At 40.4% G+C, this 57,671-nt stretch carries 37 protein-coding genes (1 of these 37 running past the window's edge); 15 read left to right on the top strand and 22 right to left on the bottom strand.

From position 1 onward, the window contains the following. Positions 1 to 2,364, bottom strand: partial view of an alpha-L-rhamnosidase-related protein gene (locus ABD985_RS13620; protein WP_345372603.1) — the 5' portion only. 306 nt of this gene lie to the left of the window's left edge; the window shows 2,364 of its 2,670 coding nt (coding positions 1-2,364); its start codon is at positions 2,362 to 2,364; its stop codon lies off the left edge, out of view. Between the two features lie 479 nt (positions 2,365 to 2,843). Further along, the gene (locus ABD985_RS13615; protein ID WP_345372601.1) at positions 2,844 to 4,820 is read right to left on the bottom strand and encodes a glycoside hydrolase family 97 protein; all 1,977 of its coding nucleotides are present in this window, start codon (positions 4,818 to 4,820) and stop codon (positions 2,844 to 2,846) included. A 414-nt stretch (positions 4,821 to 5,234) separates the two neighbouring features. Here ABD985_RS13615 and ABD985_RS13610 point away from each other — a divergent pair, with 414 nt between their 5' ends. Further along, complete coding sequence (locus ABD985_RS13610) at positions 5,235 to 7,109, top strand: SpoIIE family protein phosphatase (protein ID WP_345372599.1); 1,875 nt, start codon at positions 5,235 to 5,237, stop codon at positions 7,107 to 7,109. 70 nt (positions 7,110 to 7,179) lie between these two features. Continuing rightward, complete coding sequence (locus ABD985_RS13605) at positions 7,180 to 10,089, top strand: DUF2339 domain-containing protein (RefSeq protein ID WP_345372597.1); 2,910 nt, start codon at positions 7,180 to 7,182, stop codon at positions 10,087 to 10,089. A gap of 68 nt (positions 10,090 to 10,157) precedes the next feature. Here the strand turns inward: ABD985_RS13605 and ABD985_RS13600 are convergent, their stop codons facing one another. From ABD985_RS13600 to ABD985_RS13580, 5 genes are all read right to left on the bottom strand, one after another. Then, entirely contained in the window at positions 10,158 to 10,415 is a 258-nt protein-coding gene (locus tag ABD985_RS13600) for a hypothetical protein (protein ID WP_345372595.1), read from the bottom strand. Positions 10,416 to 10,742: 327 nt separating this feature from the next. Beyond that, on the bottom strand, positions 10,743 to 11,699 hold the full coding sequence (locus tag ABD985_RS13595) for a hypothetical protein (protein ID WP_345372593.1): 957 nt from the start codon (positions 11,697 to 11,699) through the stop codon (positions 10,743 to 10,745). A 287-nt stretch (positions 11,700 to 11,986) separates the two neighbouring features. Continuing rightward, a complete protein-coding gene (locus ABD985_RS13590) occupies positions 11,987 to 12,508 on the bottom strand; it encodes a hypothetical protein (RefSeq protein WP_345372592.1) in 522 nt (173 codons plus the stop codon). 520 nt (positions 12,509 to 13,028) lie between these two features. Then, complete coding sequence (locus tag ABD985_RS13585) at positions 13,029 to 14,798, bottom strand: 4Fe-4S binding protein (RefSeq protein ID WP_345372590.1); 1,770 nt, start codon at positions 14,796 to 14,798, stop codon at positions 13,029 to 13,031. A gap of 305 nt (positions 14,799 to 15,103) precedes the next feature. Next, positions 15,104 to 16,597: a PP2C family protein-serine/threonine phosphatase gene (locus ABD985_RS13580; protein WP_345372588.1), complete on the bottom strand. Its 1,494-nt coding sequence runs from the start codon at positions 16,595 to 16,597 to the stop codon at positions 15,104 to 15,106. A 337-nt stretch (positions 16,598 to 16,934) separates the two neighbouring features. Between ABD985_RS13580 and ABD985_RS13575 the strand changes: the two genes are divergently transcribed. Both ABD985_RS13575 and carB read left to right on the top strand, forming a co-directional pair. Beyond that, positions 16,935 to 18,683 (top strand): alanine/glycine:cation symporter family protein, encoded by a 1,749-nt coding sequence (locus tag ABD985_RS13575; RefSeq protein ID WP_345372587.1) that lies wholly within the window; start codon positions 16,935 to 16,937, stop codon positions 18,681 to 18,683. A 249-nt stretch (positions 18,684 to 18,932) separates the two neighbouring features. Further along, positions 18,933 to 21,746: a carbamoyl-phosphate synthase large subunit gene (gene carB / locus ABD985_RS13570; RefSeq protein ID WP_345372586.1), complete on the top strand. Its 2,814-nt coding sequence runs from the start codon at positions 18,933 to 18,935 to the stop codon at positions 21,744 to 21,746. A gap of 253 nt (positions 21,747 to 21,999) precedes the next feature. On the opposite strand, the gene hemG is transcribed toward carB, so the two are convergent. Together hemG and ABD985_RS13560 are read right to left on the bottom strand one after the other, a co-directional pair. Next, on the bottom strand, positions 22,000 to 23,310 hold the full coding sequence (hemG, locus tag ABD985_RS13565; protein ID WP_345372584.1) for a protoporphyrinogen oxidase: 1,311 nt from the start codon (positions 23,308 to 23,310) through the stop codon (positions 22,000 to 22,002). A 216-nt stretch (positions 23,311 to 23,526) separates the two neighbouring features. Further along, positions 23,527 to 24,351 (bottom strand): hypothetical protein, encoded by an 825-nt coding sequence (locus tag ABD985_RS13560; protein WP_345372582.1) that lies wholly within the window; start codon positions 24,349 to 24,351, stop codon positions 23,527 to 23,529. Positions 24,352 to 24,586: 235 nt separating this feature from the next. Between ABD985_RS13560 and ABD985_RS13555 the strand changes: the two genes are divergently transcribed. After that, complete coding sequence (locus ABD985_RS13555) at positions 24,587 to 25,021, top strand: BLUF domain-containing protein (protein WP_345372581.1); 435 nt, start codon at positions 24,587 to 24,589, stop codon at positions 25,019 to 25,021. A 270-nt stretch (positions 25,022 to 25,291) separates the two neighbouring features. Here the strand turns inward: ABD985_RS13555 and nagA are convergent, their stop codons facing one another. The 4 genes from nagA to ABD985_RS13535 form a co-directional block, all read right to left on the bottom strand. Beyond that, positions 25,292 to 26,455 carry an N-acetylglucosamine-6-phosphate deacetylase gene (nagA, locus tag ABD985_RS13550; RefSeq protein WP_345372579.1) on the bottom strand — a complete coding sequence of 388 codons (1,164 nt, stop codon included), beginning with the start codon at positions 26,453 to 26,455 and terminating at the stop codon, positions 25,292 to 25,294. Between the two features lie 371 nt (positions 26,456 to 26,826). After that, positions 26,827 to 28,134 carry an NADH:ubiquinone reductase (Na(+)-transporting) subunit F gene (nqrF, locus tag ABD985_RS13545; RefSeq protein WP_345372577.1) on the bottom strand — a complete coding sequence of 436 codons (1,308 nt, stop codon included), beginning with the start codon at positions 28,132 to 28,134 and terminating at the stop codon, positions 26,827 to 26,829. Between the two features lie 338 nt (positions 28,135 to 28,472). Then, complete coding sequence (locus tag ABD985_RS13540; protein WP_345372575.1) at positions 28,473 to 29,762, bottom strand: ABC transporter permease; 1,290 nt, start codon at positions 29,760 to 29,762, stop codon at positions 28,473 to 28,475. A gap of 109 nt (positions 29,763 to 29,871) precedes the next feature. Next, entirely contained in the window at positions 29,872 to 30,771 is a 900-nt protein-coding gene (locus ABD985_RS13535) for an ABC transporter ATP-binding protein (RefSeq protein ID WP_345372573.1), read from the bottom strand. A 450-nt stretch (positions 30,772 to 31,221) separates the two neighbouring features. Between ABD985_RS13535 and ABD985_RS13530 the strand changes: the two genes are divergently transcribed. After that, on the top strand, positions 31,222 to 31,443 hold the full coding sequence (locus ABD985_RS13530) for a hypothetical protein (RefSeq protein WP_345372571.1): 222 nt from the start codon (positions 31,222 to 31,224) through the stop codon (positions 31,441 to 31,443). A gap of 278 nt (positions 31,444 to 31,721) precedes the next feature. Here the strand turns inward: ABD985_RS13530 and ABD985_RS13525 are convergent, their stop codons facing one another. From ABD985_RS13525 to ABD985_RS13505, 5 genes are all read right to left on the bottom strand, one after another. After that, the gene (locus ABD985_RS13525) at positions 31,722 to 33,023 is read right to left on the bottom strand and encodes a hypothetical protein (RefSeq protein ID WP_345372569.1); all 1,302 of its coding nucleotides are present in this window, start codon (positions 33,021 to 33,023) and stop codon (positions 31,722 to 31,724) included. 113 nt (positions 33,024 to 33,136) lie between these two features. Beyond that, entirely contained in the window at positions 33,137 to 34,012 is an 876-nt protein-coding gene (locus ABD985_RS13520; protein WP_345372568.1) for a hypothetical protein, read from the bottom strand. 144 nt (positions 34,013 to 34,156) lie between these two features. Next, the gene (locus tag ABD985_RS13515) at positions 34,157 to 34,981 is read right to left on the bottom strand and encodes a hypothetical protein (protein WP_345372566.1); all 825 of its coding nucleotides are present in this window, start codon (positions 34,979 to 34,981) and stop codon (positions 34,157 to 34,159) included. 21 nt (positions 34,982 to 35,002) lie between these two features. Further along, a complete protein-coding gene (locus tag ABD985_RS13510) occupies positions 35,003 to 36,256 on the bottom strand; it encodes a flavin monoamine oxidase family protein (RefSeq protein WP_345372564.1) in 1,254 nt (417 codons plus the stop codon). A 484-nt stretch (positions 36,257 to 36,740) separates the two neighbouring features. After that, the gene (locus ABD985_RS13505; protein ID WP_345372563.1) at positions 36,741 to 37,373 is read right to left on the bottom strand and encodes a peroxiredoxin; all 633 of its coding nucleotides are present in this window, start codon (positions 37,371 to 37,373) and stop codon (positions 36,741 to 36,743) included. 470 nt (positions 37,374 to 37,843) lie between these two features. Between ABD985_RS13505 and ABD985_RS13500 the strand changes: the two genes are divergently transcribed. Next, entirely contained in the window at positions 37,844 to 38,254 is a 411-nt protein-coding gene (locus tag ABD985_RS13500) for a DUF1987 domain-containing protein (protein WP_345372561.1), read from the top strand. A 183-nt stretch (positions 38,255 to 38,437) separates the two neighbouring features. Here ABD985_RS13500 and ABD985_RS13495 read toward each other — a convergent pair whose 3' ends face one another. Next, positions 38,438 to 41,119, bottom strand: coding sequence for a T9SS type A sorting domain-containing protein (locus ABD985_RS13495; protein ID WP_345372559.1), 2,682 nt, complete (start codon positions 41,117 to 41,119; stop codon positions 38,438 to 38,440). A 291-nt stretch (positions 41,120 to 41,410) separates the two neighbouring features. On the opposite strand from ABD985_RS13495, the gene ABD985_RS13490 reads away from it, so the two are divergent. Further along, the gene (locus ABD985_RS13490; RefSeq protein ID WP_345372558.1) at positions 41,411 to 42,619 is read left to right on the top strand and encodes an NAD(P)-dependent oxidoreductase; all 1,209 of its coding nucleotides are present in this window, start codon (positions 41,411 to 41,413) and stop codon (positions 42,617 to 42,619) included. Positions 42,620 to 42,782: 163 nt separating this feature from the next. Here the strand turns inward: ABD985_RS13490 and ABD985_RS13485 are convergent, their stop codons facing one another. Both ABD985_RS13485 and ABD985_RS13480 read right to left on the bottom strand, forming a co-directional pair. After that, on the bottom strand, positions 42,783 to 43,547 hold the full coding sequence (locus ABD985_RS13485; protein ID WP_345372556.1) for a hypothetical protein: 765 nt from the start codon (positions 43,545 to 43,547) through the stop codon (positions 42,783 to 42,785). Positions 43,548 to 43,813: 266 nt separating this feature from the next. Continuing rightward, positions 43,814 to 46,519, bottom strand: coding sequence for a S8 family peptidase (locus ABD985_RS13480; RefSeq protein WP_345372554.1), 2,706 nt, complete (start codon positions 46,517 to 46,519; stop codon positions 43,814 to 43,816). 327 nt (positions 46,520 to 46,846) lie between these two features. On the opposite strand from ABD985_RS13480, the gene ABD985_RS13475 reads away from it, so the two are divergent. Next, positions 46,847 to 47,692: a M57 family metalloprotease gene (locus ABD985_RS13475; RefSeq protein ID WP_345372552.1), complete on the top strand. Its 846-nt coding sequence runs from the start codon at positions 46,847 to 46,849 to the stop codon at positions 47,690 to 47,692. 264 nt (positions 47,693 to 47,956) lie between these two features. Here ABD985_RS13475 and ABD985_RS13470 read toward each other — a convergent pair whose 3' ends face one another. Next, positions 47,957 to 50,059: a VWA domain-containing protein gene (locus tag ABD985_RS13470; protein WP_345372550.1), complete on the bottom strand. Its 2,103-nt coding sequence runs from the start codon at positions 50,057 to 50,059 to the stop codon at positions 47,957 to 47,959. Between the two features lie 151 nt (positions 50,060 to 50,210). On the opposite strand from ABD985_RS13470, the gene ABD985_RS13465 reads away from it, so the two are divergent. The 6 genes from ABD985_RS13465 to ABD985_RS13440 all read left to right on the top strand — a co-directional run bounded on the left by ABD985_RS13465 (position 50,211) and on the right by ABD985_RS13440 (position 57,566). Beyond that, positions 50,211 to 52,169, top strand: a complete 1,959-nt coding sequence (locus ABD985_RS13465; RefSeq protein WP_345372548.1) for a DUF885 family protein — start codon at positions 50,211 to 50,213, stop codon at positions 52,167 to 52,169. A gap of 101 nt (positions 52,170 to 52,270) precedes the next feature. Continuing rightward, positions 52,271 to 52,939: a CBS domain-containing protein gene (locus ABD985_RS13460; RefSeq protein WP_345372546.1), complete on the top strand. Its 669-nt coding sequence runs from the start codon at positions 52,271 to 52,273 to the stop codon at positions 52,937 to 52,939. A 70-nt stretch (positions 52,940 to 53,009) separates the two neighbouring features. Next, complete coding sequence (locus tag ABD985_RS13455) at positions 53,010 to 53,894, top strand: NAD kinase (protein WP_345372544.1); 885 nt, start codon at positions 53,010 to 53,012, stop codon at positions 53,892 to 53,894. 142 nt (positions 53,895 to 54,036) lie between these two features. Beyond that, a complete protein-coding gene (locus ABD985_RS13450) occupies positions 54,037 to 55,080 on the top strand; it encodes a DUF6089 family protein (protein ID WP_345372542.1) in 1,044 nt (347 codons plus the stop codon). A gap of 274 nt (positions 55,081 to 55,354) precedes the next feature. Beyond that, positions 55,355 to 56,065 (top strand): DUF6089 family protein, encoded by a 711-nt coding sequence (locus ABD985_RS13445; protein WP_345372541.1) that lies wholly within the window; start codon positions 55,355 to 55,357, stop codon positions 56,063 to 56,065. A 334-nt stretch (positions 56,066 to 56,399) separates the two neighbouring features. Continuing rightward, positions 56,400 to 57,566 (top strand): iron-containing alcohol dehydrogenase, encoded by a 1,167-nt coding sequence (locus tag ABD985_RS13440; protein WP_345372539.1) that lies wholly within the window; start codon positions 56,400 to 56,402, stop codon positions 57,564 to 57,566. Positions 57,567 to 57,671: the final 105 nt, after the last annotated feature.

The raw sequence follows: 57,671 nt of genomic DNA, 5'->3' as shown, positions 1-57,671 counted from the left end.
ATTCCATGACAACTGTTTATGTTGTTGTTTTGAAATTTCTACGGCTCCTTTACCGGTAAAGTTAACTAACGAGCGTCCCGTTGTCTTACCGATAGACTCTGCCTCCAGTATGATTGCCGCTTCAGGTTTATACAATTTTACCGGCTCAGACATCAATGACCAATATCCATTACTGTCTTTGACACGAATCGTATACTCCTCTAATACTGAAGGCAAGCTTACCGCTAACTCCGTCTCAGAGGTTTCCTTCAATAGCTCACCATTTCTATAAATACTGTATTGCTTTACGCCTTCTACAGCATTCCACTTTAGTTTCCCATCTTCCCATTTCAATACTGGAGCGGTGATATCGTGGGCATTTTCTACAAGAGTGATCGATTGGCCTTTAGAGATGTCCTCATTATCCATTACGATTTCAATGGTATGTCGTCCTGATTGGTCTCCTTTAAATAAAGGTGCTGTTTCCTTTCCATCAATTTTAAAAGACTTGATGTTCTTTCCATATCCCTTCACTTCAATATCCAGGATAGCATCACGGTACTTAAACCCTTTCAGTGTTTTATTTCCTTTATAGGCCTTCGGTATTGCTGGAGAGAATGTAACCTGATCAGGTTGGAAATCCATCCCGAAAAAGATCTTATATACCATTCCCAAATGTCCGGCAACACTCCATAGCTGATAGTCAGAGTTAAGTTCCGTTACAAAGTCTCCATTATCCGCTACCATATTTTCCTTGTTGGTCAGGAATAATGCTGAAGCTCTGTAGATACTACCTAGCCCATGCTCCAACGCTTTTCCATTCCCTACCTTAGCAGCCGCCAGGTTGTAAAATGACTGTACAAAAGGCCAAATCCCATTATTGTGATAAGGTTGTATCCCTGTGATTTGAGGATAAAAACATGGAACACCATATACCACCGTCGGTGTACTGCTTACCACTTCTTGCTGTCGCTCTGGGGATGCTACATCATACAAAACAGCCAACGCTTCACCCAATGCCTCAGAACGTTCAGATAGTAATGGATAATGTCCCCCATATTTATACATGGCATAATACCCTCTATCTTCCAACCACAATTCCTCATTAATAGCCTTCTTCAGGCCCTCAGCCAAGCTCAGATACTTTTCAGAAGGTTCACCCAGAATGCTTGCCATTTGTCCCAAAATATTCCAGGTAGCGTAATGTACCACATTGGTCCCTAATCCCTCAGACTGAGAAATCGCCACATTGTCCATCCATCTAGGATATTCCTGCTTTCTCCAGTCCAGGAAAGATGTTTCTCCCAAGACCAATCCATCTGAAGCAACAATACTTTTCAAGTCATCCTCTACTGTATTTTTAATGATCTCATATGCTTCTCTTAGCCATTCCTGATCGCCTGTCACCTTATACAACTCCCAGGCAGCCAACGCCCAAGTAGTACGGTCAGTAGAAACAGGCCATGCCCCTCCTGATCCAGTATCCTGTATGATACGGTTACGCTTCACCTTCTTTCTCAAAGAGGTCATACTGCGTTCCGGCTCTACGGCACCAAGTCCCAATACGATGGAATAACTCACATCACGGGTCCATACCCCTGCCCACTTTTTACCAGTACGGAAAGTGCCGTCTGCTTCTTTCAGCTTAATTACCTCATCCAGGGTAAGCTTATAGAGTGAGTTCAGCAACGGGTAGTCTGTTTGAAATTGAGGAAAATCCGCTATATCATTTTCCAAGGTCCATTGGGAAGCCACAGCCCCATCAGGATTTTCTGTATTCATTACCAATGTCACTTCAAAAACTCCATCCCCATCAGGGTCTTCCAAAGAAGTTCTCAGATTCTCAAAATCCCAGTACAAAGGCGCACTTCCTCCGGCAATATAAACCCCTTGAAAATCTTCCTTACCGATACGCTCCCCATGAAGATCCTCATAGTAGCCTTTCTCTTCAAAGCTTTCCAAAACAGGAGTCATATCAAGACGAAAAGTCACTTTGGTATTTTTTTCCAGATTCTCCTCCGCGCCTTCTTTGGAAGCTACTGTCTGATCTCCAAAGGTGATGACCGGTGTACGATACACCCCATTCTCAGGCTGAATCACCACACTATGGTTCTTTCCGTAAGGCAATTCATTGTCTTTGTGATTCAAGCTAAACTTGAATTCTATCTTTCTACTGTAATGCTCCATCGCAGGGCTTACATAGGTAGAGGACATAGAAGTGTCCGACAATACCTTAGCTTCGTGTTTTCCTTGCTTTACGCCATTTTCATAAATGGTATATGTATCATTCTTGTAAAGTGCTTTCTCATTGGAATCGGAATTACATCCGGTACCTAGAGTACAGATGGCTGTTGCTAGTGTTAGTATTGTTTTTTTGTTCATCATCGTTTTGTTAAAAGCGTGGTATCTGGGCCACAGATCCCTTGTCTGAGGTATAATTCCATCAGCTCAGCCTGATGTTAATCGTAGATAGGGTAGTGCAAACCCGCTGCAGGTCGTAGGCTGGAGCCTACGACCAGTTTCCAGCATAGGGCCCTTGCCTCAGGCAAGGGCCTACAAAATTTTCTACAGGAATAATTACAAGCATTACCCCTATTGAAAATTGTACATTAATCATTGAAAATTAACCGTCCGTGCCGATTAGGCGACCTTCTGATGGGCGACCACAAGGATCGTCCCCAATGCTGTCAATTTAAGCTAAGAACTGGTCGTAGCGTCCTCGCTACGACTAAAATCATAACTTGAGCGTCCTCGCTCAAGGCCTTAAAAACGGGAGCGAGGACGCTCCCACTATGTTTAAATCTTAGCCTGGAGGCTAAGACTAGTGTCTACCTTTTCTTAAATTGACAGCATTAGGGTCGCCCCTACGGTAGTTCTAATCGGATAGCGGCTCCTCCTCCGGCAGCCAGGTGCAGCTTCACGGTATCTCCTTTCTTTACTTCTCTGTTGAAGATTTGATAATCGTATGGTGCGTCTTTCCAGTTAGCTTCTTCTCCATCACCAAAATAAGTCATGCGGTAAGTCTTGCCTTCCTCCAGAAAGTCCAGAGTCACCTCAATATCCCTAGCATCCTCATTGGTGATGCTACCAATATACCAATTATCGGAATGACGGTCCTTTCTGGCTACCGTATAGTACTCTCCAATTTCTGCTCCCAATACTTTTGTTTTCGCCCAGTCTACAGGTACGTGGGTAATGAACTGGAACATTTCAGGAAACTCCTCATAATGTTTTGGCAAGTCACAAGCCATTTGTACCGGAGAATAAATTGTTACGTATAATGCTAACTGTTTGGCCAAGGTCGTACTTACTCTACTAGGGTATCCTTCTTCTCTATACGTTCCGTCAAAAGTCATTCGGAATGCTCCAGGTGTAAAATCAATCGGTCCTGACAGTCCTCTGGTAAAAGGAAGAATCACGGTATGTTCCGGAGGGTTAGAAGGATTAGCCCAGGCATTATACTCTTGTCCTCTCACGCCTTCTCTAGCCAGAAAGTGTGGATATGTTCTTCTCAATCCCGTAGCCTTGATAGGTTCGTGAGCCACAATCGCTACCTTATACTTGGCTCCCAGTTCCATTACGCGATGGTAATGGTTCACCATCCACTGTCCATGATGGTATTCTCCATTATCAATCTTTCCAACATACCCTGTCTTCACCGCAGGAATACCCAGTTTATTATAAAACTTAAAGGCTTCTTCCATCTGAGGTTCATACTGCTTGGAAACTTTCCCTCCAGTTTCATGATGACCGATCAACGTCATTCCTCTTTCCTGAGCATAACGCTGTACCTCCTCAATATCAAAATCATCATAGGCTTTAGTAAAATCCCAGTTGTCCCAACGCTCCCATCCAATATTCCAACCTTCTACCAATAACCCTTCAAATCCATTTTTGGAAGCAAAATCAATATACTCCTTGGCATAAGCCGTTGTCGCACCATGCTTTACGCCCTGTTTCCAGCTTTTAGTGTTCAAGTGCATATCCCACCAGATTCCCATATAGCGCATGGGTTTAATCCAGGAGGTATCCTCTATCTTAGATGGTTCATTCAGGTTCAGTACCATAGTAGACTCCACCAAGTCTCCTGCATTATCTCCTAGGATAATCGTTCTCCAAGGAGAAGTAAATGATGCTTCCTTCTTCACTTTTACACCATCTCTCCAAGGTACGAGGTCACAAGTCACTCCCTTCCCATTGTTCTTAAGGGTCATAGAGGCATAGTCCACCAAGGCTGCCTCATGAATACTCATATGAATACCGGAAGCCAACCTCATCGTCATAGGCGTATGTGCGATGTCTACTTTACTGAGCGGTGTTTTCTGATACAATAGCTCATAGGAATCATAGTCTGCATGAATCCACCAAGTACTAGGATCCTCAGGGATATTAAACTCGGTCACCTCATCCATCAAATCGAGTGCTCTACCATCCTTGTTGATCACCTCATAACGAAACGCCACTCCGTCATTGAAAACCCTAAAGGTAATCAACATAGTTTCTTTTTGGGCTGTTGTCACCTCCCATTGTGTCTCCTTATAATGGTCCAGCACGATTTGTTGCTCTCCCCACACCATTTGCCAACTTTGCTCTACCTCCCTTGAAGCAATCTTCTTGACTGCATTAAAAGCGTTCAAATCAAACTGCTTGAATTTCATACCCAAGGAAGAAGCGGTTATTACTTCCTGCCCTCTCCTTTTTACCTGATAAGAAAGATCGCCATTCTTAAATGTTATGATGGCAACATTACTTTTATCGGGAGAAGTCAAAGTCCAATCTTTGGTATACCCTATTACCACAAAGTTAGTCAGTAATAAGAGTAGTATACTTAGCTTTTTCATTTTCTGTTTATTTGATGTGATGTGTTGTTTATCGGTTATCGGTTATTGCTTATCGTTTAATAAGTAACAGTCATACTATAACCTATAAAGATATGATCATCTCTATAAAGCAAAGGTAATACAGGAAAGCTATCAATCAGTATCGCATCTATACGATCAACTTAAAAATATAGATTATATAAAAAGTTAAATTATTGATTATCAATTAAATAAATAAATGAAGAATCTACTCTAATATAGACTACTATCAAGCTTATCTGGATTTATTTGAGTTAGTATTCTTCATGATTTTCCTATAAATAGATCAGACACCCTTTCTTAGCATTCTGTTTACAATTTGATAATAATGAATACCCCTGTATTGATAAGGGAATACCGTAGGTTTGCGGAAGACTAACAAGACTTCCGAACTAAATGAAATACCTTCGCTCTATAAAAAGCAAACTTTATTTTTCATTCTTTATCTTCCTGCTTATCGCTGTATCCCTTGCTGTATTGAACTTATGGCTCAATGAACAGCGTAACGATATTGAGCAAACCATTCTGAAGTTACATCAACTACAGAATAGCATTCAAACGATACAACAAGTAGAAAAGGACTTTTTGACGGATGAAGTCATCAATGCGGACTTCTATACGGAAGAGAATAGTAATATTGAAAAAAGGCTTGATCATTCTGTAAAGGCTGTATTTCGCGATATTGCAGCCCTTAAAAACGATTACTACACACAATCCAACACCTACGAGAGTAATCTCTCTTTATTAGAGAATAATATCCTGCAATATGAAAGGCGCTTAAGTGTTTTATTCAAAACACATAAGGAAAAGGGCTTTGAAAATTATGGACTCATTGGAGAGATGCGTCGCTATATCCATACTATTGAGGAGGCCCAAACAGAAGGGAGTATGGTGACTATTCTACTTATCCGAAGACATGAAAAGGATTTTTTCCTTCGCAAGGAAGATAAATACATTGACCGTCTCCTTCAAGAAGTGAAAAACCTAGAGTTGTTGCTAAAAGCTTCCAATTTAAGTAAAACACAAGAGACCTCTTTACTTACCTACCTCCATAACTACAAACAAGTATTTAAGAGTGTCGTTGCCCTTAACCGAAAAATTGGGATCAACCGATCTATGGGGATTCGGGCAGAAATCATACAAGTCCGTAAAACCATTGATAAGCAAATGGTACAACTTTCTACCAAGATACAGTTACAAACGGACCAAGAGCGCAGTATTGTTATTTACAGCTTCTTATTATTTACCGCGATCTTACTTAGCATTGGCATCTATTGGATTTATCGTGTCACCATAGCCTTCGGAAAGCCAATTAAAGTCTTGTCCCAAAATATACAGGAAGCCATTCAGCATAACTTTGAAGGGGTCTACTTTCCCGTACAGGAAAGTGATGATGAACTGGGGCAATTGTCCCGTGACTTTCATACCATGCAGTGTCGTATACAAGAAAGCTTAGCGGATGTAAAGAATCATTCCAACAACATTACTCAACAAAACAATCTATTACTGGACAGTCTTCGATACGGCAATGCCATTCAGGCAGCTATGCTCCCCAAACGATCCAGCTTACTACGTCACTTCAAGGATTCTTTTGTCATCTATCGCCCACAGCAACTAGTTTCCGGTGACTTTTATTGGATGATCAAAAGAAAGCAACGACTTTTCGTGGCTGTGGTGGACTGTACGGGACACGGTGTGCCCGGAGCCTTTATGTCCATGATAGGCATGACACTACTGAATAAGATCATTAGCCAAAGAAAGATTTTTAACCCTGCCCAAGTACTGGAAGTACTGGACCATGAAGTAAAGGAGGCACTTCAGCAGCATGAAAAAGATTCGTTTGCGGACGGTATGGACATCGCATTATGTATGCTGGAGCAAAGGGAAGAAAATAGCACCAAATATGAACTCACTTTTGCAGGTGCAAAACGCCCTGTTTTGTTGAGAAAAAATAATCAAGTAGTAGAAATCAAAGGGAGTAATCGAGCAATTGGAGGGCATATCAAGCGTAAAACCCCTAAACCTTTTGTCAATCACCAACTGACCCTATCCAAGAAAGATCGTATATACCTCTTTACGGATGGGTATGCTGATCAAAACAATCACGAAAGAAAGAAAATTGGCAGGGTAGCCCTATATGAATTGATTCATAAAACGTGCTGGATGGATTTCAATACGCAAAAAGAACGATTGGAGCTTTTCCTGGAAAAACATCAGGGGGAAGAAAAGCAACGGGACGATATCACTATTCTAGGGGTTGAGCTAGAGTAAATGTAACCCCCTCCCCTATTTCTTACGTAAGAGAAAGCATTAGACTTTATTTACAAAATGTTGCTTTCTTATGAGATATAAACTCGATGAGATCCGAGAAGAACTGCATGAACTCAGGCAATTCTCGGATCAACAACACCAACATATACAACGTCAAATTGATGTATTAACCCAAAAACTAAGGGATATAGCATTAGACGACATTCAGGAAGAGGAAAGAGAAGAGGTCTTGGAAATGGCCTCACCTCCTGTACCACCTAAACACTCCACCCAGCCCTCCCCAGCCAAACCAACAGTAGCAGCTCCTGTACAGGAAACCAGCAGGACACAAGCAGTACAGCCCCCTACACCTCCTGTGGAAGAAGGTCCTTCTTTTTCTGAGTTCCTATTAAACTTTATCTTTAGCATTGGGCCGCTAGAGAGCTTCAAGGACTGGTTTCTGGATATCTTCCTTCACTATAAGAAGGAAAAGAAACTTCCTGTATTCTTTTTGACAATATTTGGCTTTACTGCCATGATCATCGGCATCGGCTTTTTGCTACAACATGCTGCTACACAATATTTCAATATTGGGATAGAATGGGTCACCTTAGTCTTAGGAGGTTCAACCACCTCTCTCCTCCTATGGTGGAGCAAGCGTTTACATAATAAAGATGTTCGTTATCAGGAATTTGCTTCAGCGATACAAGCTCTTGTGATCTCTATTAATTACTTGATTATTGCTTTTGTCATCAGCTACAGTTCTTCTTTATGGATTGGAGGGTCCTTGATTCTATTCAATACAGCCTTTTCCTTGTTTATTGCTTTCCGATTCGAAACCCGCATTGTCGCAACCCTTACCCTATTGGGAGGTGCTTTTGCTCCTATGATGCTCCCGACAAGTAATCAACCTATTGGATACCTCTATTATTTATTGATACTCATCTCAGCATCCATCTATGTAGGCCAGCGTATACAATGGAAGAATCTCACCTACCTTGCTTTTGCTCTCGGTGTTGTTCTGCTAGAAACCGTCATCAGTACCCTTTCAGATGAAACCTCTACCGTTCCTTACTTAATCTATATCCATATATTTGCCTACCTATTCCTATACATAGGATTATTTGATGGGAAAAAGCTACAGAAGCTCGATAAAGAGAACCTGGGACTTTTAGCCACGAATATAGGGTTATTCTTAACCAATATATATTTGTTAAGTCCTACGGAAGAACTAGCAGGGACCCTCTACGTTATCAATGCATTCCTTCCTATTAGTATATTACTTGTATTCAGAAAGAAACTATCCTCCCAATTCATCCCTGTCCTGACCGCATTATCCACCGGTCTATTAGCATTAGGGATTCAGTTCCTTTTGACTCCATCCCTGAAAGGGGTTGTATGGGGAGCGGAGGCCTTATTACTCGTCTACCTAGGATATGCTTATCAGCTAAAGAGTTTACGTAAACAAGGCGGAATACTCTATGTCATAGCTATAGCCACCCTATTGTATCGTAGTACTGAAATCCTTGCCTTATTCTCCTTGAATTACGAAGGAGTCCTTTTATCAACTTCCTTTATTCACTGGCTAGAAGTAGGTATACTAAGTACTATCCTAACAGGAATTGGTTTATACTTTCTCAAAAGTAGTAACGATAGCAGCACCGTAAAAATCATCCAACTACAAGAACTCTTACTTGCCGTATGGATAGGCATCACTTTTAGTATCGTTGCAATCTATCAGTTTCAGGCTTTTGCTTTTTGTAGCTTCGTACTTCCTATGCTAGGATTTATCTATTGGGGACAGAAAAGAAATAAAATTCTTATTGAGCAAATCGGGTGGCTCTTTGGAGGGATGATCCTTATTGGATTTTTAGTGGGGCTTCAAGAGTCAGGAGTATATGCCTTTCATCTGCAGCCTATTTATGGAAAAGCATCCATTCTTTTAAGTTGGACACTCATATGGTCTATTCGATACTACTATCAATATCTATTAAAGACCAAAGAACACTGGAGTAAGCACTTGCAAACTGTGTCGTACCTATTATTGCCACTCGCTGTTATTGGTTCCTTTAACCGACATCTGCCAGCATTGGTCAATACAGGAATATGGGTAGGTATGCTCGGTGCCTTTATTCTTTATGAAACCTTTAAAAAGGAAGCCTATAGAGTACAAACACTTCTATTGATGGGAGCAGGTTTGCTCACTCTCCTTATGCGTACAGAATCACTTTGGATCAATGCCTCAATGGGTGCGATCTCTTTGCTATCCATTTTCTTCTATGTTAAGGGGTCTCAAATACAAGGAAACAAGAAAGCAGCCCCTTGGTCTCTATTGCTCAACATCGCCTTATACTACCTGCCTATTGTAGTCGGTATAGTCTATTGGGAGTACAGTGACAATCTTTATCGCTCCCTATTGATCACCCTTGTTTCTTCCTTACTCCTAACGATGGGGCACAAACCTCTTACTGTCATAAAGCATACCCTGCCCTATTTCTATTGGCTTACATCCATTGTGTTTGGGGTCGTCGTTTTTGTCAAAGCAACCGCATGGACTTTTGACCTATCTTATCCGATTACACTTACCTCAACCATCGGCACCTTAGTTCTTTGCGGATTACACTTATTGTTTGTCTATCGCAATCCTGCTTGGTTTGAAGAAAAAGGTAAACAGATTGCCTTGTGGTGGTTTAACCTTAGTGTCGTGGGAAGTTATGCCTTGCTACTTAATCATATAGGCATTCAATTTACAGAACCTACCTTTACAGTACTTCTAGTGCTTCATGGTATTATTATCCTATTTCATACGACAAAGCCTGCTTATCATTTCCTCAATAAACTACAACTACTCCTATTGGGAGCAGGGGCACTAAAGCTATTCCTTATGGACTTGGCAGGGTTCAGTTTAGTAGAAAAAACCATTGCGTTTATTATTGTAGGTGCCCTTTGCCTAGGTGCTGCTTACGGATGGATGAAATTAAAAAGTAAACAAGACTTATAAGAATGACAAAGGCCCTTGCAAAATGCAAGGGCCTTATAAGCAAACATGATAGGATTCCCATAACCTATTTATTTTGTCTTTATATTCTCGGAAAAGCATGCATTGATATCGTCCAACATCTGCTTCAATTGGCTAGAAGAATACGTATTTCCCACTTTTTCATTTGTCGCCAAAGAAGACTTTACTTCCTTAATTTTGTTGATGACAGCTTCAGCTCTCTCTTCTTCTTCGCGAACCACGATAAGGCTCCTCAACTCTTCCGTTATTCGATTAAATTCAAAAACAGCACGATCCTTAGTCGTACTTTTATTCTCAATCAATGTCATGGATTTAATTAGATTTTGTTCGTGTACAACAGTCAAAATAAAGTACTACAGTATTTGCAGCTTACTGCTGCCCAAGTCGTAAAATGGTGTAACATACTCTTTGTTAATAGTTACAGTTCTTCAAAAGGGTTTTCATTATAACTATTTGTATTAATGGTATTGCAAATAAAATTAATACAATTAAAAAATAGAACAACATAGAGAGGACAAAGAGTAGACATCAATAAAATTACAATTCAAAAAGCCTCAGAGCGATATTCTATTCGCTTCTGAGGCTTTCTTCACCAAATCATTTCCGTATAGGTTTTTATGTTGTTAGAAGTAGGATTACTTTTTCTCTCTTCTCTCTTTCACACGATGCTCACTGTGTCTGGCTTTAATGCCAATGAATCCATACTCATCGAAGTCCTCTGTCAAGTCAAGCTCAAGTACCTCATCACCTTTTGTTACTTCAACGATATAGTCGCAAGCACCCTCTCCATAATTGATGGTAACTGTCTCATCTCCTCTTGTCAGTACTTCTACACCACTTACAGGAATGAATACTTTTTCTTCACATGCTCTACTATAAACCAACTCCTCTGTAATCTCTACAGAAAATGACTCTCCTAATGTATTTTCGTAAGACTTGCTACCTGTTTGTGTCCACTGCTCCTCTGTTTTCTTTGAAGCAATTGATGCAACGATCGTTTCTGAATATGCCTCAATAGAGTCTGCTACAAATCCTGCAGGGTAAGCAATCGTCATGTTTCTTGAATGGCTTCCCTCATAGGTCATCGGAGGTCTATGTCCCCATGACCACTCCCCATCAAATGAGAATGTCTTGGCTCTGCTTACTGTACCATCTACTACTACACCTGCCGGAGAAGTCACTTGCTCAAACGTTGAGGAATGTGACATGCTTCCAAGCTCTGCAGTAATCACGTCTGTCAACATTCCACTCACTCCTTCACAGCTCTCAGAAGAATCGAAATCATACGTAATTGTTAAAGTGTTAGCGTCCTGATCTATTTCTGTAGAGACCACTGCACAATATCCAATGCGATGATCAAAACGAGGTCTTCTTCCCTCTCTTTCCTGATGGTCCATCACCACCCTGGCATTCGACAAACTTCCTTCTCTTTCATCTGCGTCTTCTGAAGAAGAGTTGATATACTCATTCACTGCCAGGTAATCTACCACCATGGTTTCAATATTGGCGTTCTCCTGAGGGTCCATATCATTTTGACAAGCTGTAAAAGCCAATACTGCTGCTGGGAAAATCAAGTTTCTCAATTTCATCATCGTTCGTATAGTTTTTATAAGTTTAAAATTCCATTCTTGAACACATGCTTTAATGCATGTTCAATTCAGGAAAGGCAGGCTACTGAAATTTGTACTGAAAAAATGATGAAAAATTTAAAAATAAATATCAACCAACTGATTATCAGTTGTTAAAAAATAAGATCGTGCTATCAAGTACCCTCACCCTACAGACCGTGCGTGACGCAAGGGCCTACATTACCCCTAAAAATAAAAATCACTGTTCATTGTTCACTGCTCATTCTTCATTCTTCATTCTTCATTCTTCATTAATAGAGTCCCAGCATATGGTTAATCACTTCATTTCTTAAATGCCCCTCTTCGTCCAGGTATACTTTCTCTTCTATCTCTTTTTTACTCCTTCCTTGTCGCTCCATCTCTTGCTTTTTTCGTTCCAGATTTTCCTCATACCCTAATCCGGCATCCTTCACACGATTACGGTAATAATGAAAATGATCTGACTCAAATATATCCTTAAGCTGCTGATCTCTTTTCTTTCGCCATTTCTCCAGCTCTTTCATAGCTTTTTTATAAGGCAGGTCACTTTTCTTTATTTCTAGCGCCTTCTCCAAGGTAGCATCCCCCAATTGCTTTACGTCAGCCTCTTCCGCTGGCGTCAGGTCGAAATGATTCTTAAACCAGTTCATTTGCATCTGTAACTTAGTCTGCACACTCGCCTTTAATAACTCCAATTCTGAAGCATCATGTTTCACTACCTCTTGTCCCATTGTCATATTGGATAGAAATAGACTCATGTAAAGCACAATAATTCCTGAAAACACCTTTTTCATAGTATCATATATTTTGAGAGTATTAAACAGATAGCAGACATTAGACTTTATCACGGTTAATTTTAGTATGAGCAAAAAACTCTAAGTTTTTAAAATAGGTCAGTGGTATACTATAGCTTTTATAATTTTCAATGATCAATGATTAATTTTCAATAATTAATACACGCTAGAACTAGTTCTGTAGCCTTTTTGGGTAATTCATTTTAATTGAAAATTGATCATTGAAAATTACCCCACTATAGAAGCAGTTCAGCAGGCTTTTTTATTCATAGACCATTAACCGTAAAACTCTATTGAACAAAATCTAAACAACGGGCGACCACAAGGGTCGCCCCCAATGCTGTCAATTTAAGCTAAGAACTGGTCGTAGCGTCCTCGCTACGACTAAAATCATAACTTGAGCGTCCTCGCTCAAGGCCTTAAAAACGGGAGCGAGGACGCTCCCACTATGTTTAAGTCTTAGCCTGGAGGCTAAGACTAGTGTCTACCTTTTCTTAAATTGACAGCATTGGGGTCGCCCCTAGTGGGGAAGCTCAACACTATCATTCCCAATCAGTATAGGTGTATTGAAACGTTCCTCATCGCTGTTTTCCAGTTTCAATACCCCTCTTGGGCAAACGGCAGAACATACCCCACAACCCACGCAAGAGGCTCTTACGATATTCTGTCCCCTTTGTGCATACCAACGCACATCAATACCCATCTCACAATATGTAGAACAATTTCCACAAGAAATACATTGCCCTCCGTTTGTAGTAATGCGAAATCTGGACTTAAATCGCTGTACTATTCCCAGATAAGCCGCTAGCGGGCATCCAAAACGACACCACACCCTATTGCCCATCATAGGATAAAAGCCTGTTCCAACCACACCAGCGAAGATAGAGCCGATTAAGAAGCCATATACCCCCCTTAAGGAATAGGTATTGATTCCGAGAAAAGAAGAAGAGCTTGTGAAGTAAGTGTACAAAACACCAATGGTCATGATAATAGCAAACACCAGTACCCCATGTACTGTAAATCGTTCGATCTTCCATGCCTTAAGAGATTTATCTGATAAATGTCTGTAGGGGTCACCTAAAGTTTCAGCCAAGCCGCCACATCCACAAACCCAAGAGCAATACCATCTTTTTCCAAAAAAATAAACCATCAGTGGCACTCCCACTAAAACCAATATAATACCCCATACCAACATGAATATTCCCAATGTGCCGTTCGACAGCATTTGATCTATTCTGTAATCGAAAAAGAAGGTATAATCCAATGGCCATATGTTCTTGAAGTCAAAATAAGGCTTATTGAGCAGCTGAAGAATCTCAGGAATCAAGAAGGCAAAACTCACCTGAAAGAACATTACTGACAGTGTACGCACTTTATGGTATTTACTATCCCTCCACTTGATCAACATACGAATCCCCATCACGACCACACAAAGGGTATATAACCAACCATATAAGAAAAAAGGGCCTGCTTCACTTCCTTTGAGTGCTATACTTAAAGGATCAACCATACGTACCCAAGGAACCATATGTTCTGGATAGAAGTACAAAACGATATAAAAGAGTATAAGAAAAGCGCCAAAAATAATCCCCAACACTCCTCTATAGGTCATGGACTGTCGGAAAGTATGATGTTGATTGATTCCTTCTGCCGTAAAAAGCAAAGGCAACATGTACAATAATCCTCCCAAAACCGCTCCCCCATAAATCAACAAAAACCATAGTATAGCATGATCAGCAATCACCCCTTTATAAGCTTCTTTGGCCAGCGCATACTTCCAGGCATCTATCTGGTGTTGATCAAAACCCTTTTCCCTGATCATTGCTTCTGCAATATTTTCCTGATTCAGTAGCAGGTCTTCCCGAAGCGCTTCCGGGGTCTCATAGGTTCGTCCATCCATCCATTGGGCATAGGTCATCCACTGGGACCGTTTTTCTTCTTTGTCTAAACGTCCAAATGCCTCTTGAATAGAGAATTGCTTATTTAACTGCTCCCCAATAATGGTCTCCAATGTATTAGACGAAAGCGCATACGTATCTTGTATTGTTTCATTCGCCTTCTCAAACGCATCATCCAAGGCTGCTGTAAAAGAGATACTGTTTGTGTAAGTTTGGTCTATTACTTGGGCAGCATGGGATAGGAATAACGTCTTATGCTCTTGCTGCCCCTCCATTCTTAAGCCTACACCTGTTTCTGTCAATTGATAATCCCCAAAAAATACCGTACTCACAAAGAGTAAGAAGAAAACGGTGAATACTCCCAACCCTATCTTTGAAATCACTTTCTGCATGAATCTGTTTTTATTCTTTATTAGAGTTTATCACGATTAATTGTTTATAAGCAGGGAAAAGTAGTGAACTGGTTCAAGAGTTCAAATTCCGAACGAGGTACGAGTACGGAATTGCTCTTGGACCAAGCGATTTACTACCTCAGTCAAGTCTAATGCGTACTGCGCTAGTCCAAGAGCGTATTAATAGTCGTCCCTCCTATCAATACTGAACTCTTGAACTAGGAGCATATTTTCTACCCATACGAAACTAACCGTGATAAAGTCTATTGATTATTGATATTTCATTATGTCGAATAAACCTGCGACTAAAGCTGCACGCCTATCATCAGCACATCATCTAGCTGTTTTTCTTCTGCTCTCCATTCCTCAAACAATGCTTCCAGATGCTGACTGTATAATTGTATAGGCGTTTCTGACATTAACTCCAAAGAACTTTTGACTCTCTTGGTCATAAACCTTCTACCTTTATTACCCCCTATCTGATCTTGAAACCCATCAGAAGTCAAATGAAAAGAATCTCCTTTTTGAGCTTCCCCTTCAAATAAAAGATACTCCAACGGCTTTTTCTGATACTGCATTCCTCCTACAGGACGTCTGCTTCCTTTTATGGTTTCTATCTTTCCTTCTCTCATCCAGTACAATGGTCTATTGGCTCCTGCATACTGGAATGTACCATCCGTAAGATTCAACTTGAGCATAGCGATGTCCATTCCATCATTGGACATACTGCACTCCCTATCCTGTCCCAACGCATTGATAACACTATGATGCAAAGCCAATAATATGAGATCGGGCTGATGAATCTGATGACTCATCACAATATCATTCAACATAAAATGTCCCATAATAGACAATAACGCTCCAGGCACACCATGTCCTGTGCAATCTACTGCTGCCAATAAAATCTCATTTGTACCTGGAATAGGATAATACCAAGGAAAATCACCACTAACCTTATCTTTGCTTTTATACAATAAATAGGTTTTGGGAAGTTGTTGTTGTAACGTGACCTCATCAGGCATCAAGGAGCGCTGCAAACGCTCCGCATAGGTAATACTATTCAAGATATTGCGATGCTGCTTTTCTGTAAGTTGTACATAAGAGATCAGTTGCTGTTTATTTTCCTCTTCTTTGGAAATTACTTTAGTCAGAAAATAATACAGTAAAGCCCAAGTCAATAAGGCGATAGAAATACTAATCGCTACTTGACGGTATAAGTGCATTCTTGCTTCTGCCAAAAATGACTCGAAACGTTGATCTACCTGTATCACAGCGACCACCTCCCTGTCACTATTCTTGATAGGCGCAAAGGCAGACAACCAAACACCATTTTCTGTTCTATACTCCCCTAACACTCCCCCTTGATCAAACTGGCTTCTCAACTCCATAGGATATTGCACATATCGATGTCGAAAGGCTGGATCTTCTGAAGAGGTAACGATAAACTCAAAATGCTCTTCCTTTTTTACTAAAGTATATACTGCAGATTGCAAATGATGTGTTCGCACCACTTCTTTCAATTGCTGGTGCATATGGTAATAGCTACTATCTTCAATGGATGTTGTGATCCCATCTTTCTCAGGATAACGTTGTACTAGGTTTTCATGCCTGTCTCCATCAATATTGGAAGCCGTGGTGTAGGCAATCGCCGACAAGTTCAATAATACCTCCTTTTCGGTTCGTTCAACTTTCTCCTGATAATTTCTATAGGTAAAAAAGCTTACCAACATCATTAGGCCCGTAAACACCACCATCTGTATACGGACGCCCAGCATTTTCGCTGATAATATTTTGGTCATAATTTGTTTGCAGCAAGAATATGAAACATATCTCCAATTAAAGCTTCCAAGAAGCCTAACTCCTAAAATCCATAAAAGTTAACAACTTTAAATAATAGTTGTGGGAATTGAAGAAAATCCTAGTATATTTTCCCAACATATGGCAAAAATCAAACAAAAACTTACTTTAATCATATTAAATCGGTAATTTGCATTTTTCGATTATATCAAATCACTATACAAAATCGTCATTTTACCAATTAGAGAAGCAGACTACTTTTCAGTAAAATAACACGTTATGCAACTTTTAGAGTATCTAGGTACTAACAATCAACATCTTTTACTTAATGCTTTTAGCATGGAAACACTCAACGAAATATTAGGCACCATTGATGGCTATATTGGAGGCTCAAACTGGTTTGTCTTTGCCTTATTGGGCACAGGTTTATTTTTTACGTTATTCCTTAAATTTCCACAACTACGCTATTTCAAACACGCTTTAAAGATCGTTAGTGGTAAATATGATAAGGCTGATGATGAGGGAGATACTTCTCACTTTCAGGCTTTGGCTACTGCCCTTTCTGGTACGGTAGGGACAGGGAATATCGCCGGAGTGGCCTATGCTATTTACCTAGGCGGACCGGCCGCACTATTTTGGATGATCTTTACAGCTTTTCTTGGTATGACCACCAAGTTTGTAGAGGTTACCCTATCTCACAAGTACAGAGAGAAGACTGATGATGGCACTATGGCCGGTGGGCCAATGTACTATATGAAAAATGCGGAGTTCAAGATCTTTGGTAAAAACAAAGCAATGGGCAAGAAAATCATGGCTGGCATGGCTGCAGTATTTGCATTCGCAACCGTACTTTCCTCATTTGGTACAGGTAGTTTGCCACAAATCAAAAGTATTGCAGATTCTGTACACGCTACTTTTGGTATTGAGCACATGCACACGGGAGCCGTATTGGCGGTATTGCTTGGTTTTGTGATCATCGGAGGTATTCAAAGAATTGCAAAAATTACAGAAAAATTAGTCCCAGGTATGGCCTTGATTTACCTGATTGGTGCACTTTCTGTAATCTTCTATAATATTGACAACGTTATTCCTTCCCTTGTCGACGTCTTTGCTCATGTATTTACAGGTACTGCTGCAGTAGGTGGATTTTTGGGTGCTGGATTTGCATACGCCTTTAACAGAGGGGTAAACAGAGGATTATTCTCCAACGAAGCTGGACAAGGTTCTGCGCCTATCGCCCACGCTTCTGCGAAAGCGCACGAGCCTGTATCAGAAGGTATGGTGGCGATCTTGGAGCCATTTATTGATACCATCGTAATCTGTACGATCACAGGACTTACCATTCTGTCTTCAGGAGTATGGAATGAAAAGTTTGAAAATACTTTTCAGTTCTCAGAGGTAAGTATCATGGCACAACAGTACGAAGATTCTCAAGAGGATCGTTTGAAGCTAGGTGACCACCTTTCTGAAAAGCATGAAGAACCTATGTTCTCTGGCCTTCTAAACGTACAAGACGGAAATATCACCAATACCCTGACGATCCTACATGCTCGTTCGATTGCAGAAGACATTACTGTATATCTGGAGCAGGAAGATGGTTCACAAGTTCCTTACACAGGTAAAGTAATTGTGGAAGACGGTACATTAAAACCGGGAGAACAAGCGATCGTAATGCAAGGTAAGTCGCTTCTTCACAGTTCTCCACTAACAGCGGAAGCGTTCAAGAGAAGTTTCTTTGGGGATTACGGACAGTATATCATTTCTATTGGTCTACTATTGTTTGCTTTCTCAACAGCAATTTCTTGGTCATACTATGGCGACCGTGCCATCACCTATCTATTTGGTGCTAAAGGTATCTTGCCTTTCCGTATTGTATATGTAGTCGCATTCTTCTTTGCTTCTTTTGCAGATACAACAGTTATTTGGACACTTTCCGGAATCACGATTGCACTGATGACCATTCCAAACCTTATCGGTATCCTTCTTCTTCACAAGGAGATGAAAGAAACGGTAGACAACTACTGGAGTGACTTTGAGCAAGAGTGGCCAGAAGAAAAAAAAAGAAAGCTCTCTAAAGAAAAAGCATAAAATATAAGCCTCCCTATTGGGAGGTTTTTTTATACCCTTTACGCAAAATAAAGCGACGTTTATCACCACAACTTTAGAAGTAGATCTTTATATTTAGAAATATTGAATAAGTATACCTATTTCAACAACCTGTTTCTCAAAGGATTGTATAAATTATTAAAATTTTCATAGTTCAAATGATGATCTTTCTATACAAATGCCTTAGTTTTGCATCCCGATAAGAAAGACAGAACAGCTAAAATATAAGAAATGCCTAGAAAATCGCACATCAACTCTGTACTGATTATCGGGAGTGGTCCAATCGTAATCGGCCAAGCCTGTGAATTTGACTATTCAGGTTCTCAAGCAGCCCGATCTCTAAGAGAAGAAGGAATTGAAGTTACACTAATCAATTCCAATCCTGCCACTATTATGACGGACTCCGTCACTGCCGATAATATCTATCTCAAGCCTCTCGAGCCACAATCCATCATTGAAATTCTGGAAAAGCATCAGATCGATGCCGTACTTCCTACTATGGGAGGTCAGACTGCGCTTAACCTCGCTATCGAGTGTCAGGAAGCAGGTATCTGGGAAGATTATGGCGTGGAAATCATCGGTGTAGATATTGATGCCATCCAAGTTACTGAGGACCGTGAGAAGTTCCGTCACAAAATGATTGAGCTGGGAGTAGGCGTTTGTAAAGGACGTACTGCAAAATCTTTCCTTGAAGGAAAAGAGATCGCTCAGGAAATCGGTTTCCCATTGGTAATTCGTCCTTCCTTTACCCTTGGAGGTACTGGTGGAGGTTTCGTAAACTCTGAAGAAGAGTTTGACGCAGCCTTGAACAGAGGTCTTCATATGTCTCCAGTACACGAAGTATTGGTAGAGCAAAGTATCCTAGGATGGAAAGAGTACGAGCTAGAGCTTCTTAGAGATGATGCCGGAAACGTGATCATCATCTGTTCTATTGAGAACTTTGACCCTATGGGCGTTCACACCGGAGATTCTATCACGGTTGCACCAGCCCAAACACTTCCAGACACGGTATACCAACGCATGCGTAGTATGGCTATCATGATGATGAACGGTATCGGTCAGTTTGCAGGTGGATGTAACGTACAGTTCTCTGTAAACCCAGAAAACGACGACATCATTGGTATCGAGATCAACCCTCGTGTATCTCGTTCATCAGCCTTGGCTTCTAAGGCAACAGGATATCCAATTGCAAAAATCGCTGCAAAATTGGCAATCGGTTACAACTTGGATGAGCTTAACAATGCGATCACAGGTACCACTTCTGCATACTTCGAGCCTGCCTTGGACTATGTAATCGTAAAAATCCCTCGTTGGAACTTCGATAAGTTTAAAGGATCTGATACTAAACTAGGCCTACAGATGAAAGCGGTAGGTGAGGTTATGGGTATTGGACGTACTTTCCAGGAAGCCCTACAAAAAGCATGTCAGTCTCTTGAGATTGGAAGAAATGGTCTAGGTGCTGACGGTAAAGAAGTGAAGGACAGAGAGCAATTGCTTTATAGCCTTGCCAATCCAAGCTGGGATCGTCTATTCCACATCTACGATGCCTTGAAACTGGGTATCGCTATGAGAACCGTTCGTGAGATCACTAAGATCGACAAATGGTTCCTAAGAGAAGTACTTGACATTCTTTTGACTGAAAAAGAAATCGAGAAATATAAACTGGATACCCTTCCGAAGGAGCTTATGATAGAAGCGAAACAGAAAGGGTTTGCAGATAGACAAATTGCACACATTGTTGGCGCAAAGGAGAGTGAAGTATTCGACCTTCGCCACAAGATGGGTGTAAAACGTACATGGAAGCTGGTAGATACTTGTGCGGCTGAATTCGAAGCACAGACACCATACTACTACTCTTGTTTTGATGAGGAAAACGAATCAGAAGCTTCTGACAAGAAGAAAATCATCGTACTAGGTGCTGGTCCTAACCGTATCGGACAAGGTATTGAGTTTGACTACTGCTGTGTACACGGTGTATTGGCTTCTAAAGAAGAAGGTTACGAGACAATCATGATCAACTGTAACCCTGAGACGGTTTCTACTGACTTTGATATCTCTGACAAGCTATACTTTGAGCCTGTATTCTGGGAGCACATCTACGATATCATCCTTCATGAGAAACCAGAAGGGGTAATTGTTCAGCTAGGTGGACAAACAGCCTTGAAGCTTGCCGAAAAATTGGAACGTTACGGCATTCCAATCATGGGTACAAGCTACAAAGCACTTGACCTTGCAGAAGACAGAGGTAGCTTCTCTACCCTACTAAAAGAAAATAACATCCCTTACCCTGAATTTGCTACTGTAGAGACAGCAGACCAGGCATTGGAGATCTGCCAAGACCTTGGTTTCCCATTGTTGGTAAGACCTTCTTATGTATTGGGTGGACAGCAGATGAAGATCGTTATCAACGAAAAAGAGTTGGAAGATCACATCGTAGATACACTGAAAGCGATCCCTGGAAACAAGGTTCTTTTGGACCACTACCTGGATGGCGCCATCGAAGCGGAAGCAGATGCAATCTGTGACGGTGAGAACGTACACATCGTTGGTGTAATGCAGCACATCGAGCCTGCTGGTATCCACTCAGGAGACTCTTATGCAGTACTTCCTCCATACAACTTAGGAGACTTGGTATTGGAGCAAATCGAAGATTATACAAAAAAGATCGCCGTTGCTTTGAAAACGAAAGGTCTGATCAACATTCAGTTCGCTATCAAAGACGATAAGGTATATATCATCGAGGCTAACCCTAGAGCTTCCAGAACGGTTCCATTCATCTGTAAAGCATACCAGGAGCCATATGTAAACTATGCGACGAAGGTGATGATCGGTTCGAAGAAAGTTACTGACTTTGACTTCAAACCGGTGAAGAAAGGATATGCCATCAAGATTCCGGTATTCTCTTTCGAGAAATTCCCTAACGTAAACAAAGAGTTGGGTCCAGAAATGAAATCAACTGGTGAGGCAATCTACTTCATCGACGATTTGAAAGATCCATTCTTCCGTAAGGTTTACAAGGATAGAAACTTATACTTGAGCCGTTAATCTGGTACAGGTTATAAATAATAAAAGCAGCATCCCGATTCTTTTGGGATGCTGCTTTTTTGTTGAGGCGGCTTACGCCGCTGGTTGAGAAAAGCTTCGCTTTGTTGAGTTTCACCTTCGGTGAGTTGAGACTTAACCTTGGAAGGTGGAGTTTATGCTACCTTTGGAAAGATTTCTCAACTCACCGAAGGTGAAACTCAACAGCGCACAGCGCTACTCAACTAGCGGCGTAAGCCGCCTCAACATAAACTTGCTAGTCTGTTAATCGAGTGGCTAGCGCTTTGCCACTCTCAATACAATCAATAACTGACACTCCTTCCTTCCAGTTGGCATTGAAGTAAAGATGGTCCTCATTGATATCCTTTAAAGCTTCCTGTACTTCCAACAACCTTTGGTCTCGTTGAGGAATCGCCTGCTCCCAACGCGTCATTCGCTGTAATACAGGTGCGCCACTAATATGATAGATTTCATTCAGCTCCTGAGTTGTACGTTCCATGATCTCATCATCAGACAACTCCGTACTTGGAATATTCTGCATTCCTCCAACAAAAGTGGTCAACAATACCTCATCACCTGGGGCACGATCAGGGAAAATACAACTTGACCAGATACTCCCAGAAGTAAATAATCCTTCTTTTTGGGGATGCAATCCTCCAAACCCATCCAACTCATAGCCTACATCCTTTTTCTTAAAAACAGAATGTACACAACACATGGGAGCGTAATTAATATGTCTCAAAGTGAAGGCCAAATGTGGATAGAGATCTTCCAATAAATTAGCCACCACACTAGCCGGAACACTGAACACTATTTTATCAAATCGCTCTGTTCCTTGAGCGGTAACCACATCATATTGCTCCCCTACCTTCTTAACCGACTTTACAGGGGTATTCAAGGCAACATCATCCAGCAATGATACCAATTGATCCGATAAGGTCTGCATTCCTTCCTTAAAACTATAAGTAGCTTTACGCTGAATACTTCCTTTATTCTTCATCATCCCCTTAATGATCGACCCATGTTCCCGTTCAGCATTAGCCATACTAGGAAAAGTAAGATCTATAAGTAATTGCTCTGGATCACCCGAATAAATCCCACTAATGAATGGATTGACCGCATAGTCTACAATCTCCTGATTAAATCTTCTTCTAAAGAAGTCTGCTACACTTTCCTTCCCTTTCTTGGGGGCTTTACTTTTCCTAAATGCCTCTGTCAATACCGCTAGCTTGGTTCCCCAACTAAAGAAATCACCAAACAACAGTGACGGCGGAGAGGATGGTAGCTTTTGATATCCTCCTTTTTTAAAGACAAAACGATTTTTGTTCACTTCCGCCGCCCTTAATAACTCTTCTTTTAACCCTATTTCTTCCATAAAGGCTAAATGCTCCTCATGAAGCAATAAGGAGTTAGGTCCTTCCTCAAACAGGTAAGCTCCTTCCTTAAGAGTGCTAATTTTCCCTCCTACCTTAGAGGAAGCCTCAAACAGTTTGCATTGAATTCCTTTTTTCTTTAAATGGTAAGCAGCTGATAAGCCTGATATCCCTCCGCCAATAATTGCGATCATAATGTATTGTTATTTATCTTGTGTTTCGGTGCAAGTTCTAGGTATATCTTTTAAAAAAAAGTGACTTTCATTTATAAATAATAATCTGAGAGGTCAGTATTAGGTTGAAGGATAAAGGATAAAGGATAAAATTAAACTCTTTTATATCTTTTACCTATTACCTATTACCTTTTACCTTTTACCTTTTACCTATTACTTTTCATTCTTCAACATCAACTATAAATTCCACTGCATAGACACCCCCACATAAGGTTGAATAGCATTTATATTTCGATCTGGAATCTCCTCATATAACTCCTCTCCATTTTCCCCTAAGGCAATATTTCCTTCCTCATCATATACAGGCCTAATACTCCCCAATGCAAAAGAGTAACGATTATTGGTGGCTAATGACACTCCTAATCGCACCTTAGGAAGGTCATAATATAACGTATATCCCAAGCGAGCCTGATCAATTTTACGATAGGTTGCATACTGATCCTTATGATGGATAAACAGCTCTGCTTTCAGTTCATGCATCATAGGCTTATCTCTCCATAGAAAAGACTTCTGTGCTGCCATACTACCTATAAATCGACCATAGGATTGTGTTGGTCTTTCTTTCCAATACACCCACTCATAATGAGCTTCTTTCAATAATGTTAAGGAAGCAATCTTTCCCTCATGAACAATAAATACTCCATTATGCCAAGTAGTATTCATCACCCGTTGCCTCCAACGACTTTTCCCTCCTATACGCCAACGCTTCGTTAAACTTCTCTGATAAGCCGCCTGTAGGTGAAATAAGCTTGCAGGAAAGGCACTGAAATGGCTATAAGGAGTAAAACTCCTTGTGGATAACTCTACTACTACCTGCTGCGTTGAATCGATCACCTTCTCTCCTCCAACAGTCATCCATAAAGCAGGGCTACTCCATTGACGCTCTGTAGGATAAGACTGCCCCCACCCTTTGGCTCCACTAATGAAAAAAGCACCTACAATTAATCCATACTTGATTATAGTTCTAACAACTCCCATCCTCCAGAATAATATTATCGTCATTCATTTCTTTATAAGAACACCTTATATCTTACAATTCACAAAATAGCGCTTTTTCAACTTATCCCACGTTCAATTTATCTAAAACAGACCGTAAGATTGACTTTCTATCTATTTTCAGCTTCAAATCACACGCTCTCTTACCTTCTTCTAAATATTAACTCTTGTATAGTAAGAATTAGTATCCTTATATTAATCCTTATCAAACCCCTATTCACTACAACCCTATTAAATATCTATGGAAAAACTATTTCGCCTGATCTACACCAGTGCTCGTACCCCTCAATGTGATCAACTGGAAATCGAGAAAATCCTGAATACCTGTCAAAGCAACAATGCCAAGAAAAACATCACTGGACTACTAATCCACACCAATAAACGTTTCTTTCAATGTCTGGAAGGAAACAAAGAAGATGTCATGGAATTGTATGAGCATATTAAAAAAGACAAAAGACACGGAGGGGCTATGATGAGACACTCCGGCCCCATTAAAGAGAGAGCTTTTACTGAATGGAGTATGGCCTATAAGGACTTGGACCACGTAGATTTATTATCGGAATCGGAATACTCGAATCTACATAAGGATATAGAAGACTTAATGCTAGGCAGGGGGCCTCTAAACTCCGATGAAGGAATGAGTATTTTGCGTCGTTTTTTACTAGTCAATATATAAGAAAAAACATGAGTGACTCATGTTGTTGAGGCGGCTTACGCCGCTGGTTGAGTAGCACTGCGTGCTGTTGAGAGGAGCTTCGCTCCGTTGAGATTTAGCTACATTATAAACAAAGGCTCAACTCACCGAAGGTGAAACTCAACAGCACGCAGTGCTACTCAACCAGCGGCGTAAGCCGCCTCAACTGTCGGTTGTTTAATTAAACGATAAGCGATAACCAATAAACTAACATCATACTACAACTTCAATCTTAACTACTATAGTTACTTCTTATTGGTGCTCCTGAATACTTGCAGCATCATAGGTTAGTTCTCCATCGATGTAGGTTTGTACCACTTCAAAGTCATTATCCAGTAAGACCAAATCCGCTTTGTAGCCTGCTTCTATCTTTCCTATTCCCTCCATTCCCAAACTCTTCGCCTGATTATATGAAGTAGTCTTCACTAGCTTCTCTAGAGGGATACCAGTCAACTGATAAATATTTCTTAGACCTACATTAAACTTCAAGGTACTTCCTGCTAAGTTACCACTATCCAATGTTGCCACTCCTTCTTGCACATTTACAGCCAGACCACCAATATCATATCGACCATCTTCCAGTCCGGATGCTTCCATAGAATCGGTAATCAACATAAGGTTATCGATATCTTGCACCTTAAAGATCAACTGTATCATCTCTGGAGACAGATGGATCTTATCACAAATAAGCTCCAGTTTAAGATCACTCTCCATAATACCAGCACCTACCAATCCTATTTCACGGTGGTGCAAAGGTGTCATTTGATTACAGTAATGTGTTAGGTGGCGCAATCCATTACGCTTTGCCGACTTCAACTGATGGTAAGTGGCAGCAGTATGGGCAGCGGAGCACATAATACCCTGCTTAGACATATCATGAACAAACTCCATTGCCCCCTGTTTCTCTACTGCCAGCGAAACAACGCTGATGTTATATAAATTATTCAGAGCTTCAATTTCCTGAGTGTTGGGTAAACGAATAAAGGCCGGATTCTGTGCTCCTGCACAATTTTCATTAATGTACGGTCCTTCGATATGCACTCCTGGTACTTTTGCATATGCCCTATTCTCCGCATAATCTGCCACAGCCCTCATTGCCTTTTGCAAATCTTCAAAAGGGGCAGTCAAGGTAGTAGGCAAAAAAGACGTTACCCCTTCACTTATCTTTCCCTTCGCAATTTTACGAATAGCCTCTTCCTCTCCATGCATCACATCGGCACCCAACGTACCGTGTGTATGGATATCAAAAAAACCAGGCATTGCCATCAAACCCTCTCCATCAATCACCTCAGAAGTAAAAGGAGTTTCTTTTCCCGGTGCAAAAACCTTAATGATTATATCCCCATCTACCAAGATAGATGCTTTTGGCATATATACATCTGGAGAAACAACGGTGACATTTTTGATGAGCTTCATATATATGTGTGGTCTTTTCGATTGTGTTTGTTTATTGAACAAGGACGAGATGATGTAATTCCCATATTTGGTAGCACTAAATAACGAAAAAACCTTCAATAGTAGGTTCACTGAAAATAGTGACATTTCACTTCTCAGAGTGGAAATACCCAAAAAGCAGGAGTCTGCTTTTCAAATCACGTAACGGAAAACAGGGAAGTGGGAGCTTAGTGGTTGAACGCATACAATGGATCAACGAAATTGTTATAATTAAGAATTAATAATGAAGAATGAGGAATTATTAATTACTCTTCATTTTTAATTCTTAATTCTTCATTAAAAAAAGCCTTGGTATTGCTACCAAGGCTTTTCGCATATCTATACTGTACGGATCAACCACCGAAGTCGTCAAACAATACATTTTCTGGTGGAACACCGAAGTCTTCACACATTTTCACTACTGCTGCGTTCATCATTGGAGGACCACAGAAGTAGAATTCTACTTCTTCTGGTTCAGCATGCTGCCCCAAGTAGTTATCGATCAATGCCTGGTGTACGAAACCTAGGAATCCATCACCTTCTGCGTCGTGCATGTCTTTCTTCACCTTCCAGTTATCTTCTGGCAATGGCTCTGAAAGTACCATGTAGAACTTGAAGTTAGGGAATTCTTTCTCGATATTCTGGAAGTCTTCGATATAGAATAGCTCTCTTTTCGAACGACCACCATACCAGAATGTTACGTTTCTACCTGACTTCAACGTGTGGAACAGGTGGAATAGGTGCGATCTCATTGGCGCCATACCAGCACCACCACCTACGTAAATCATTTCCTTGTCCGTATCTTTGATAAAGAATTCTCCGTAAGGACCAGAGATCGTTACTTTATCACCCGGCTTTCTTGAGAATACGTAAGAAGAACAGATACCTGGATTTACATCCATCCAATTGTTCTTAGCTCTATCCCAAGGTGGCGTAGCGATACGAATGTTCAACATGATGATATCACCTTCTGCAGGGTGGTTGGCCATAGAGTAAGCTCTAAAGATAGGCTCATCGTTCTTCATCTTCAGATCCCAAAGACCGAACTTGTCCCACTCTTGTTGATACTCATCAGGCTTCTTACCCATACGAGGGTGAGCTGTAATATCAATATCCTTGAAATCAACCTCGATCGCAGGAACGTCAATTTGGATGTAACCACCTGCTTGGAAGTCTAGTGTTTCTCCTTCTGGAAGTTTCACAACGAACTCTTTAATGAAAGAAGCTACGTTATAGTTAGAAACGACCTCACACTCCCACTTCTTGATACCGAAGATTTCTTCCGGAATCTCGACATGCATGTCTTGTTTCACCTTCACCTGACAAGCAAGTCTTACTTTTTCCTGCTGCTCAGTTCTGCTCAGGTGCCCAACCTCTGTTGGCAATACGTCGCCACCACCATCAGTCACCTTACACTTACACATGGCACAGGTACCACCTCCACCACAAGCAGAAGGCAAAAAGATCTTCTCCGCAGAGAGAGTGGTAAGCAGAGTACCGCCTGCAGAAACCTCTACCTCTCTTTCTCCGTTGATCAGTAGTTTCACCGGTCCGCTTTGCACCAATTTCTTTTGTGCAAATAGAAGGATGAACACCAACAACAGGATAATCGCGGTAAAGGCTACAATCGCTGCACCTACTACTACAAATTGAATATCCATTTTGACCTTAATTGATGTTTATAAAATTATATAAATCCAATATTTTGCTGCAAATATAAAACACTTCCGTCCCGAATGAAAGTATTTTTATCAGTTTGAATTGGGAAATTCCAATATATTCGCTAAAAAAAGCATGGAATATACTCATTTCCAAGAAAGTAAGATTCTTACACAGAACACCTTTTATTCTGCTTTTGTAACACCTATAACTATAGGTATCCAAGAATGTTTTTCGTCTTTTACCTCTTCTCTTTTGATAACATGACCAAAGTCACCAATTCATTGATATTTTACTCCGTGTTGGTTGCCTGAGTATTACTCTTTTTCAAACTTTCAATCTAAGCACGGAGCCATTTCAACAACTCCTGATAACTGATTTTTTTTCCATGTACCAAGATACCTATACGGTAAATTTTGGACGCAATGACCGTAACCCCAAAAAAGAAGATAAGCAATAGTGCCATGGACACTAAAATTTGCCAATCATAACCAAGCATAGGAACTCGAATCATCATTGCCACAGGGGAAGTCAATGGGATCATGGATAGCCATACCGCCAAATCACCTTCCGGAGCCACCATAATACTTCCTGACAGCGCAATAGATAGGACCAACGGCATACTTACAGGTAACAAAAATTGCTGTGTATCCGTATCTGCATCCACAGCAGCTCCTATAGCTGCAAAAAGAGCGGCATAACTCAGGTACCCAATCAAAAAGTAGAAAATAAAGCATCCTCCCAAGAGCATAAAATCAATCTGTGCAATAGATTGTATTAACTGAGACCACTCGGTACCTGCCACTGTCCCTGCCACAACCGCAGAAGAAGTTGTTACCTCTGAAGGATCTATTCCAAGAAACAAGGTAACTCCTAAAGATAATGATGTGATCAAAACAATCCATATCCCTATTTGCGTGAGTCCAACTGCAGCAATCCCCAAAACCTTGCCCATCATCAGTTCCAGAGGACGTACACTACAGATCATTACTTCAATAATTCTGTTTTGCTTCTCTTCCATCACTCCCTTCATTACCTGTACACTATACATAAAGATAAATAGGTAGACTACTAATCCTCCCAAAAAACCAACAACAGAAACCAACTCATCCTCCGAGGCAGCGTTCCCCTCTTTTGTCAGGTCAATCACCATCATCGTATAATCTTCTTCCAGTCCCTCCACTTCCCTTTCCGACAATCCTGCTCGCTTTAGCTTAATCCGGCGTATTGACTTGTTGACTTCTTCTTGAATATGCGCCAATACCTGATTATTCAGTTTGCTACCACAGTATAACCGAACAATAGGTAATCCAGCCTCCTGACGTTTGGATACTACATGCAAGATCGCATCGTAATATAACTCTCCCATGCCTTGCTTCTGCTGCTGAAACTCTTCTTGATTAATTCGGAAGTAATGCCCTTGAGATGTTGTATTTCCAAAAGCCTTGTAGAGTAAACCTTCTTCATCATAAATCGCAATCTGCTGAGGGCCATTAGCTGTAACAGCACTCCAGATAATGATAGCATAAAAGCCCGCCACCAAGAGAGGTCCCAGTATAGACATAATCAGGAACGATCGTTTTCTAACTCTAGTGATGTATTCTCTCTGAATAATTAAAAAAACATTCATGGTTAAAGTAAGAGGTATAATAAGGTAATAGGTATAAAGTAAGAGGTATAAGGTGAAAGGTACGGGCGCCCCCATGTGGTCACCCAACGAAAACCTCATTCTTCATTTCTCATTCTTCATTAAAAAGCGTTGCTTTCATAAAAATCTCCTGCATACTGGGAATACGCTCTTCAAAACGGGTGATTTCTACTTGGGAAGCGACATTTAACAAAAGTTCTGAAGTAGATACCTCTTCCAAAGACAAGGTATACTGCTTTCCGGTCACAATATCGACCTCTTTCAAGACTTTTACGGGTATTCCTTCCCAACGAATAGGGGTCTTGGACTCCAACAGGTATTGATTTTCCTTAAACTGCTCCTTGATATGACTTACCTCCCCTTCTAACACTTTATTAGACTGATGCAACAACACCACATACTGGCATAGTTCTTCGACCGATTCCATACGGTGGGTAGATAGGATAATCGTCGCACCCTCCTGATGCAATCGAAGGATTTCTTTCTTAATCATCTCTGCATTGATGGGGTCGAAGCCAGAGAATGGCTCGTCCAACACAATCAATCGGGGTTGGTGCAAAACCGTTGCGATAAACTGTATTTTCTGCTGCATTCCTTTAGAAAGACTCTCGACATAGGTATTCTCCCATTGCTCTATCTTGAGTCTCTTTAGCCAGAAGGCAATACGCTGCAATGCTTCCTTCTGTTGAAGTCCTTTAAGGCGGCCAAGGTATAATAACTGTTCCTTTACCTTCATCTTACGGTAAAGCCCTCTTTCTTCCGGCAAATACCCCATAAGAAATGCATCTTCCTTTTTCAAGTTCCGACCATCAATATACACTTCCCCTTCATCTGGTAGGTAAATTTGGTTTAGGATACGAATCAAGGAAGTTTTTCCGGCTCCATTAGGTCCTAACAAACCGACGATACTTCCTGAGGGCACTTTAAAAGTAACTTGATTCAAAGCGGTATGCCCTTGAAAACACTTTGTCAATCCTTTTACCTCAATCATAAAAATCCATCAGCATAACAATGTTTACTTTCACATAACCTATTGTATAATCAATAGCCGTAAACACTAGTAAATATTTGTAAAAATAGCAGTCGCAATACGCACTGTAAGTTTTTCTCAATTTATACGCAAAAACGGAAGTCTATTGACATATTTCCAAATATATACCCTCTTTTGAAGCAATCTATTAACAACCTTCCCTTATCAATTAAATCCAAAGAGAAACTTAAAATCCTTATAATCAACCTCTTTAATTAACAATCAATAAGACTCTTTATAAAAAAATAAGTATATTTAAGTACAGACAATCCTGTAAATGAACTATTATTATTTCCGGTTAAACTTGTCATGCAGGTTTAGTAGACATTTTTAACCCTACCAATAGCCAACTAACATTTTCACAACCTTTCTTACATAAGGAAGCTTGTGTATACCCAAAAAATATCCGCTATGAGAAGTTTTAAAAAACGTAAGGAGAAAAAACCAAAGGTTAATTCTGAACTGGAAGGCTTTGACATTCGTATCAATGCTTCCGGAGAAATCGAAAGTACTTACTCCATTGATGAACTGAATCGATTCCTGGATAGAACTGTTGTTGACAAAAAGCTCAAGGATCGTGATGATCTAGATGTATTAAGGGAAGACGAGGAGGACGACACGGATCATCCTTAAACTCAGAAAAAAGAAAAGCCTCATCTAAATGAGGCTTTTTTAATGTTTTTTAGATTGATGTATAAGTCTGATTGATAAGATAGACCGGTATCGGCACACGCGGTTCAACATCTGTTAACTAATTTCAACCAACTCTTACAAAATCCGTCCGATTAGAATCTAAAAAATACAAGAGGTCACTGCGATGTTAATAGATATAAATAGAAGCAACAACTCCCTTACTGTATTTTTTTAAAAAAAGTACAATTTATACTATATATAATATAATTTTTAGTAAATTATACGTCTTTTCTATCGACTGTTTCCACTTCAACAGGTATTTCTGACTGTATTTGTCCTTCTCTCTCCTGCTTATCTTCTTGGTTTTCATCTTCCTCTCCATGAAGGAAAATCATCAGTTGTTCCAGTCCATTTAAATAAAAGGACAAAACCAATATGGTTAAGTGCATATTGAAGAAGAAATAAGAAACCAGGGACATGATACCAAAGAACACCAAATAAAATAAAGTATCTCTGGTCAGCTCTAACAAGAAGTGATCAGTCGAAAGCTTTCTCTCTAAAAAGGTCGTCACTGGATCTTTATAAACAATCGCCTTATAAGAAGCAAAAGCAAATCCGATAAACATAAATAGCAAGAAAGCATAAGTGATGCGGTTATCTCCATTCTCTAGAGCCAGAAAAGCATTGACCAAAATAAGAGGTCCTGGTTGCTTACCATAAATCGTTCTATGGATATCCAGGTTCTCAAAGTCTCCCAAAACAATGACCTTATCTTTAACAATCTTGGCAAAACGCTTATCTGAAATATTAATTACTTCAGACAAGTGCATATAAGGATACCTGAGAGAATCTACCTTATTGAATAGATCATTTTTACGGATAGGGTGTTCAATGATATAAGCATTGAGTATTGGATAGCCTCCCAGGGAATTAAAAAAGAGTCCATGCTCCAATGTATCCTGATGAATCTCCTCATACATACGCAAAGGAGTTGTTTTAAGGCTATCTCCTTGAATAAGGTGATACTTCAACACTAGATCATCCTGATTGCTTCTCAACTGGCTCTCCATATCAGACAACCCTAGAGGAATTCCTTTAAAGATAGGATAGCGGGGCTTATTATCAGCTCCCTTGTGATAAGAGACTAACCCTTTCTTAAGCTTGGGCAACTCCGCTGCCAATACAGAATCGTTGGCCGTAGGCATATAGAACTGTATATCCATCAACAACAATTCATGAGCATTGGTACGATTGATCTTCTGAACAAACTTCCCTAATGAATTACGGTCGGTGATATCAATCTTTCCTATCTCCCAACCGTACTCATCCAATTTAGGAATAAGATCCTTTTCCCAAGCGCAGTTGATAAACAAGAAGCGTTCTTTAGGAGGCTTTTCTTCGACCTTAAAAAGCGTATTCTTCATAATAGAAGTCATCTCAATAAGCGTCACCTCATCTCCCAAAGCAAATGGCAAGCGATTATAAAAAAGAACAGCTACAATTAAGAATACGGCATGGAAAGACGTAATCCCCCATAATAGCCATTTTTTTTCTTGTAGTTTATGAATAAGTTTTTTCATGATAAAGTTTGTTTATCGGTTATCGGTTATTGTTTATCGTTTAATTCAACTGAGCATTAAACCATAAGCAATAACCAATAAACAAAAAATATAATAGCACTTATCGCTCATCCTTAATTGAGCTTACTGTGCTGTCGATACCATTCCGAAAAATGTCCGTAATCCAGGTTTCCATAGACGCGAGTAAAGAAGTCATAGATCTCACGCTGTACAGCCCCTTGACTTACTTTATCACTTTGTTTTGCATGTACACGTTCAATAATTTCCACCTGCTTCAAGGCTCTTTGCTCATCAATAAAACGTAAACACACTGTAGCGTCTACCTGAGGCAAGGCCGTATCTACCAGCCAATACTCAAGAATAAAGTTATTCGCCACTCTCTCGTCATTATCAAAATGCTTTGCCAGATCAAACAAAATGCTGTTATCTGCATTGCTCTCCAGCTTCAGTACCTGCTCAAAACCATCTACATTCTTGATCAGGTTCATATACCCTACTCCACTACTCAATTGATACTGTTCCAGATCAAAATGAAGAGTCAATTTAGTTCCCAACACGGAGAAAGGCTCTTCCGTAAAGTAATCATGTAGATTATGGATAGGAGCAAACTGGGAGCTACGCGTACTCAACTGTGCATTTTTCACATTGAAGGGGTTCAGCACCTCATTTAATACTGCCACAAACTCACTGTCGTGAGAAGCAACATCCGAGTTCAGCTGCAACATTTTCTTGACACCATTATCATCAATCACAACAGCCTTTGCCTGCTTATCCAGAAATGACAACTGTTCATGAGCTGCAATCTCATCCCCTTCTTGAATTAAGACACCCGTTCTCTTGATCTTGATATCGCCTTTAACATGCAAAACATAGACAGTATCATCATCTTGTACAGCCACAGGTTCCAAAGCGTTTGCAGCTGCCATCATACTGCTCCATATCGCCACCACTACCAATAGCCACTGAGCATGAAAAAACATTTTCCGCATAGTTATTCTCATTGTTAATTATAATTAGTTCTCGCTTAGCCGTTTACTATAACTCTTCAAATTAAACCTGTAGACACCGGGCTTATTACTTATCGGTTATCCTTTCACTAACGTTGAGTATTTATTCAACCTTAGTGAACACCATTACCCTTGCAGGTCAAAGCTTTTAGTCAACCAATCTTCCATCACCTTCCAGTCTGTCTGTCCATATGCCTGATAGACAAATAGTAAAAACTCATTTTTGAGTTCTTTTGCCGTCATTTCTTTTCCTTCCTTCTCATAATATCCCCTGAGCATCTCCAACTCTTTTTGTAGTTTCCCTGGGCTTACGAATAGCAGGTTTGCTGATGCATACTTGATGGAATACTTCGTTACACGATTCGTATAATAAACCTCAGCAGGGTACGTCTTTCCTGAAGGAAATAATACCTGACGAACCAAGGTCAACTGATTATTCTGAAGAGGTAAGATTTTCTGTACCGGTTTCCCGTCAATTTCATAACGGAAAACATATACTTTATGTTGTTCCTCTGGATATACATCTGGAGCGAGTTGCATCTGTAGCGTATCCCCTAATACCATGAAAGTTCCTTCTCCAAAAAAATCCGTAAAACTTCTCACTTCTGACACGGCATCTGCCGCTCTGGAGCTCAAGGAGATATTTACTTTATCAGGCATAAGCTCCTTGACAATCTGCACAAACTCACTATCACCTTCTTTTCCTTGCTGAGGTGTCAATACGGCACGTACTCCCTCATCATTCACTATCATTACTTTAGCAGATGGTGTGGCAAATCTTAGCTTTTGTGTTTCCTGAATTTCTTCTCCCAACTCTAAAAGTGTATTGGAGGGCATTTTGAAAACTTCTCCCTGCATATGCAAGACTTCAACCTTACTCCCCTGTGCATTTACCTTACCTGCCCAAACGAGCAATACAAGCAACGTTATTCTAAATATAGCCAATCTCATATTTCCGATTAATTATAGTTTCTACATTACTATTTCTCCTAAAATAATTTCAGCAACCTTCTCTGCGGATTCCATAGCTCCGTGAATACTGGCTGCATGTCCTTCTGTGTTAGTTGCTTCTCCAGCAAAAAACAAGGTATCACCTAAAGGCTCTGCCAAAACCTCCCTCATCCCTTCACTGTATGGGGCCGCAAAAGAATAAGCGCCTTTACTGTAAGGGTCTGCTCCCCAATCCTTGACAACCAACTCCTGCAGATGGTCAATCAAATGTTCTATTCCAAACATTTCCTGCAACTCTGCACACAATGCTTCGGACAGTTTCTCCTGACTCCAGCCCTGTACGTGTGCGGCCTTCTCTCCCATCAAATAAGCAACCAGTACGTTTTCTGTACTTTGCTCCCCTACCCAATAGTCCGTACACAACTCACCCCCAAGGACTTCCTGCATTTCATCATCCCACCAAGCCGTATCAAAACGCATCACCATTTTCATACCAATATCATTTCCAATTCGATCAATCGCCTCTCTCTTGGAGGGGGACAAAGGAGGATTAAAACCAATATCAGCAGCCTTCAGTACCCCAATAGGCACCGTAAGCACTACCTTATCAGCTTCCCATTCCTTGGAATGATGATCTAGCACACGTACCTTTTTTGATGAATAATCAATTCCCTTGACTACTGTTTTCAAATGTATACATCCTTTCAAGCGCTCTTCAAAATAAGTACATACCTGTGAAAAGGGTTGTTGGATATAATAATCGATATCACCGGAATGCCATTGTTGTTCCTCTAAGCTTAACGCTTTCATGCCTAACCGATCAGCAGATGTACCATATTCAGCTGCCAATGCCTGTAAGAGGTTACGTAAATCATTTCCATAGAAAGGCCTGCGATGAAAATACCTATCCATAGATATTTCGGTTTCTACCCCCTCAATCATCGCCTTATCCCATTGCCGATAGAAACTTTGTAGTCGATCTTCTTGCCTGATATCTTTCTTTTGAAGAAGCTTTCGGTTGAACCAATAATATACATCTCCGTGATAAGGGCGCATGGGAATCTGCAGATACTGTAGCATTTCTGCCAAAGACGATTTCCTGCCATGAACCTGCTCTGCTCCCAACTCCAAAAAATGGTCCTCCCGCTGCTCAGTCCGTATCCGTCCACCAATACGGTCCCTTGCTTCCAACACTGTTACTTCTATCCCTTGCTCTTGCAGAATATGTGCAAGGTATAAACCACTAACTCCTGCTCCAACAATAAGTACATGCATAAGGAACTTTGATTATAATGTTGTCAAAAGGTTACAATCGAACGAAATTACTACAAATATGTCTATAAAATCTTTATTCGAGATAATTTATCCAATGAATATTTCTATGATGTAGTAATTAGGTTTGAAGCCGTTATCGTCTTTATCAGTTATCAGTTATCAGTTATCAGTTATCAGTTATCAGTTATCAGTTATCAGTTATCAGTTATCAGTTATCAGTTATCAGTTATCAGTTATCAGTTATCAGTTATCAGTTATCAGTTATCAGTTAAGAAAATTATTTTAACCCTAAACGACATACAATACCCTATCGGTATTTTTTCAACATTTTTTTAAACGATAAGCGATAAGCAATAACCGATAAACACTTTTTCAACAGCGGCATTACTTATTACAACGCTACATACAGAAAGCAAAAAAGGGTTTCCAAATTATCTTGGAAACCCTTTTAACACCGTATTGCTACGGCTTATGCCACTTATGATTAGTGCTTAGAAAGGTACTCTGCAACACCTTCTCTAGTTGCTTTCATTGCTTCTTTACCTTCTTCCCAGTTTGCAGGACAAACCTCACCGTGCTCCTCAGTGTACTGAAGTGCCTCTACGATTCTCAATGTATCATCAATGTTTCTACCCAATGGAAGATCGTTGATGTACATATGTCTGATTAGACCTTTCTTGTCAATTACGAAAGTACCTCTCAAAGCTACAGGAGCTCCTTCGAATGCAAGCTCTCCAGTTTCTTCGTCCATTGTGTACTCACCAGCCAATACGTCGAAGTTTTGAGCGATTGTTTTAGCAGTATCTGCTACGATTGGATAAGTAACTCCCTCGATACCACCGTTTGCTTTTGGTGTAGACAACCAAGCCAGGTGAGACTCTTCTGTATCAGTAGAACATCCTACTACTTTCACACCTCTTTTCTCGAACTCCGCCAATTTCTCCTGGAAAGCAAGAATCTCTGTAGGACAAACGAATGTGAAATCTTTTGGGTAGAAGAAGAATACTACTTCGTTCTTACCGATATACTGCTCCAAAGAGAAGTCTTCTACGATTTCGTCTCCGTTGATAACTGCAGGTGCAGAGAACAATGGTGCTGGCTTATTGATCAATGACATAATATATATTTTTGATTAAATGAATAATGATTTTACTTTTTAGAGTGTGTTTCCTTTTGAACACAGTGCAAAGTAAATAGATTCTATGCTTATTCCCCAATAAGAGTTTCTTATAACCCAATAAGAAAACACTATAACCTTATAAAGGAAATACTCACTATATTATTTTTCAAGCAATTAGAGAGAAAACGGTAATATTCCATATTCTTCATACAATATCTCTTTTCCATCAACGTACTTCTAATACAAACCGACTAAAATGGTCTTTAGCAATTTAGCTTAAGCTGACCAAAACCATGAAAAAAGGCAGTAATTTCTTACTGCCACTTTCTTCTCTCCAATAACATTTATTAAAAGTGTTCTATTCTCACTATATTTAACCCAAAAGCTGATTGAATCACAATATTTAAAGCAATCCGTTTTATGGTAATTGTGTTTCATCAAGCCAGTACACTTCAACACAAAAAAACATGACAAAAGGAAGAACTTTCAGAATCCCTACCGTAAAATTCGACCTTGAAAACGGGTATTTCTCTATCAAGGGCCGCTCTACTCCAGAGAATGCCAAAGAGTTTTATGAGCCTTATATCCAACAAATCAAGGACTACATTGAGAGCCCTTGTGAAGCTACTGTATTTGACGTATTTCTGGAGCATATCAATACCAGTACACAAAAGTGCCTTTTTGAGATATTCCGTCTCCTAGAGCAAATCCCTAATGAGGAACGTAGCATCGTCCTGAACTGGTACTTTGAGGAACAAGACGAGGATATGCAAGAATACGGAGAAGACTTCAAAGAGGTAGTCGACATCCCAGTGGACCTTATCAAAGTACCGGACCCCGGGTTTGAGGAAGAGGACTATGAGCCATTATTGGACTAAGTTCCTGCTCACTATGTTTCATTGCGCTTTGCTCGTTCATCATGTTTAGGTGTTTTAAGGTACAGCAAAAACTTATGAAACACCTGTCTTATTTAATGAAGAATTAAGAATGAAGAATTCTTAATTAAATTCCTCATTCTTAATTTTTCATTCTTAATTCTTCATTTTTCACTCTTCATTCCTCTACTCCCCTTCGATCATCACTTTAAAATATCGCTGTCGACGTCCGTCAGAAAGTTTTAACATCACCGTTCCTGTAGGCCAAGTCAATCGATACTGCATAATCGCTCTTTCAAGCTCTCTTTTACTACCATACCTTGAAAGCAACTGTCTTCCCAATAAATCACTCACTTCCATATAATACTCCTTTCCCTCTGGAATCCTTAAGTATACCTGTTCTTTAACGGGATTGGGGTAGATACTCCAATCTTCCACAGACCATTCACCACCTACAACACGTACGACCGGACTATAACGTAGTGTTCCATTATCCTGAAGGGCTACGGCTCGGTAATAATTAACCCTACGCATCCTTTTACAATTAGAGTAATAATAATCCCTTTTCCCTTCTTTCATTTTCTGAGGATTTCCTACTGTCTCAAAATCATACCCATCAGCACTAATCTGTAATTCTAAGACTCCCTCCTTTGTATCAGCCAACTCAAAATAAAGCTCATCACAACCATCTTTCACTTTCCCTTCCACTGATAACCACTGTAAAGGCAAGGCTACAATTTGTGGTTTCTCCAATACCTGAATACTAAGGTTGGTTTCGTTCAGCAAGGTACTATCTCTCCCACAATACATAATTTTCGCCTGATAAATCCCTTGCTTTGAGATATTCACCCCTATCGTCATTTCCTCCCACCCAGAAGACTCCAATACCTTTTCTCCTTTATGAACAGTAATGATTGAATCAGCCCCTATCACCTTAAGTTGGGTAATTTCCAACGGCACCTGCCCATAATTATGTAGTTGCAGTATAAATTCTGTATTCCGTGGGCTCACAGTATATGTCTGTACAAGGGTATCTTTTTCCGTCAAAGGCATCACTACTTGAGGAGAATAAACCGACAAATGTCCATTCCTAATGACATCATCTACATAGATATCATCTAAATTAAGTCGTACCCCATGAGTCATCCTTACTCTGAAGCGTATAGGTCCTCGTTGATTGACCTCAAAAATGGCGGTTTGAAATTGAGCAGCCATAGACTGAACGGTATCTCCTAACACCTCCCAATGTTGCCCTTGATCAGTAGATACCTCCAGTACCCAAAATGCCGTAGGATCTCGATAATAAGCAGCATGTTGTATGCAGAGCCTACCCACTTCCCCTTCCAAATCAAACTGCATTTCTGCTTTTCCGGAAGCCCTCATACGAATACTTCTCTTCCCATGAAAAGTATCATAACGATTGGCCGTAAATACGCCTGCCTCTTCAAAATACCAGGGGCCACTGCCAAAGGTCTCTCCTCCTTGTGTATAGCTATTCTTAAAATTCCCCTCAAAATTTTCCAGTAACTGCTTCTCTACTTTTTTTCCAAAAAAATACGTATCCACTACCTTCCATTCCCCCCTCTGAAAGACCAATAAGTAAAATAAATAATCCTCTTCCTTGGATAATCCTTCTATCCGGACTCCTTCATCTCTTCGTACGGTGGTCTCCTGCCAATACAATACATGAGCATTTCCAATCATCTCTCCTCTCCCATACATTGTATTAGAGGTATACACTAGGCGTTCCGGATGAAACTCAAGAGGCAATCCCTTAGTTCCTAGCAACATATAATAAGAAGCACAAGATGAATCACTCCAATCAACCTGCAGACTGCTATCTGTCTGTTCTATTATTTGTAATTCCTGTGAAGAAGCTACCCCACAATCCAGTGTGACATACAAAGATGATGAGGATTGGGAAAGTACTTGGTTCTCCTGATAAGTATAGGAGGTTAATAAATAAGTCTCCCCAGCTTGTAGTCCATATATTGTATCTTGTAACAATGCTTCTCCTCCTATAGCCACCACATGTCCATTACCGATAGCACTCCCTTCTTTCCATCTGTCACTAGCCTCTAATGCCTTCCAGCAAGGCACCTCTCCGTCCCACAGTGCTTCACTTAAAACCAGTAACATTTGTTTTGTGGTATCTGCCGATGCTACAGAATAAGCGATACGGTTATGATCCAATGCATACGCCTGTAACAAGTTAGGAGCAGGGACATTTCTCACACATCCCTTAGGCTCTCCCATCAGTTGAATATCATCCAAACACCATATTTCATTATCCTGATCCGTTTGTAGTTCAAAACGTACCCAAAGTGTATTCCAATCAGAAGGAATATCAAAAGAATAACGAGATACAGGGGCTATATCATTTAAGATCACTTGCTGCCCTGCAACGGTAGAGAATGTCTTTTCTGCACCTTGTACAATACCATAATTAATATTCGAACGGCTATCAGGAGCCTGTATCGTTAAGGTCGGATGACCACTTAAGTCTTTCTCATCTCCAACTACCCATACCCTAACGTGATCTCCAGCATCAACACCATTCAGTACTGTTTGGCTTATTGCTGCCAAAGCGAAAGAAAACACATGGTACTGGCTTCCTTCCAATGAAAAAGCCTCAAGGGATACTTTTACCATTTGATTGCTTACTTGCAAGGAATATTGCCCTGCCGCTATACGACAATGCTCCTGATAGACCGAAGGTTTACCAATAAAGCCTCCCTCTATACTAGAAGGAAGGGTATTAGCCGTATACTCCCAGCCTTCTCCCTCAAAAGATTGTTGCGTGATTATTTCTTGAGAAAAGGCTATGGTAGGCGTTAGCAATATCAATAGTAAATATCGAAGACACATATATTTAAAAGGTTTATGAGTAATTGGTTTTACATTACTCCATAAAAGTCTTTCGCCTCATGGCAACTATATGGTCCCGGTGTTTACATGAGATAATATTTACACCCATTAATAGTTATTAACTTTTAAAGATGTGTTATATTTGAAACCTAATCCCTGAGAAATGTTATTTATTTCACTCCCAAAAAACAGGGTTTACTTTGAGTTATATTTTTTTCTTTTTTGGCGGGGCTAAACACGAGCTGCTTCCCAAAAAAGTTTTTTTACATCAACTACAAAAAAGAAGGCATTATGAAGATAGGTATTATCCGAGAGGGCAAAACTCCTCCAGACACCCGAGTACTTTTTACTCCTGAGCAATGCTCAAAGATAAAGGATACATTTCCGTCTATAGATATTACGGTACAGCCGAGTACTATCCGTTGCTACCAAAACGAGCAGTACATTAACCGTAAGCTTCCTCTGCAGGAAGAGTTAATGGAATGTGATCTATTGGCCGGCATCAAAGAAGTGCCGATCAATGAACTAGTTCCCAACAAAACCTATATGTTCTTTTCTCATACGATCAAGAAGCAATCTTACAACCGAGATCTTCTGAGAGCAGTCCTTCAAAAAAATATTCGTCTGATTGATTATGAATGTCTAACCGACAACAAGGGACAACGTGTGATTGCCTTTGGACGATTTGCTGGATTGGTGGGTGCTTATAATGGATTGATTGCCTACGGTAAAAGAACAGGCCGCTACGAACTAAAGCCTGCACACCAATGTGAGGACCTGAAAGAGATGAAAGCACACTGCGCAGCTTTAAATCTTCCGGCTATTAAGGTAGCTGTTACTGGAGGAGGAAGAGTGAGTGATGGTATTGTAGAGACATTACAAGCCGCGGGCTTCAAAGAAGTCGGTATAACAGAATACCTTGAGCAAACCTTTGATTATCCTGTATATGTGCAGTTGCGCTCCAAGGATTACCATACACATCAAGAAAGAGGGGATTTCAAAGCAGAGGAGTTTTACAGCAACCCTTCGGTATACCAAGCCAACTTTACACGCTTCCTACCACATACCGACCTACTGGTAGCAGGAGCATTCTGGCACCACGAAGCACCTGTATTGTTTACAAAAGAGGATTTGTTAGCTCCAGAAAACAAGTTGAAGATTATTGCAGATGTAACCTGTGATATTGAAGGCTCTATTCCTTCTACGATACGTCCTTCTACGATCGATAACCCATTCTATGATTATGATCCTGCTTCAGGAGAAGAGTGTCCTGCTTTCTCTTCGGAACAAAATATCACGGTAATGGCAGTAGACAATCTTCCTAATGAGTTGCCTAAAGATGCTAGTGCTTCCTTCGGAGATCAAATGCTGACCTATGTACTTCCTAACTTGCTTAATGGAGACAAAGAAGGAATGATCAAGAATGCGACGATCACTAGCGATGGACAGTTAACGAATAAATTTGCCTACCTACAGGATTATGTAGACGGAAAAGAATAAAATTGTTGAGGCGGCTTGCGCCGCTAGTTGAGTGGCACTGTGTGCCGTTGAGTAGCGCTTTGCGCTGTTGAGGTTAGGCACTACTGCAAAACTCAACGGAGCGAAGCTCCTCTCAACGGCACACAGTGCCACTCAACCAGCGGCGCAAGCCGTCTCAACAGTATCAAGGTTTTAGATTTCCTGCTCCAATCCAATTTCCTTGAGTGACATTAATCCACAAGGAAGGTAATTCCACCCCGGATACATTAACATATGGTCTCACTCTCAAATGAATACGATCCGTATTTCCTTCTGCCAATTGCAACGCCAGTTGCACCAAAGGTGAGTTTGTAGAGAAAAGATCGGCTGGTTTCCCTAGGTTTCCGAACTGCACGGCAATGGGCAAGGCCTTTACCTCTCCCGGTTCTACTGTAAAGGTATTCTGAAATTCCCAGGTTATTCCGTTTTCATCCTCCGTTACTGCTGTTGTCCAATCATTGGCATTGATATTATCAATAGTACTAGTGTTTACCGCAATTTGAAGGTCTTCCAGTAATTCTACGTTTCCATTTCCTTCACGATCAATCCCCAAAGCAACATCTACTTTGCTCATCCCTGCCGATTGCTCTGTATCGTTGCGCACCGCTACATTAAAAATAACCGTCAAGGGAATATTTACTTCTTCTCCTGTAATTAGTTCTACGGCATAATTTGCTAAACTATTGGTCAATTCAGTAGTAAGTTGAGCTTCGCTCCCTTCCTCTCCTTTCGCATAAGACTCCATGGTGCGGTAAGACATTTCGCTAACCGTTAGATCTCCCACTGCTGAGATATTACTCTCACTATCCCCCAAAGCATAGTCGACATTAAAGATATTAGCGACCTCTGAAAGTGCTTCACAGCTACTCAACAAAGTCGCTAAAGCCAATACATAAAATACTTTTCTCATTTTTTAATGGGTAAGTTAATTGATCAAAATCTATTATAGTGACTTAATCCAACAACAACTAGACATTTTGAATACAGTAGCTAAGCAATTACAAATCCGCTTCTAGAGCTTGCTTGGAATACTGATTTAGATAGAGAAAATTTCTATAACCTGTTCAAATCGAGTCATATTTGAAGAGAATAGTGGTTCTATTTGATGAAAATATGAATTGATTTGAATAGTGATTAGAGGAATTTTCTTTCTGAATCAGTATTCCAAACAAGCTCTTAGTTCACGACTAACTTCCCTTGCTTCAACACCTGATCTTCTTGTACAATCCTGTAAAGCAATAATCCCGATGGCACTCCCTGCAGGTCTACAATATTCTCTTTACCATATAGTGGTTGCCTAAGAAGCAGTATTCCTTCCAACGTATATAGCAGTAGCTCACTTCCTGTAGTCGGCTGTAAAATATTGATATACGCATCCGTTACAGGGTTGGGATATAGCAATGTAGTTGTCGCATTGGTAAAAGGAATATTCACCGTATCCGAATAAAATGTCGTAGCATCCATCAACGTGACAGTTGCAAAATAACGACTGACTCCAGGACGCAATTTTTGATCCAAAATATCGATTACACCACTTTCTATCTGGTCCAACGCCAATAGTTGTGTTTGTTCTGTCCCATATTGTTTATAGACAATCACCTGATCAATCTCGGCCAAACCGTTTATCTTTAATTGTAAGGAAGCTTGCTCCCATTCATTCAACTTCCCTAAAAAATTATCCAGGTAGCACCCCACTCCTTGTTGTCGGTAATCCTGGGTATCACTTCGCCTACCTTCCGCTCCTTGTTGTAAGACAGGGGCAACGGCATAATATGGATTTTCATAGGAAGCTTTAGACAAGGTAATGATAGTATCTGTAGCTGACAATAACGTATCCTTTATTCCCTCCTGATACAACTGATAGCCTGCAGCCCCATTGACAGTGTTCCAACGCAACGTAAATTTATCTTCACAATTCAAGGTCGTATTAATGGCAATAGGTGAAGTAACTATAATTGAAGCAGTCTCGTACTCATGTTCTCCTATCCGAGCACGTAAACGCAGGATGCCCTCTCCTTCAATCGGCATATTAAACTGTGATGTTCCCACAGGCAGCATCGCATTTACTTCTTCCCAAGGTTCTTCATTCCAACTTTTCTCCAATTGCATCCCTTTCTCCTTTTCATAGGTAGTAAACCACTGCAAGGACAACTCCTGCCCCGATACCAACTTTGTGTTGATATGAGGATAAATCCACTCAAAGGTGTCTTGACGTTCTAAACTATAGGCTATAGAAAAAGACTGAGCCTCTTTTATATTATCCCCATCTACCGCTATACGATAAGTTCCCTCTAAGGGATACTGTAAACTTACCTGCTCTACATTATTAAGTGCATCGACTCCTCTGTGTGCAGGCTCCGACAATTGCCCTGGGTTTAACACCCAAGGATAATAAATGGCTCCTGTGGCTTCATGGATTAGGCGTATATTTAAATCATTGACCAATGCTTTGTAGTCCTCTGGTTGTGCCGCAGGATCATTCCATACGAGCGTAACCGTTAACTTGCTACTACTGTCCGGCACCTGAATACTCCAGCTTTCTTCCGCTTGTGGTTCCAGCACTCCCATAGTCCAATACTCCTCTTTAAGAGATTCCAAGGCCGCGCGCAAGCGGACGTTTCCATATCCGCTGTAATAGTCAGGTCCTTCTGTATACAGATCCTCTGCCGTACTAATCAGTAATGCTTTCATCAGATCCGAACGCAGGTGATGCCCAAAGTACGACTGAGCATACCCTTGCAGGTATGAGGCTATCCCCGAAACCATCGCACTAGCATCAGAACTCCCTTCACCCCCATAGGCCAATAGTTCTGGCTTGATACGACCATCCTTTGCAGGCCCCTTAGAGCTATAAGACTTCACCACCTTCAAGGAGTCACAAGCCCCAACCACAAGAATATTCTTTGCTTGCTTAAAATTCCCTGTCAAAGTACCAAACCCTGGTCCTTGTGCAAAAGGCATTTCTTCTAATTGCTGCAACCCTGCGTTGCCTGAAGAGAATACATGCAGTACCTCGGGATGAGCAACAATATGTGCATCATAAGCTGCTGCCTCGTTGCCATAATAGTTCTCTATGTTTGTTCCAAAAGAGTGATTTTGTACGCGAATATTATTTTCTTCAAAAAAGGTAATCGACTCCGGGAAAAGATTTTCATAGCTTACCGACAGCACCTTAGCGTTACTAATCCCTTTGCCCAACCGACTGCTGACTCCTTTCCCTGCAATCATCGTAGCCATTTCTGTGGCATGCAACGTTTTTTGGGAATGGCTTAAAGGAGTAAGCAAGGCTATGCCTTTCAGATCTATATCCTCCTCACGAAACGCCTGCTCCTTTAAGGAAACCACTGTACCGTACATTCCATACTGCGCTTGAGTATTGGCAATCTCGTTAATGGATAAGTTATACCTTCTTAAAGTCGCCTCTTCCTGCCGGTGAGTTGTCTGCAAATCGATATAATCAATGGCTATATGATCCTCTAATTTTTCAATCGTCTCTCGTTTAGCTTCCACCGTCATATACCTTCCATCTGCAGACGTATACAATACTTTGACATGCCTTTGACAAAGTGTATCCTGTTGTAGTAACGCTGGTGTATTAACCTTTAAGGAGAGGCGGTACCATCCCTCCTCTAGGACTTTTTTCTTTTGGGATAACTTTCTGGATAACTTGTAACGATTCGGACTCATCTCCTTACCCGAAAACGTAGTATCCCTTACCAAGTATCGGTTGCCTGATAACTTTCGAAGCACTCTACCTGTTGTTAAGGTATCTACCTGTTCTGATTGAATAAGAAACAGACGATCATTCTCGGGTTCTTGTGCTTTTGCGTAAACGGATAATAAAAGTGCTGCTAACACAAAAAATAGATATTGATACCTCATGTTAATTTTTATTGAATTGGTAAACCTGTTGAAGCAAACAGTATGTATATGAGATAAATTAGAGCTTGTTTGGAAGCCTATGAAAATTCATAACACTGTCCTCCCTTATCACATAAGTATTTTAATCATTACTCTTTATATAAAAAGAACGCCCTCACAGCTTTCTTGTTTTAAAAATATAAGCACTAATGCAATACTCAATACATAATACTATATAATTATATTTTTTCAATAAATTATTTTGTGTTAAAAAGCCTTGTACTATATTAACATTTAGATGCATCTAACATTCAATTATTTATCTTTTTAAACAATCCAACAATTCGTATGAAAATTAGAAACTGGAGTCTATATGGCGCAGTGGCATTAGCTACTACTATGACTTTTTCGTCTTGTGAGCAGACTGAAGTAGACAACCCGGCAGAAGTATCTAATGAGGTACTAGCTATCCTTACCAACGCAGGTTTTGATGTAGAAAACCAAGCTCCAATCACATTTGAGAACGGTTACCTGGTAGAAGGTGATATCTATATCCCTTCTGAGGATCTTGCTTCTTTAAAAGAGGGCAACCAACTTCCAAATGATGAGCACTACCACACCACAAACCTTGTAGCGGTAAACGGTAGCAGAAACATCACGCTTTATGTGCCAGAAGGAGGTAACAGAGGATACAGCCCTGTGTACGTAGCTGCAGCAGACGAAGCAATCGCTCGTTTCAACGCTGAGAATCTTACGATCACTATGTCTAGAGTAACTAGCTCTAGCCAGGCGGACATCGTATTCACTCGCCTAAGAAAAGGTGATGAGAGAAGAGGTGTACTAGGTTCTGCTGGTTTCCCTACTAGCGCTGGTGATCCTTACGGAGAAATCAAGATGAGTGGCATCTTGGAGTCTAGCTATGGACTAAGCGTAAACGGTATTGCTACTATCATGGCCCACGAGATTGGTCACTGTATTGGTTTCCGTCACACGGACTTCTATGACCGTAGCATCAGCTGTGGTGGTTCTCCTTCCAACGAGGGTGCTTCTACAGTAGGCGCTGAGTATATCCCTGGCACTCCTGCAATCGGAGAAGTAAGCTTAGCTAAAAAGTCATGGATGTTGGCCTGTGCAGACGGTGGGGATCGTCCGTTCAACAACAATGACAAGGTAGCATTGGATTACCTATACTAATAGGCTCCTAGCTTAGGATATCTTTTCGATATAGACGCTACGCTGTATCGGACAGTATAATAAAAGTCCTCCTAAGGGTTTCCTCGGGAGGACTTTTTTATTATTGAAGTTCTTCTTCCATTCCATTGTTGGGGCGAGCACAATACTGTCAAATTAAGAAAATAGTGGATGTAGAAAGAGTAGTGCAAACCCGCTTCAGGTCTTAGGCTGGAGCCTAAGACCAGTTTCTAGCATTGGGGAGCGACGACAAGGGATACCCTTCTACTAATACCCTCCCTGTACTTTTCTCACGACCCACTCTACGGTAGCCATCAAGAGCAACGCAATCAAGATCCACAAGAATGAGCTCAACTCCTCATATTTCTCTTGAGAATGAATCACATCAGCTGGTTTATTAGCTGTTAGGCTTGCCTTTAGGTCAGTGATGTTTTCTGGTTGATAGAAAGTCGCTCCTGTCTTTCTGGACAAATTTCTAAGCAAGTTAAAGTCTGCCGTAGTATTCAAGGCCTCCAAGGTCAATACTTTTACGGTAAACTCCCCAGAAGCGTACTCCTTCTTTCCTCCTAGCTTGGCCGAGGCGGCATACTGGTAAACACCTTCTTTTAGATCTCGGATATTGTACTGGAAATCCTTATGGGTATTCATATACGTATAGGCTTTGCTATTTCCTTCTTCATCTTTCAGAATTAGCTCAATTTCCTGACCTACCACCTCTTCGTATACTTCATTATAAACTTCTGTTTCAAAGACCACCTCATCCGTTTCATAAAACTCTTCACTTACCGGATATACCTTTAGCTTTCTGCGATCTTCCTTATTGGCCAGGTATTGTACGATCTTCTCAATAAAGTGATCCACGACTTCCTGCTTTTGATCTACAAGATATTCTTGTAATCTCCACATCCACAACCCATCACTTAACAGGACAGCCCTCTTTCTCTCATTTTGCTCCCCAAGCACCAGTAAAGGTTTTTCGGTTACCACAGTTCCTACTTGTTGATATAGCAGGACATTAGCTCCTCCCCCTAAAGCTACTTCACCAAAAGGAACATTCACTGGAGGCAGGGCATTCATCAGTTGCTCATCCTCTTCAGCATGCGTAAATAAATCAAACCCATTATTAAAGACTGCCGTCACCTTATCCCTTTGTCTTCCGGTGCCTTGCATACTGAGCAATCCATTGATCTTATTAAATGCATTCAGGTCAGTCAAGCCACCTACAATATACCAGACAGGCCATTGCTTTTTTTCTATATCCCTAAGGATATGGGATGCCGTGCCTTTTCGGTTAGGGAGCTGATGTAGAATCACCATTCCATACTTCTCATTCTTATTATAAGCAACCAGCCCTTTTCCTTTCATTCCAGGGATATGTACTTGCAACTCATAATTTTTATTTTTCTCTATGGCGGTCTTCAGGGTCTTAATATCAGGATGGGGAGAATCAGCCACTAATAAGATTTTCTCCTTTCCTTCTAATACATCAATATAAATATTCTTCTGATTATTCTCCTTGGTAAACTCTCCCTTTACGGGTGCAATACGCACCTGATAGCGCTTCACACCCTTGGTCTTTCCTTCCGCCAAAAACTTTATTTCTTCTACCCCTCCTTCTTCTTTCAAGGATACCTTTTGGGTTTTCAAAACACTCCCTTGATGCAATAAGGATACCGCTATTTCCTCTCCTGCAAACCCAGTATGCGCCACTTCTGCAATGATGGGAAATTTATTTCCTGTGTAGGTGATCTTATTACTGTAAACGGCTTTTAGGTTAAGATCTTTTTGTGGGAGCGTATCTCCTACACCTACCGTATATACTTGCATTCCATAGGGTACATACTCAGGTGAAAATCCCTGATTATAAATCCCATCTGATAATAACACTACCCCTGCCAGGTTTCTGTTCTCATATTGCTCCTGTATTCCCTTCAGCATTTGGCCGATATCAGAAGATTTTTGATCGAAAGAAGCCAATGTCAAGGATTCTTCCTCTTCCAATGTACGATCAAATGTTTGGAAAGAGACCTCAAAGTCCTCTCCTCTTAAGTCATTGGCCAACCCACCTAGGTTACGGAGAATATCCGTCAGTTGTGTAGAGTCTGTAATCAAGGGGATAGAATTAGAGTTATCTACAGCAAAGACCAATATGGGCTTCTCATAAATATTATTACGGTTCTTAATAAAAGGGCCTAACAGTAAGAATAGTAATACTGATAAAAGGGTTGCCCTTAATACAAAAAGCAGCCGATTGACCGTTGAAGACCAAGGAACATTTTTCTTGTTGTATAATAAATAGGCTAAGGCAACACCCACAATAAGGCAAAGGGGGGTATACCATAAGGAATACTCTGTGATAAGCTCAATCATAGAAGTGGAATAGATTACGATTCGATGTTTCCTTTTAATTTATTAGATTCGTATAAATTTTCATATGTTTTTAAACAACAATATAAGGGAGGCCATATAATTCCCCACAGAAAGCTCTACTTTTTTCACCTATAACTGAAAATCAAATAACGTGCGCATTACCAAGCCAATTTTTCAATACTATCAGCGTAAAGCTGTCTTATGGTTTAGCAAACGACTCAGAGCATTCCTTTTGTGGGGTGTATTTAGTGGCTTGTGTCTTAGTATTCTTGGTGTCTTAAATGTCCACTATTTTAAACCCGATAATATCAATCGTTTCTTTGAGCGTATGTTTTACGAGCAGCAAGAGTTGTTTCCTGAAAAAATGACCTCTACCCAGCTCACTAACAATAAGTTTGTATCGCCCAACATAGGACAACTCAATTATCCTCATTCCCTTGAAAAGAAAAGGGAACAAAACTTTTATGAGCGTCAACTGGAAATGTACAATGGGTATCGCACCTTTTTATTGACTCCAGAAGAAAAAGCCTCTGCACAGGCTTTTCAATTTATGATGTCCAATGCCTTAAAAGAAACTATTTTATTTCAAGACTTCGAGCAACCGTTTGACCCTATTCACGGCATACATCAGCAGTTTATTGACCTTATGCTCCATGCACATCAGATTCGCCGTATTTCTGATGCGCATGCCTATATAGAACGTCTCAACAACTTTGATAATAAAGTCGCCATCTACCTATCTGGCAAACCCTTGACTCCCTCTGAGTCATTGGACACGCTAAACACTGCTGCGGTAATCAACCGCAGAGAAGGGGAAAGCCTACCTACTGCTCTGGAGTATTTTGAAGTAAGAGATGGCTTTCATTACCCCAATACACTACAGCTAAAAGAAACCGAGCGACAACTACAACTATTACTCGAACTTCCCTTAGAAGAAAATCCTTTTTATCAGGACTTTCATAAAAAGCTAAGCGCTATTTCTTTTCCTTTAAACGAACAGGTAGAACATCGCCTTACCGTTGAACTTAAGCAAGCGTTGGAGGAAAGCGTCATCCCTTCTTTACACACACTTCTGGACTGTATCCAACGTTTAAAGCCTTATGCTGTACAAGAAATCTCTTTACAATATTATGAAGGGGGACACGAGTACTATACACACCGACTAGGAAAGAGCCTTGGACTGGATGAAGAAGCCCTAGTCATAGAAACCACTCCCGATTTACTGTTCCATACTGCACAAAAAGAAATACGTCAACGAAAGTCGACTCTTATCCATCTGTTGCAAAGCTATACTGGAGTGAACGATAGTAGTTTGAGAAACTTATGGTCTGTATTTAAAGAACAACAATCAACTTCATTACTCCATACACAAGATGAAATCAAAGCAGTATTTTCCTCCTTCATGGAAGATAGCAAATCTTATCATTTTCAGCAGTTAGGTTCTGTGGGAAGGAATCCTATACAATGGGATTTTGCACCAAACTACCTTTTCAGCACAATTTATACCCCAAAGAGTTTCCATTATGCCTATGGAAAACAGCAGCAACACTTTGCCTACCTTCCTAACAAGGCGGTATATAAAGAAGAGCTTCGATTGTGGGCGCTCTTACTAGGCTACACGGGGAGTTATTCTTATGTCCATGCCCTAAAGACACAGACAGATATTCCCTTATTTAGGCAATTCAATCCTTCGCCCTACCAAACGGAAGGATGGTCTTATTATTTACTTTCAAAAGTAGCTCCTCTCATTCACAGCGAGGACCCACTCGCCTTTGATATATACCTTAACTATCACATGTTGGTAAAGGCAGTACTTATGGCTGCCGATATTGGCATTCATGATCGACTATGGAATTACACAGAGGTAGAGCTGTTTGTAATGGAACATACCAAGGAAGAAAACTCCTCCATCCCTTCCCTAATACTCAATACCCTTTCCAGCCCTTCAGTTTCAGTCGCTTACTTCCAAGGCGATCAATGGGTTAGAAAGGTCAAGAAATCTGTCCCTACTGACAGGACAACTTCTGAATATTTTCCACGACTATTATATCTGGGTGGACTCCCTCAAAAAAGTGGGTTCCAATTATTAAATTCCCAGAAGGCGAACTAAATACTCTATGAACTTGGAACTTGTAGATTCAATCGGTATCCGTTATCTTTTCCACTGACTCCACAAACTAACTCCTTTATTCAATTTAATCCCCGTTCACTATGATTGCTAAAGAATTTATCAACCACACTTTTCCTTCTGTAAAAAATCAGGATATCACTGAACGCATCTTTGATTGGATGGATGAATACGGGGTACGACAACTGCCGGTTATTAACGACGGGGCTTATGTAGGTATTATTTCAGAAGACGAACTCTTTGAGCTAGACTTAGAAACAGGAGTAAACCTCAATAATCAGAAACTAAATTATAGAGATGTATTCATCGCTCCTTACACTCATTTATACGACATTCTCAATATCATTGGAGAGCACGACATTGAACTCGTCGCAGTGGTTGATGAGCATAATAAATTCCTAGGAACAATTCTGATCAAAGAACTGGTTCCTGCTATTGCCAAGATATTTGCCAGTCAAATTCCCGGAGGAATTATTGTACTAAAAATCGATGCTATACAATATTCTCTTGCGGAGATTAGCCGACTAATTGAAGCCAATGGGGTACGTATCTTGAGCAGCTTTGTGCAAGCAGTTCCGGATGATCCCAAAGTATTATTCATCACCCTAAAGCTAAACACTCAGGACCTAAGTCACGTACTGGCTACCTTGGAACGCTTCAGCTACCAGGTTTTGAATCAATTCAGCAACGTTCCTCTTAAAGACAATAGTTCGGAACGCATACAGCTGCTACTCAAATACCTTGAAATGTAGATTTTTTGCCGCACTTTCTCGAAAAAGTGATAATTTGCACCAATTAACAAATTGACTTCTGAGCAAAGGTATGAAAATAGGGATACACAGTCGTTCCATGGATCCTTCCAAGAGCGCATACATTTTAAATATTGTCAAGGAGATTGCTTTAAGGGAAAATGTAGAAACCTGGCTTTCGGCAGAATTGATTGAGTACATCACCTCTTCCCTGCCCTCAGAAAGCCTCCCCACACACATACCTTTTGTTGGTTACGATGATTTGGGACCTATTGACATTCTGGTCAGCATTGGAGGTGACGGCACCTTGCTTCACTCCCTGACCATGGTCCGAGAAAGACATATTCCTATTTTAGGAATCAATGCTGGACGTCTAGGTTTTTTAGCAACCACCTCCAAGGATAAAGTAAAAACAGCTGTAGATGCCTTACTCAATGGTTACTATACCATTGAGCAACGCAGTATGATTGCCCTGGAATCTAATATTGATGTTTTTGATGGGTTAAATTTTGGTCTGAATGAGTTTACAATTTTAAAAAGAGATACTTCTTCCATGATACAGGTCAACACTTACCTGGATGGGGAATACCTTAACTCTTATTGGTCTGATGGACTAATTGTCTCTACACCTACCGGTTCTACAGGATACTCTCTAAGCGTAGGAGGTCCTGTCGTCATGCCTAATACAGGAAACTTCATCATAGCTCCTGTGTGCCCCCACAACCTGAACGTTAGACCTCTAGTAGTTTCTGACTCCAGTGTAATTTCTTTTCAGATAGAGGGACGAAGTAGAAATTTTTTAGTTTCTTTGGACTCCAGATCGAAAAAAGTGGACGATACGGTGAAACTAGCCGTACGCAAATGTCCCTTTTATGCTAATTTGGTAAAATTTAATGAGGATAACTTTTTGAGTACGTTACGTTTAAAACTCAATTGGGGAATAGATGCCCGAAATTAACCACCAAGATTAAAAATATTAGGTACGATATATGCTGAGAACACAATAAAATCCTGTTCCTTACGTGGTATATTTGTAGCATTGTACCTTATCAGAACAAAGGAATGGCTTTAGCTAAAGGCTCTATAAATTATTTTACTATATGAGAAAATTTCGAATTTTTATTTTACTCATTACGCTAATGTGTCTTAGCGGTATATCCTATGGACAAAGTCGCTTTTCCATATATACTAAGGGATATGCTCGTTTTACAAAACCTAAACGTTATTGGAGTGTTGGAGGAGGTGTAAATGCCTCTCACTATCTTGGAGATGTTGCCCCAAGTGCTAACCTTGGTAGTATGGACTGGAGAAAAACAAAACCCAGTCTGAGTTTATTTGCTATGAAGCGTCTTCTTCCAAGGTTTTCTGTTCGATTCATGTTTACGCAAGCCCTAATTGAAGGGGATGATGCCAATGCAAATATCGGCGTTGACGTCACAGAAACCAACACACAAGGGGGAGCCATTGCGGGCTTTGATAACTTCTTCAACCCTGAAAATGCTGGTCGATTTGTGCGTAACTTACATTTCCGAAATAATATCACGGAACTCAACACCATGATCGTTTATGACTTCATCAAAAATGATGGATTATACTATAGACGTCGTCGTTTTCCAATTCCATATATTTCAGCGGGTATAGGGGTGTTTTATCACTCTCCAATGGCAAGGGATGTCGATAACCCTGATAAATGGGTACATCTACGCTCTAAGCAAACTGAAGGGGTCAGTTATCTGCCTGTTGCCTTGGCTATGCCATTAGGCGTTGGTGTCCGTTGGAGAATCACCAACAAGCTTGATATTGCAGCAGAAGCGACTGTTAGATATACTACGACCGACTACCTAGATGATGTTAGTAGTGAGTTTTATGCTTCTGCAGAGGATATGAACTCTACGGATGCTTATCGCTATGCTTATCGTGCCCATGAAAATTACGGTAAACTAGGAGATGACCTTCAGTATCTAGAATACCTAACAAGGGCTTATGAGGGCGGAGCTCCTAACCCTACAGATTATAATGAATTTACCGAGATCGGGGAAATCAGAGGAGATCCTACCCAAAAAGACGTTTATGTCAATATAGGTATCCATGTGAACTATATCTTCAGAGGAAACTTAAAAACACCTCGCTATCGATATAGATAAATAAAAACATACCGGTTCTAAAAACGCTTTTGATACATTAAAATCAATGGCGTTTTTTTTTGAACTAAAAACATACTTTTAAATAAAACGGCTTACTTTTTGATTCATTCCCCATACTATTCCACATAATTTATCGTAACATTATGTAGGGCACAAATAAGGTTCAATAATGATTCACTTTTTTTAACCTGCCGTTTTTTTGGTTAGATTTTTGAACATTTACTTGCCGGGTATAAATAAACGACGATTTACCAGCTCAAAAAGCAATATTATTATGTCAAAATTCATTGTTAGGAGTTTTCTATTTTTTTGTACACTTCTATTTATCCAAAATATTTCTTATGCTCAAAATGATTGGGAGATGGGATTTGCCATTGGTCCTAACGCCTACACCGGCGACTTGGCAAAGTTTTACCCAGACCCTAGCAATACAAGAGCCAGTGTACAGTTAAACTACCGAAAGCATTTTAATAATTTTTTCATTTGGAGAAGTCATCTCACCACACATTGGGTCACAGGAAGTGGCACATTAAATGAAACCTTAAATAGTCCTACTACTGATTTTACTATTGTATCACCAGAGCTGGCTACAGGATTTGAATATAATTTTCTACCCTTCAGAACAAGCTGGAAAAGCAGGGAAAAAATGACCCCCTATATTTTTGGAACTCTAGGGGTTAGCTATCAACGCTATGTTGATCGTCCAGACATCAATACAACAGGAGAGTTTCCATCCCACTTCTCCGCAGTATTGCCTGTTGGGTTTGGATTAAAATACAAGATCAGTCGTTTCTGGAACTTCCAAATAGAATGGAGCTCTTCTTATCATCTTTCTGACAACCTGGAAGGAATAAGAAAATATGATGACCCTGCACAAGTCCCTTACAATACAAGTAATATGGACATGATCCATCACCTTTCTTTTGGATTTGTATACAATAGAGTTAGTGTTAAATGTCCATCCAGAAGTTTTCCTAAGTTATAAGGATGAAGGATGAAAATTAATGAGATCATTCCTTTTTCCTTCATCCTTTTTTCTTTTTCCTTTTATTGAAGCAACCGCTAGGGTTGCTTTTTTTGTATCTGATCAATAGTATTTTACAAAACGATAGAAAACCTATTCCAAAAACATCTGTTATATAATCGTACGATCTTACCAATTATTGATTGTCGCTGATTATTATTAAGGTTGAAAAAATAATCGTCATACTACTAGCCAGCTCTGTTGGGTAGTGTGACGGATAAATATTCAAACTTAATTATAAGCAGTAAATGATTAGCGATAACCGATAAGCGTTTTAAATGGAGTATAAACTATTATGAAAAACTTTGAATTCAGAAATCCTACTAAACTGTTGTTTGGTGAAGGACAAATAGCCAACATTAAAAATGAAATTCCTTCCGGAAGTAAAATATTAATGGCATTTGGAGGAGGAAGTATCAAGAAAAATGGTATTTACCAACAAGTAATGGATGCCCTTAGCGATTATGAAGTGATTGAGTTTGGAGGCATTGAACCTAATCCTCACTATGAAACACTTATGAAAGCAGTAGAAATCATTCGTGAGAAGGGTGTTAACTTTATTATGGCTGTCGGTGGTGGCTCAGTGATTGATGGTGTAAAGTTCATCTCAGCAGCAGCGCCTTTCACACAGGATGATCCATGGAAAATCCTTACTGACCGACTTGGCAAAGAGCTAAAAGAAGCTATTCCTTTTGGAACCGTACTAACACTTCCTGCTACAGGTTCTGAGATGAACTCCGGTGCTGTTGTCACCAAGGCAGCTACACAAGAGAAGCTTTCTTTTGGAGGGCCTTTAGTATTCCCTAAGTTCTCCGTATTGGATCCTAATGTAGTTGCTTCACTTCCAGAACGTCAAATTGCCAATGGAGTTACTGATGCCTTTACACACGTACTGGAACAATACCTTACTTATCCTGCTGACGCGCCATTGCAGGACCGATTTGCCGAAGGTATTCTTCAAACGTTAATCGAGATAGGGCCAGACATTATAAAAGATCCATCCAACTATCAGGCAGCAGCAAACTTTATGTGGTGTTGTACCATGGCCTTGAATGGATTGATCCAACAAGGGGTACCAACCGATTGGGCTACCCATATGATTGGTCATGAGCTAACGGCTCTTTACAATATTGATCATGCCAGAACACTGGCAATCATTGGTCCTAACCTATACCGTGTGATGTTTGAAAACAAGAAAGACAAACTACTACAATACGGTCAACGTGTATGGGGAATCAAGGAAGGATCCGAAGAAGACAGGGCACAAGAGGCGATCAATAAAACGGTTGAGTTCTTCCATAGCCTGGGAATTCAAACAAAAGTCTCTGACTACACCGAGGACTATCAAGGCACTTCTGACATTATCGTGAAACGTTTTGAGGAAAGAGGCTGGAAAGGACTTGGAGAAAGAGCTGATGTGACCCTTGACAAGGTGAAGGAAATTGTAGAAATGAGCTATTAATGTTTTTGATGAAGAATTATTAATGAAAAATTTTCAATTAATAACTGAGCTTTCGCTCAGTTAATCTTTGGATAAAACATAATTATCCTGAGGAGAGTACTCAAG

Source organism: Algivirga pacifica (assembly GCF_039543525.1).
Lineage (GTDB): Bacteria > Bacteroidota > Bacteroidia > Cytophagales > Flammeovirgaceae > Algivirga > Algivirga pacifica.
Note: the sequence above shows the minus strand (reverse complement) of the source record. Positions and strands in the feature narration are given on the sequence as shown.

Bases quoted from the DNA above. Each gene is read 5' to 3' on its own strand.
- ABD985_RS13615 (WP_345372601.1), bottom strand. From the start codon at position 4,820: ATGAAAAAGCTAAGTATACTACTCTTATTACTGACTAACTTTGTGGTA.
- ABD985_RS13610 (WP_345372599.1), top strand. From the start codon at position 5,235: ATGAAATACCTTCGCTCTATAAAAAGCAAACTTTATTTTTCATTCTTT.
- ABD985_RS13605 (WP_345372597.1), top strand. From the start codon at position 7,180: ATGAGATATAAACTCGATGAGATCCGAGAAGAACTGCATGAACTCAGG.
- ABD985_RS13600 (WP_345372595.1), bottom strand. From the start codon at position 10,415: ATGACATTGATTGAGAATAAAAGTACGACTAAGGATCGTGCTGTTTTT.
- ABD985_RS13595 (WP_345372593.1), bottom strand. From the start codon at position 11,699: ATGATGAAATTGAGAAACTTGATTTTCCCAGCAGCAGTATTGGCTTTT.
- ABD985_RS13590 (WP_345372592.1), bottom strand. From the start codon at position 12,508: ATGAAAAAGGTGTTTTCAGGAATTATTGTGCTTTACATGAGTCTATTT.
- ABD985_RS13585 (WP_345372590.1), bottom strand. From the start codon at position 14,798: ATGCAGAAAGTGATTTCAAAGATAGGGTTGGGAGTATTCACCGTTTTC.
- ABD985_RS13580 (WP_345372588.1), bottom strand. From the start codon at position 16,597: ATGACCAAAATATTATCAGCGAAAATGCTGGGCGTCCGTATACAGATG.
- ABD985_RS13575 (WP_345372587.1), top strand. From the start codon at position 16,935: ATGGAAACACTCAACGAAATATTAGGCACCATTGATGGCTATATTGGA.
- carB (WP_345372586.1), top strand. From the start codon at position 18,933: ATGCCTAGAAAATCGCACATCAACTCTGTACTGATTATCGGGAGTGGT.
- hemG (WP_345372584.1), bottom strand. From the start codon at position 23,310: ATGATCGCAATTATTGGCGGAGGGATATCAGGCTTATCAGCTGCTTAC.
- ABD985_RS13560 (WP_345372582.1), bottom strand. From the start codon at position 24,351: ATGACGATAATATTATTCTGGAGGATGGGAGTTGTTAGAACTATAATC.
- ABD985_RS13555 (WP_345372581.1), top strand. From the start codon at position 24,587: ATGGAAAAACTATTTCGCCTGATCTACACCAGTGCTCGTACCCCTCAA.
- nagA (WP_345372579.1), bottom strand. From the start codon at position 26,455: ATGAAGCTCATCAAAAATGTCACCGTTGTTTCTCCAGATGTATATATG.
- nqrF (WP_345372577.1), bottom strand. From the start codon at position 28,134: ATGGATATTCAATTTGTAGTAGTAGGTGCAGCGATTGTAGCCTTTACC.
- ABD985_RS13540 (WP_345372575.1), bottom strand. From the start codon at position 29,762: ATGAATGTTTTTTTAATTATTCAGAGAGAATACATCACTAGAGTTAGA.
- ABD985_RS13535 (WP_345372573.1), bottom strand. From the start codon at position 30,771: ATGATTGAGGTAAAAGGATTGACAAAGTGTTTTCAAGGGCATACCGCT.
- ABD985_RS13530 (WP_345372571.1), top strand. From the start codon at position 31,222: ATGAGAAGTTTTAAAAAACGTAAGGAGAAAAAACCAAAGGTTAATTCT.
- ABD985_RS13525 (WP_345372569.1), bottom strand. From the start codon at position 33,023: ATGAAAAAACTTATTCATAAACTACAAGAAAAAAAATGGCTATTATGG.
- ABD985_RS13520 (WP_345372568.1), bottom strand. From the start codon at position 34,012: ATGCGGAAAATGTTTTTTCATGCTCAGTGGCTATTGGTAGTGGTGGCG.
- ABD985_RS13515 (WP_345372566.1), bottom strand. From the start codon at position 34,981: ATGAGATTGGCTATATTTAGAATAACGTTGCTTGTATTGCTCGTTTGG.
- ABD985_RS13510 (WP_345372564.1), bottom strand. From the start codon at position 36,256: ATGCATGTACTTATTGTTGGAGCAGGAGTTAGTGGTTTATACCTTGCA.
- ABD985_RS13505 (WP_345372563.1), bottom strand. From the start codon at position 37,373: ATGTCATTGATCAATAAGCCAGCACCATTGTTCTCTGCACCTGCAGTT.
- ABD985_RS13500 (WP_345372561.1), top strand. From the start codon at position 37,844: ATGACAAAAGGAAGAACTTTCAGAATCCCTACCGTAAAATTCGACCTT.
- ABD985_RS13495 (WP_345372559.1), bottom strand. From the start codon at position 41,119: ATGTGTCTTCGATATTTACTATTGATATTGCTAACGCCTACCATAGCC.
- ABD985_RS13490 (WP_345372558.1), top strand. From the start codon at position 41,411: ATGAAGATAGGTATTATCCGAGAGGGCAAAACTCCTCCAGACACCCGA.
- ABD985_RS13485 (WP_345372556.1), bottom strand. From the start codon at position 43,547: ATGAGAAAAGTATTTTATGTATTGGCTTTAGCGACTTTGTTGAGTAGC.
- ABD985_RS13480 (WP_345372554.1), bottom strand. From the start codon at position 46,519: ATGAGGTATCAATATCTATTTTTTGTGTTAGCAGCACTTTTATTATCC.
- ABD985_RS13475 (WP_345372552.1), top strand. From the start codon at position 46,847: ATGAAAATTAGAAACTGGAGTCTATATGGCGCAGTGGCATTAGCTACT.
- ABD985_RS13470 (WP_345372550.1), bottom strand. From the start codon at position 50,059: ATGATTGAGCTTATCACAGAGTATTCCTTATGGTATACCCCCCTTTGC.
- ABD985_RS13460 (WP_345372546.1), top strand. From the start codon at position 52,271: ATGATTGCTAAAGAATTTATCAACCACACTTTTCCTTCTGTAAAAAAT.
- ABD985_RS13455 (WP_345372544.1), top strand. From the start codon at position 53,010: ATGAAAATAGGGATACACAGTCGTTCCATGGATCCTTCCAAGAGCGCA.
- ABD985_RS13450 (WP_345372542.1), top strand. From the start codon at position 54,037: ATGAGAAAATTTCGAATTTTTATTTTACTCATTACGCTAATGTGTCTT.
- ABD985_RS13445 (WP_345372541.1), top strand. From the start codon at position 55,355: ATGTCAAAATTCATTGTTAGGAGTTTTCTATTTTTTTGTACACTTCTA.
- ABD985_RS13440 (WP_345372539.1), top strand. From the start codon at position 56,400: ATGAAAAACTTTGAATTCAGAAATCCTACTAAACTGTTGTTTGGTGAA.